The organism is Streptomyces sp. MS06, from assembly GCF_047200655.1.
Classification (GTDB): domain Bacteria; phylum Actinomycetota; class Actinomycetes; order Streptomycetales; family Streptomycetaceae; genus Streptomyces.
This window is the reverse complement of the sequence record NZ_JBJZOJ010000006.1, coordinates 1-57,671: the sequence shown is the minus strand read 5'-3', so window position 1 is coordinate 57,671 and position 57,671 is coordinate 1. Positions and strand designations below refer to the sequence as shown.

The window sequence follows — 57,671 nt, the reverse complement described above, 5'->3', positions numbered from 1 at the left end:
CCCAAGGCGGAGGTGGACTTCTGCGGCCACGCCACGGTCGCCACCGCCGTCGCCCTCGGCGAACGCTTCGGCACCGGCCGCTTCGACCTGCACACCCCCGCGGGCCGCGTTCCGGTCACGGTCCGGGAGGAGAACGGCGCGCTCAAGGCGACGCTCACCAGCGTGCCGCCGCGCGTGGACGAGGCGGACCCGGACGACGTCGCGGAGGCACTCGCCGCGCTCGGCTGGAAAGCCGGCGAACTGGACTCCGCGCTGCCCCCGAAGATCGCCTTCGCCGGCGTGCGCCACCTGGTCCTCGCCGCCGCCAACCGGCAGCGGCTTGCCGACCTGGACTACGACTTCGACCGCCTGCTCGCCCTGATGCGCAGGCTCGACCTGACCACCCTCCAGTTGGTCTGGCGCGAGACGCCCACGGTGTTCCACGCCCGCGACCCGTTCCCGGTCGGCGGCGTGGTCGAGGACCCGGCGACGGGAGCCGCGGCGGCAGCCTTCGGCGCCTACGCCCGCCATCTGCGCCTCGTACCCGAGGACGCCCAGCTGACCATCCACCAGGGCCACGACATGGGCCGCCCCTCGCTTCTGGAGGTGGCCCTGCTTCCCGGCGAGGCCTCCATCCGCGTCTCCGGCACCGCGATCCCTCTCTGACCGCACCCGCCCGCACATCCGACCTCGGCCGGCACGGCACCGGCCCCGCAAGTCCCTGAAGCGTCCCTTCCAGGCCGCCAGGATCACCGTCATTCGCTCACCGTGAACTGCCCGTTCGTCTCTCTCAGCCTGCCTCTCCGGAGCAGTTCGTCGATGTCGGAGTCCAGGAAGCTGCGGATATCCCGGCCCATGCGGCGCCAGCCGAAGAACTCACCCGTATGCCGTACCAGTTCGTCGCGAGAGACTCCCGGGCACTCCGCAGCGAGTTCGTACAACGCCAACTGCCGTTCGATCGGCGCAATGTGAGCGGCCTTTCGCGGGGTGTCACCTTCCCCTGGAACACGGGCATCCAGCTCTTCCCGGCCCGCCACATCCAGGAAGGAGCCGTCCACGGCGACCAGCCCCGATCGAACGAGACCGCGCACCACGTCCCGTACGTTGTCGCGGATTCTGTTGCCCGCCCGGGACACCCCCCAAGCCTCCCTGGCCCGCTGCACCAACAGTTCCTCGTGGATGGGGCCCTCAATCCCGATGATTCTCTTCAGGAGCGTACGGAGCGCGGGCCGTGCCTCCTGCGTGTGGAGTTCATACGGCGAGGGCACCGTCATCTCGCATGCCTCATATAGGGAGCTCCATGGGCGGTCAGGTTCGGTGTCGACCGGAACGCGCTCATGGTCCGCGTCCGTCGGATACGCACGGTTTCCCGCCTCCGAAGCATCGGGCGCGGTGGAAGTACCTGCGATCCGGCCGTCCTCCCCGGCACCGGAGGTGTCCCCGACGTAGTCGTGCTCGGCGGCCGGTGTCGAACCTCTCCTCGGCTCCGTCGAGGCCGCCTCGGACGGCGATGCTCGTTCGACAGCCAACTCGACCGCCTCGCGCAGTCTCACCTCGGCCGTGGCCCTCGCCCGATACCAGTCAGTGCCCCAGATACGGTGCAGCCGCCAGCCCAACCCGGAAAGCACCTCTTCCCGCAGTCGGTCTCGGTCCCGAGCAGCCTTGGACGAGTGGTACATCGCACCGTCACACTCGATGCCCAGCGCGTAGGTGCCGGGAAACCGCGGATGGCGCACGCCGATGTCGATGCGGTATCCGGCGACGCCGACCTGCGGCTGCACCCGGTAGCCCCAATCGCGCAGCACCCCCAAGACCGACTCCTCGAACGGACTGTCGGGCTCAACGTCGGCCTGTATCACGTCCTGCGCGAGGACGGCGTGGCCGTTTTCGGCGTACTCGAGGTACCTCTTGAGGTGCTGAACGCTTTCGTTCGAGCTGTCGGTCAGACTTTTGCCGCGGAAGGAGGCGACGACCTCCATGCGGAAGCGAGCCCGAGTTACAGCGACGTTGAGACGCCGCCAACCGCCCACCTTGTTGATCGGCCCGAAGTTCGTGCCGAACTTGCCGCGTTCGTCCGGACCGTACCCAATCGACATAATCATGACATCGCGCTCATCGCCCTGAACGGACTCGAGGTTCTTGACAAAGAACCCGTCGAGACGATCCTCGGTGAAGCAGTGGTCCAAATCAGGGCGGCGCTGCCTGGCCTGCTGGACAGCCTGGTCGATGGCCGCCGCCTGGGCCTGGGAGAGGGCGACGACACCCAGGGTGCGGTTGGGGCGCGTGTCGAAGTGATGGATGACCCGCCGGGCGACGAACTCCGCTTCCGCGCGGTTGTCTCGTCGGCCGCCCCGGTCGTACACGCCCTTCGTGGGGAAGAACTCGACCCCGATGTCGTTGCCGTGGTCCAGGGCTCCCGGGAACGTCACCATGGAGTTGCCGTAGAAGGACTTGTTGCTGAAGGTGATCAGGTCCTCGTGGCGGCTGCGGTAGTGCCAGCGCAAGGACAACTCCTGCAGGGCGCCGGCTTTGCAGGCATGCAACAGCGACTCGAAGGTGTCGGGAACGTCTTCGTCGTACTCGTCGGAGTCGTCCTCGACCGCCGCGTCGAAGAAGGAGGTGGGCGGCAACTGCTTCTCGTCGCCGGCCACAATCAGAGAGTCTGCCCTGTACACGCAGTTGACAGCGTCGGCAGGGCGGACCTGTGAGGCCTCGTCGAAGATGACCACATCGAAGTGATAATCAGCAGGCAGGAACTGGCTTACCGTCAGCGGACTCATCATGAAGCAGGGCTTGATGAGCCGGACGACCTCGCGGGTTTGGCCGAGTAGTTCCCGCACCGGCATATGGCGTCGCTTCAGCTCCGCCTGGCGTTTGATCACTGCGGCTGGCCCGCCGCTGAGCCGTCGTGGTCGGCGCGCGTTGCACGCGTCAATCACGGCTCCGCCGGCTGCAGCGACCAGCCGACGGTCGGCCTTCCGGAAGTCCGCCACCCTGACGTCCAGATCCGCAGAGCGAGTGGTGGCGAGCCTGGTATCCGTGGCCAGGAGGTCGTCGGCCCAGCACGTCAGCACTGCTTGCTCGACGACATCGGGCAACTGCTCGGGCAGGACGCCACGGTCGACAGCGCGTGAAACGAGCTCGTCGACACCGTGTCGGGCCAGAACGTCCAATCCTGAGCGGTACGCCTGCCATTCCTCCGGACCGTGCGAGTCAGCCCGGAGTTCGTCAACGACCTGCTGAGCCTGATCGAAAGTGCCGAACAGGGCGACGGCCAACTGGACCTGACGGGAGTCCTCGAAAAGGTCGTGCAGTGCGGTCGAGGACTCGGACCAGTGCTCGACCCGACGCATCACCTCGACACACCAGCCGCCCAAAGCGCCGCGAATGCCGTGGGCCAGCCGCCCCGGCAGCGGATCGGGCTCAGCGCCATCGGCCAGGCGAGCCGTGAGGAGGTCTCGGTGAGTGATCACGCGGGTGAGTTCAGCGATGCGATCTGCCACGGCCAGCGCGGCATCCAGGGCGGGCAGTTCGGCCTCTTCGTGGGGAACGTACCCGCCCAGCGCATCCTCGTGCCGCAGTGCCAGTCGAGCGACCTCGGCCGCAGTGTTCCGCCAGGCCAAAGCATCGTTCAGGCGCCGGGGCAGCGTCTTGTTCCAGACACCGCTGAGCGTGAGCCCGGCTGCCGCCTCGCGGTCATCCTTGTACTGCGCCGACAGACGCGCAAAGATACCCCGGTGCTGTCCGGCGAATCTCTCGACCAGGGCCGGCAGCTCCTGGGCTTGCAGTACCTGTTCACCGAAGATGTCCCCCGCTGCTGAGCGAGCCGCCGTGCGGGCAGCCAGTGCGCCCCTCAACTCCTCAGCCGCCTCATGTGCCTCGCGCAGCGCTTCCCCGTCGAACCATCGCGCAGGCGGCCGTGTCACCGCGGAGGCCAAATCGGCAAGTTCCAGCAGGTCGAATGCCACCCGGGGAGCTTCCGGCTTGGGTAGTCCGAACAGCTCGGCCAGTTGGGCAAGGCTTCCGGAGAGGTCGCCCGACAGCCCGCCACTGGCCTTGGCCAGATTTCGGTCGGGCAGTCCCGCTTCCAGAAGCCGTACGGTCTGACGTACATCGTGCCCGGTATGCGGTTCGGGGGTCGTGAGTGCGAACGGACGGCGTTCGACAGCCGATCGCAAGTCTGCCAGTGCGTCAGCAGCCTCTGCGAGAACTGAGTTTGAAGCAGAGACTCCTTTCAGCCCACGCCAGACGAACGCGTCGCCCTCCACTGCCGGGCGCCAGGAACGACTGACTGTGCCGGCCGCCTCCAACAGCGCCTGAAGCTCCCCGGCGCCAAGCTGCCGGACCAGGCCGGTGCTTCGGGCGCCGAGGGTGAGTCGTGGAGTATCTGCCTGCTCCAGGAGAACCAAGCGGCCCAAGACATCGTGAAGGCAGCGGTCGAGCGGTTCGCGGACCTGGTTCATCGCCGCCGCGTAGGCGGACAGTTCCTCGCGCAGCCGGCGGGCACGGTCGAGTTCGTGCTCGGCTGCGCCGGTGATCGGCACCTTGGTGGTCAACACCCGCTCGAGCTCCGTCGCCACAGCCTTCTTGCTGGTGTCACGGCTGTGCAGTGCCATCACGAAGTCCGCGAGGCCGACTCCCCGCAACCTGTTGCGGACCACGTCGAGCGCTGCGGCCTTCTCACTGACGAAAAGGACGGAACGGCCGGCGTGCATGAGCGCGGCAATCATGTTGGTGATCGTCTGACTCTTGCCCGTACCGGGCGGCCCGCTCATCACGAAGGAACGGCCGTCCAGCGCGGCCGCGATGCACTGCCGCTGCGAGGAGTCCGCGTCCAGCACCAGCGGAGTCCGTTCGGGCAGCTGGATCTCGTCGATGCGGTGGAGCTCGGGCGGTTCGAAGCCGATCAGATCGTCGGGCAGTCCCGCATCGGGTCCCAGGCCCACGGCCCAGATCAGCGGGTTGGCGAGGATGCGCTCCTCGTTCTGCTGGAGGTCCTGGTACATGGCCTCTTTGTGCGAGGCGAAGAGACCCAGCACGAGACGCTCGTCCACCGACCAGCCATCCTGACCACCAGCAACCTCCCGGGCGGCGGCAAGGACGGCAGCCGGATCGGCGACATCACAGTCGGCCACCGAACTCCAGTCGACACCCAGCCGCTCCACCTTGACCGCGAGCGCGGGATTGTGGATCCGGTCCTGACCCTCAGCCGGGTACAGACGCGTCTGCCGTCGGCCATCCCGACGAAGCTCCACAGGTACGAGTAGCAGCGGAGCGGAACTCGTCTCCGCCGCTCCCTCCTCCCGCCAATCCACCATGCCGACACCCAGCCAGAGCACCCACAGCCCATAGTCGTTGTACATCTGGCCCGACTTTTGAAGCAGTTGGTAGAGCGATGCATCCAGCCTCGCCTGCGTGCTCTTCTGCGTCACCAAGGCAGGGACACGGCCGGCGCCGCCCGCTGCGGTGGTGACGTCGTGCTCGTAGGACACTTCGGTGCTCGGATCTGCCCCTCTTGCGGCCTCGCCGACCACGCCGCCTTCGACGTGCTGGGCGTCCTCGACGGATGCAAAGGTCCAACCGCGAGCGAGCCCCGCTAACAGCGCGGCGACGCCAGGAGCCGTAATCTCCAGGGTCGCCGTCCTCGTATGGCGGAAATTCAGCAGGCGGTTGCGTCCGCCGAGGTCGAGCAAGGAGTTGCGCCAGTCGCCCAGCACCACCTTCAACCGGTTGAGAGCAGGATCGCCACCACCAGCCGGACCACTGCTGTCACTCGCCGGGACTCCGGTCCATCGCGAACTGGGCATACACGAATTATCTCAGTACTGATAGCCCGACACACCCGTCTCGGTCCTTCTCGTCGTGGATGAGCCACCCACGGCAAGGCCCTGTTGCACTGCGTAGCGCAACAGGGTCTTTCCGTGTCCAGGCTGTACCCACTTCAACGAAGGGCTGGAGTCGAGCCACAAGGTCACCGAGCCCGTCCGCTCGCGCATCGCTCAGGCAAGCCGTTCCCGCAGCGTTCCCGGCCAGGTCCGCGCACTGCCCGAACAGCACAGAGGCCCAGGTTACGCCCTACACGACCTGGGCTTATCAGTGCCGCCTTCGGGGTTCGAACCGGAGACCTACGCATTGCGAGGCCGAGAGCGATCTTGCTGCCCCGTGCCCGCATCATGGCGACCGGTGGCATCTCTGCCGGTGAGCGCACATACGGCAGGACGGCTCGCGCTGGACTGTGCCGAAACGTCCGAAGGGGTCCGTCCACCGAACGTCACCGGCCGTCACCTGCCGTCACCTGCCGTCACCTGGCTGCACGCCCCGCGGAAGGCCCGGAGTTCCGCTTCCGCCAGGTGGGCCGGACCCACGAGAGGCATGCATGCCGTGAGTCGTCCGCGCAGAGCTGACAGGAATTCCGGGCCCCCTCAAGCATCAATGCACCTCAAGGCCCGTGCCGGAACCTTCAAGCGGGACGACGGTGGCCGCGGTCGGCCTACCCCCTGGCAGGGCACGCGCTGGCACATCTGCGCGGCGAGCGCCTCACCATCCGGGAGTTCCGCAGTCGCGGCCGGCTACCGGCCGAGCAGGTCCCGGAGTGGGTCCCGGGACGCCTGGCCGTTGCGGTCCAACGCCTCGACGAACCGAGCGACCTCGGAGACGCGAATCGAGTTGAGATCTCCCGGCCGGACGACGATGCGAAGCTCAGGCGTGTGCCTCTCGGTCCGGCTGCTGGCCAGGAAGGTGTCGATGATGAGGATCATGAGCTGCTCGGACTCGAGCTCCACCCGGGCCAGTCCCGATCCGACCACCGGGATCGCCGTCGGCTTGCGCAGGCCGTGCACGGCGACGTCGGCCCACAGGCGCTCCAGGCTCAGCCGCAGGTCGTCCGGGTCGGACCGGGTGACGAGGTCGTTGCCCTGCCTGCAGTGCGCGAAGGCGAAGACGCGGCGGCCGGACAAGGGCAACGGAACGACCGTGCCGATCGGGTACCGGATCCGCTTGCCCTTCGGCTTGTCCCGCACGAGTTCCGTCCCGGAGGGTTCGACCCGTTGCAGCCCCTTGCGCAGCGCCCGGTCGAGAAGCCCCCGATCGCCGGCGTAGATGCGGTCGAGCAACTGTCCCTGCACGCTGTCGCGGCTGATGACCACGTCGTTCTCGGTGGCGGTGTCGAAGGTGTCGCAGAACCCCACGGCCATATTGGCGTCGTGCTGGTCGAACAGATCGCCCGCCTTGACCACCAGCCTGGTGTGGATTCCGGTGAACTCGCGCCGCAGTACCTCGTCGCCGTGGCGGGCACGAACCCGCCGGCGCAGCGAACACACGGCGGCCGCCGCGGCCGAGTCGTCGGGCTGGTCCGCAGCCAGTTCCTCGGCGATCGGCAGCGCCAGTTCCGGATGGCCGAGATCGGCCTGCGCCTGAACGAGTTCCCTGCGGGCCGTGTCCAGCAGGCCCATCAGCCGATGCACCAGCGGCTTGGCGAAATCCGACTCGGCCACCTCCTGCAGCGGTCTTCCCTTCCAGAGTCGGAGCGCCCGGTTCAGCAGCACGACGGCCGTCGCGGGATCCGAACGGGTGGCCTCGTTCACCAGCTCGAAGAATTCGATGCTGTCCAGTCGATCACGGTCCAGCACGAGCCGGTATGCCGACTCTGGATACGGGCCGCTCAGTATCTGCTCCGTGCGCAGGAGCGGCGAAGCCGAGTCCTCGCTCGAATCGACGGCCTTCCGCAGTTCGCTGATTCGCTGCTGCACCTGGGTCCGGTGAGACCTCCCCACCTGGCCCTCGTGCGGCATTCCCCACAGCTCGCGGTAGAGCCGGGTCACCGGAACTGCTTCCCCTTCGGCCGCGATCAGCCGCAGCAGGAGCTTGACCGTGAGCGGCGGCATTCGCACCCGTGTGCCGCCGACGGTGAGGGCCGTCGTGCCCAGCACGCTTATCCGGACACGCGTCACCTGGTTCTCCGGCTTCGTCGACTGGCGTCCCGCGGGTTCCGCCGGAAGGCGGCAACTTGACTGTATCAACGGAGCGTTGGGCGAATCCAGAAAAACTGTGAAGCACGCCTGAAGCACCTGGGAAGCGGAAAGACTCCTCCGCGCGGGTACCTGGTCCGATTCAATGGCGGCATGCGGGGGGAACCGGTGGGTGAGCGCGAGGAATTACTCGATGCGCTGTGGGCGCGGCTGTTGGCGATCCCCGAGGAGGGATTCGCCCAGGTGATGGCCGGCGAGGCTCTCGCCGAGGCCGAACGCCTGGCCGAGTTGATCAAGGCGGACGCCGATGACGTGAAAGCCAGATACTGCCTCGGCTGGATCTACTTCTCCCGTTTCCCCCACCTCCCGGAGGAGGAGGGCAAGGCCGCCCTGGCGGAGGCGACGCAGATGTTCGTGCCCTGCTTCCTGAAAGGCGCCACCCCCGATCTTCCCCCCGCCTCGATTCCTGAGGAACTGATGCCGCGGGTACTCATCAGCGCGGCGCTCTCCACAGGGGTGCTGCTCGTGCAGAGCGAGAAGGCGGCCGACCAGGTGGGCCTGTCGACCGCCGCCGCCCACTGGAAGCTGATCGTCGACGCCACTCCGCCCGACCACGACAACCTGCCGTCCCGACTCAACAGCCTGGGCCACACGCTGACCTGCCTCTACAAGCTCAACAAGGACCCGGACGCCCTGGACGCGGCGATCGACGCCTTCGACAGAGCGTCGGCGACCATGGCCGCCGACGATCCCGGACGTGCCGTGCCACTGGGCAATCTGCGGAACACCCTGCAGCTCAGGTTCGAGCGCACGAAGGCCGCGGCGGATCTCGACGCGTCCGTCGAGGCAGCGCGCAGGGCTGCGGGCGTCCCTCTCTCATCCGACACGGGCGACCGGAAGCGAGCGCGCCTCGCCGATCAGTTGACGGGCCTCGCGGACATGTTCCAGAACGAGTCCGAGGGCGAGGACGGCACGTCGGAGATCCACAGCGAGCTCAGTCGCCACTTCAGGGAGAAGGCGGCCGACCTGGGGTCGGACGACGACCTGCAGCAGTCGAGACGGTGGGAGAGCTACGCGTCGGCATTGGAGTCCCGGTTCGATCTGAGGAGCGACCTGGAGAGCCTGGACGCTGCGATCAGCGCCTACGAGGCAGCGCTGGCCGGCACGGCGATGGGGGAGAACGAGCGTGCCGAGCTGATGAACAGCCTGGCGACGGCCCTGACCAGGCGCTTCCTGCAGACTTCGGCGCCTGCGGATCAAGCACGTTACACGGACCTCCTGCGGCAGTCACTGGCCACCACGACGGATGCGGTCGACGCGGCGCGATACCGCGGGAATCTCGCGATGGCGCTGCTGGTCACGTCGGCGCAGCAGAGCGACGTGGAGGAGTTGGACACCGCGATCGACATGGCCAGGCAGGCGCTGGCGGACCTCCCTCCCGGCCACCGCGCCGAAGCCGACATCCAGAACGGCCTGGCGCTGGGGCTGCGCCTCAGGTCTCAGCTCATCCAGTCGTTGGCGGACGCGCAGGAGGCGGTCGAACTCGGGGAGGCGTCAGCGACCGCCCCCGAGGACCTTCCGAGGCAGGCCCAGCGCATAGCCAACCTCGCGGTCTCGCAGGCCATCCTCGCGGAGCGGACGCTGCAGCCGGCCGGCCTGGACCAGGCCATCTCGATGAGCAGGGCTGCCGTGACGGCCTGTCCGGAGGGTGATCCGACGCGCTTTCTGTTCCTGGGACACCTGGCCCAGTTGCTGATGACGCGTTACCGGGCGGAGGGCCGGCCGGCCGATCTGGATGAGGCCGTCGGCATCGGACGTCAGGCCGTGGCAGCGGTCTCGGCCTCGCCCCGGCACGGGGAGCTGGGGTCGGCTCTGATCAGCCTCGGCATCGCCCTGCAGGCACGCTTCGAGCGGGAGTCGGACCCGGCGGACCTGGACGAGGCCATCGAAAGGTTCCGGATCGCCCTGGGCAGTCTTCGGATGCCGCTGCTGCAGGTCGTCTGCATGCTCCAGCTCGCCTCCGCGCTGAAACTGCGCGGGACCCGCGCGGATCGCAAGTCCGCCGTGGCGCTCCTCGCCGCCGCCGCCGACGGTGAGGCGTTTCCGCCGACCGCGCGGATCATGGCGGCACGCGACGGGGCGATGCTCCAGGCGACGTCGCATCGGGCGAGGGCGTCTGCCCTGCTGAAGGGGGCCGTCCTGCTGCTGCCGCGCGTGGTGCCGCATCGGCTGGCGCGGGACGACCAGCAGTACGCCATCAGCCAGTTCGACGGCCTGGCCGCGGACGCCGCCGCCCTCACCCTTGCCGACCGCACCCAGTCCCCCGCTGAGCGGGCCGTCCGCGCACTGCAACTACTCGAGGCCGGCCGGGCCGTCCTGTTGAGTCAGGCGCTGGAGACGCGAAGTGACCTGACCGAGCTGCGCGGTGAGCACCGTCAGCTGGCCGAGCGCTACGTCGCGCTCTGCGCCGAGCTGGAGAGGGGTTCGGGCACGGCTGCCGGTCGTACCGCGAGGGCCTTCGCCGAGCTGCAGGAGCAGATCCGCGCCTTGCCCGGCTTCGCCTCCTTCGGGCTGCCGACGAGGGGAGAGGATCTCGTCGCCCAGGCGCGCGGGGGCCACCTGGTGGTGTTCAACGTCAGCCGCTACCGCTGCGACGCGCTGGTGGTCACCCCGAAGGGGGTCAGGGCCGTGCGGCTGCGCGGCCTCACGTACGACGCCGTGACGCGTATGGTCGACGTCTTCCAGAGGGCGCTGCGGGACTGTACGGACGAGAACTCCGACCCGCGCACCGCGCAGTCGATCCTGACCCGGATCCTGCAGCACCTCTTCCACCGGGCGGCCCTCCCGGCGCTGGCGGCCCTGGGCCACGACAGGGTCCGGCGGGAAGGCCTTCCGCTGCCCCGGGTGTGGTGGGCTCCCGGCGGGCGCCTCGGCCAACTGCCGATCCACGCGGCTGGCTACCACGGCGTCGCATCGGGCAGGTTCCGCTGGGCCGTGATGGACCGCGTCGTCTCCTCCTACACGCCGACGATCGGCGCTTTGCAGCATGCCCGGCAGCGCGCCGCAAAGGCCCCCGGCCTGCCGGACCGGGCGCTGGTGGTCGCGCTGGCCACGACACCCGGCCTGCCCGGCGCCGTTCGGCTCGCGGCCGTGGCCAGGGAGGCCGCGCTGGTACGGGGTCTGCTGCCCGAGCCCGTGCTCCTGTGCGAGCCGGGGCTGTTCACGGACTCCTCGGCGAACGCCGCGGCCCTGCCGACCACGGCCAATGTGCTGGAGAACCTGCCCAGGTGCACGATCTCGCACTTCGTCTGCCACGGGACCAGCGACCCGGCCAACCCGTCCAGGAGCCGCCTGCTCCTGCAGGATCCGGACGCGCCGCTCACGGTCTCCGCGCTGGCTCCCGTGGACATCGGCAACGCCCGACTCGCCTATCTCTCCGCCTGCAGCACGGCCGCCACCGCGGGCACGGAGCTGCTCGACGAGGCCATCCACCTCACCTCGGCCTTCCAGCTCGCCGGCTTCCCGCACGTCATCGGCAACCTCTGGGAGGCCAGCGACAGCGTCGCCCAACGGATCGCCGAACGCTTCTACGCGGGGATCGGCAGCCGGGACGGGCTTGACCCCGGCCGGTCCGCCGAGTCGCTCCACAACGCCGTCCAGGAGGTCCGCTCGGACAACCCGGACCATCCGTTCCTGTGGGCCGGGTACCTCCACGCCGGCGCCTGACCGACCCGTCGACCGGAAGGACCCCGGATGCCGAGAGGACTGTGGAACCGAGGCAAGGACGACGACCCCGCACGGGCGGCCGCCGTGCGCGACGAGGCAGCCGAACTGCTGCGCAGCGCGCGGGACTGGGAGCTGACGCCGACCAGGTGGAGCGTGCTGGAAGAGATCCTGGACAGCGTCTCGGCGGCCGAGGCCGTGGGCGATCTGAAGGGGCTCGCCCGAGCAACCAGGGATCTACGGCTGCTGGACCCGCTGCGGCTCACCCCCCTGGGACCGCCGCCGCCGGACGCCCCGGTCAGGACGCAGGCGTCCGACCGCACCCGTGAGCGTCTCAACGTCCTCGTGCACAGGCTGTCGAGCGGCAAGACGGAGAGAAACCGGTGACCACGGTGGTCGGCCAGGAGTTCGTCGTGCACCTCTTCGCTCCGCTGGAGGGTCCGCACGCCGCTGAGGCCGCGCACGCGCTGAGGGCGGTCTGGCAGGACTGCCGCAGGCAGTTCAACATGAACGAGCCGGTGCCCGGCACCTGGTTGCCGGATGTTCCGCCCACGGTGTTCGAGGGATTCGAGGAAGCGGACGGCGGGGAGCGGACGCTCGCGGCGCAGCGGCATCACACGCTCGGGCTGCAGGCCGTCCTCCGCAGCCACCACGACGTGCTGAACCTGTCGGTGTGGTGCGCGGCGCCGGCCGCCGCAGAGGCGGCTCCCGAGCCGTGGACCTGGTGGCGTGACCTCGATCGCCGGTGGAGTCGCATCGTCGACCCGTACGCGCCGCACCTCCTGGGTGAGGGCCGGCTCTACTTCGCGCGGCTCGACGCCGGCCCGGTGTCCGCGGATCCGGCGCTCTACGAGGAGCTGAAGGGCCTGCTGCCGGACTCCGCGCACGGACTCCCCTCCGCCGGCGTCGCCTCACCGGAGGGATTCGCGCTCTGGGAGACCGCGCCGGAGCCCGACGACCGTGCCCTGCGGCGCTTCGTGGTGGCGATGACGGCCGAGGCCGACGGTGCCGCGAGCGCCTGGGCCTGGTCCGACCGAGGCGGCACCGAACTGCCGCCGCTGGCACGCTACCTGCTGCACGCCGCCAAGCTCAGGTACCAACTGCGGGTGTGGCGGCGGGACAGCCGGTCGCGGGCCCTGCGGGCGACGCTGGACTCCCTGAGCGCCAGGATCCGCGAACGGCGTGCAGCGCCCGGCGCGGAGGGTGAGCGGTCGACGGAGCAGTGGGCCGAACAGTTGGCGGAGCGCCTCGCGGACGCCCGGATCCTCCGGTCCGAACTCGACACGCTCCGGCGGACGGTCGACATCGCCGCCGACAATCTCGGGCGCGCCTTCGACCTGACCGACCTGCTCGTCCCACGGGGCCCGTTCACCGACGACGGTGCTCTCGCCCGTTCGATGCTGGAGCGCTTGGACGACGAACTCGGCTACCTGTCAGCGGCGATCGACAAGGCCGAGCAGTCGGCCCCTGCGAAAACGGCGAAAACGGAGACAGCCATGCGTGCAGATACCCCTTCCACGGAGCCCGCCAGGAACAGCGCCGAACACGCCAGGAACGTCTTCGTCGTCCACGGCCGGGACGAGTTCGCGCGACGTGAGATGTTCGCCTTCCTGAGGTCGGTCGGGCTGAACCCGCTCGAGTGGCCCAGCTTGCGCGCGAAGGGCGGAAACGCCTCTCCATTCCTCACCGAGGTGATCCGTGAGGGGCTCGCCATCGCGCAGGCCGTGGTGGTCCTGATGACCCCCGACGACATCGTGCGGCTTCATCCGGACCTCTTCAAGCCGAGGGGCGAGGGGACCGGTGAGACGCTGCCCTCCATGCAGGCCCGGCCCAACGTGCTGATCGAGTTGGGCATGGCCCTGATCACCCACCCCACCGGGACACTGCTTCTCAGGCTGGGCGAACACCGGACGATCAGCGACATCGACGGACTCAACTACATCGATCTCAACGAGAGCCAGTCCTGTCGCCAGAACATCGTCAGCGGGCTGATCGCCGCCGGCTGCCCGGTCGACACGATGGGCAGCGACTGGCTGAACGAGGGTGACTTCAAAAGCATGGTGGCGCGCATACGACGGCCGTAGGGACCGCCCCGGTCACATGGCCGCCCGCTCGGCCGACCGCTCGGCACGGCCACCCGATGCGCCACCGTGGCCTCCAGCGCGCTCGCGTGGTCGACGACGGCGACGCGTTGGTCGAGTACCCGAGAAACCCGAAGAAACCGAGAAAGCCTGCCGGAATCAACAGCTCGCTCGCCCCGAATGCTGATCCGCATTCGTCCTGAAGCGGTTCTGAAGCGGGACGGGACTTCTCCCGGAAGCGGCTTCCGCGGTCCCATGCAAGCGTGATCGGAATCGATGAATCGCCGGAATCCCCGTCCTCCCAGGAGTTCGCCGGGGAGACCCTGCACGTCGCCGTCGTGGACGGTGACCAGGCGGTCCGGCACGGCCTGGTGCGGCTTCTCGAGCACGACGCCCGGCTGCATCTCCTGGATCCGGTGGCCGACTTGACCGAACTCCGGACCGCAGGCCTGCAGTACGACGCGTGCGTCCTCGGCCTGCCGGAGACCGGGTTCAGCGACAAGACGGCGGAATTCATGCGGGCTGTCCCCTGCGTCGTGTGGATACCGACCCTCGGGATGTCGGCCCCGGGGATGTCGGCCCCGGGGATGTCGGCCCCGGGGATGTCGGCCCCGGGGATGTCGGCCCCGGGGATGTCGGCCCCGGGGATGTCGGCCCTGGGGATGTCGGCCGACGGGTGGAGGCCGTGGGTGGCCTCGTGGGTCCGAGGGGCCCGTGGCGTAGTCGGGCACGGCGTGGCGCGGGTGGCGTTCGCGGACGCGGTGCTGAGCGCCGCGCAGAGTCCCTGCGACGTTCAACCGCAGCTCGCCCGCGCCCTCCTGGAGGCCGCGTCGGCCGCGGACCTGGGCGCGTCGACCGCGCTGACCGGCACCCTCGCCGAGGTGGCGAAGGGGCGGCGGGTGGCGGCGGCGCTGTCCGCGTCGGGGACATCAGCAGCCGACCACACACTCGACCTGGCCGCCCTGCGCGACGAGTGCGAGCGTGCCGGACTCGGTGTGCCCCACCGGGTCGGAGACGTTCGACACCGCCACGTCCGCGGTGACGCATTCGAGCCCGGCGTGATTCCGCCCGAGGCGCTCATGCTGAGCAGCCGCGTCCGCGAGGTGCTCAGGTGCTACGCGGACGGATACGACTACGAGGAGATCGCGCAGCTCCTGAACATCGGCGAGACGACCGTCAAGTCCCATGTTCTGTCGGCGATGGACAAATTCGGTATCACGCACAACCGGTCGTCGGAGGTCCGGCAACTGTTCGCGATCTACATTTCGGGGCGCCACAGCCGACCGGACCTCCTGCTGCGCCGCCTCGACAGAATCAGGAGCAGCACCCCCGGCGATCTCCACCTGCCCCGGCCGGTCGTACCGCTGTAGGAGGACGGGAGCGGGAATTCACACCGCTGAGGGACGAAATACGACAGACCCCGGCGACATCCTGAACTCCGAGTGCAGGGAAACCGCCACCGCGGGGACTACGCGGCAGGAAACCCGAGAAGGAGACATCATGCACGTGGGGCTGCGAAAGGCGACCAAGAGCCTGGTCGATCAGACGGCGGTCAGCATCGCCACGATTCGCGAGCTGGCGGGCGATCTGGTCGACGCTCTCCAGGCCCTCTCCCAGGGACGCGCACCGCACATCGACGAATTGACCATGCCCGACGTGGTCCGCTTCTTCGTGGAATCGAAGGGGGCGGTTCCCGACGCGGCTGCGGCGGCCGTGCTGCGGCACCACGAGGGGAGTGCCGCACAGTCGGCCGGCGAGGGTCGCGGCCCGGACGAGTACCTGGTCCACCTGTTCTTCCTCGACGACGCGGGTCGTCCGCTCATCGAGGGCGACCAGCCGTGGCGTTCGTACCTGACGCAGAGTTTCGACGGCGAACTCGCCCGGGCGTTCGGCGGCAACAACGTCGTCATCTTCAACTGATCAGGAAATGAGGGAATTCGCATGATTGAGATGCTCGTGCTGGCCGCCCTCATCGGGCTGGCCACGGGTGCCGCCATCGCCATCGTGACACTCACCCTGGGCTTCCTCGTCGACTGGTTCCGCGACCGCGCGGCACAGGTCAAGAACGACCCCGACAAGGTGGCGGTCACCGTCGCCGAGGCCATCGAATCGGGCGAGGTGTCGTTCATCCAGGGCATCTTCGACACCGAGGACGGCAAGTTCACCGACGTGAGGCGCATCAAGGCGGAGAACGCCGACAGCGACGTCCACCGGGCGCACGCACGGCACAAGGTAGCGATCTGGGAGTGAGCGCAGTGCTGTTCGAATCACTGGCGGTCGCAGGCATGCTGCTCGGCATCGGTGTCGTCGCCTACCTGACGCTGAGCAGGGTCAAGAGCGCACTGCGCCGACGAACCGCCACCAGGTACGGCCGGCTCGTCAAGCGTGAGTTGGAGAACGGCAACGTGGAGGTCATCGCGATCGGCCTGACCGGCGACGGCACCCGAACCATGGAGAAGACCTACGTCGCGAAGGCGCTCGACCCGGAACTGAACAACGCCTTCGGCTACAGCCAGACAGCGAGGATCGACATATGACCCGCCATCAGGCCGATGAGGCCTCCTCGGACACCGGATTCCTGCGCGCACTGCGCGCCGGTGGCAGGACGTTCCGGGTGCGCGGCATTCCCGCCGACGCCGAACCGGTGGCTGCGGCACTGCTGCGCAGCCGGCTCATCTCGGCGGCCGACTCCTTTCTCAAGGAGTACGCCAAGGCATCCGGGAGTCCCGGTGGCTCTCCTTTGGGCTTCACCGTGTCGAACGGGGACACGGCGCCCGCCGGTCCGGTCGCCGATCAGAGCATCGGCTCGCGCGGCTCGGATCCCGACGCCCTTTCGCTGGAGGAGCGGGCGTCGTACTTCACCGCCACCGATCCGCTCCACGACTTCGGGTTCCTGGTGCTGCCGCAGGCAACGATGGACCAGTTGCTGCTGGCCGTGGACGTGATCGAGGTGCGGACGCTCGTCTTCGGTAAGTGGGGACTGCAAAGGATCGAGCCCCATCCGAGCTCGGCGATCAACCTGCACGGATCGCCTGGGACGGGGAAGACGCTGGCCGCCCACGCCATCGCCTCCCGCCTCAACAAGAAGATCATCCAGACCAAGTACTCCCAACTGGAGAGCAAGTACCACGGCGAGGGGCCCAAGAACCTGGACGCGCTGTTCCACGCGGCGCGCGAGCACGACGCGGTGCTGTTCCTGGACGAGGCGGACGCGCTGATGTCGCAGCGCTTCGAGACGACCAGCCAGGGTTCCGAACACGCGGTGAATGCCATGCGCAGCGAACTGGTGATGTCGCTGGACCGGTACGAGGGCCTCGTCGTCTTCGCGACCAACCTGGTCCACAGCTACGACACCGCCTTCGACTCCCGCGTCAGGCACATCGAGTTCCCCGATCCCGACGCAGCGGCGCGCACAGTCATCTGGCGGAACCACCTGCCGGAAGAACTCCCACTCGCTCCCGACGTCTCGCCTGCCGACCTCGCCGCGATCGAGGAGGTCACCGGACGCGACATCCGCCGCGCGGTCATCGACGCCGCGACGGCCGCGGCGCTCGCCGGCCGTGACCAGGTCACCCAGGCCGATCTGCGCAACGCCGTCGAGCAACTCAAGGCGCAGCGCGTCCCCAGGTCCAAGGCCTCCAAGACCGCCGCAGCCTCCCCGGTCGAGCCCGGAAGCCCGCTCGAGCAGGCGATCAGCGATGCGGTCAATGATGCGAACGGCGGTGCGATCAGCGATGCCAGCCCGGCCGCCGTACGAGATTGATCATTGCCGGGCCCGGATCCGTGACGGTCTGCACGCCCGCTGCATGCCTGTCCATCGGTTGCGCACCGGTTTCCACCGGTTGTCCACCGGCGGCGAACACGGCACCCCGAAAGGGCCACCCCACACCCAAAGACTGATCCTGGAAACCACAAAGACCCAGGTCAGAGAGTATCTGTCCTGGGCCTTCTCTGAGCCGCCTTCGGGATTCGAACCCGAGACCTACGCATTACGAGACCGAGAGCGTTCGTGTTGCTTGGTACCTCGTCGTGCTGCGTGGTGACGTTTTTCCTGATCAGAGCACGTGCGCAAGGTTGGCCCGTGCCGCCCCGTGATGCGCTGTCCAAAGGCGTCTGTCCACCGGCTGTCCACCGACGGGGATGCTGGCCAGCAACCTCTCGCCGCCCCACCGCTTCTGACGAGACCCCTGGCAGGGGCGGAGCCTGACATGAGGACGACTGTCCTTTTCCCACAAGGAGCGACCGGGCGGCACTTCACCACGAACGCCGCAGTCTCCATCCACGGCGAGACCTCTGGATCGAAACGATATCTCCCATGGTCGATAAATGGTATCGTTTCACTCACGAGAGTATCTGCGAAGGGACCGCCCACATGGCCAGAACCGTCATCGACCTCGATGAAGACATGGTCACCGAGGCCATGCGCATCTTCGGGACTAAAACGAAGGCCAAAGCCGTCCGCCTCGCCATGGAAGACGCCGTCAAGCGACACCTGCGACAGGAGTTCTTCGACGCCATGGATGCCGGCGAACTCGACTTCAGCGAAATCGTCGAGAGCACCGGCCCCCGCAACGCTGACGGCTCCCTCAAGCACGGCGGTAACCACAACGGGGGCCAGGCCGCCTGATGCAGGACCGCTACCTGATCGACAAGTCCGCCCTCGCCCGCTGGACGAAACCGAGTGTCAAAGAGGTGCTCAAGCCCCTACACGAGCGTTACCTCCTCGCGGTATGCCAGCCCACCGAGTTCGAGATGATCCACTCCGCACGGGACAGCTCAGAAGCAACACGGATCAGCACCTGGCTCCATGCCTTCGACTACCTCCGCACCGACGACGACACCTTCACCCGCGCTCTCGAGATCCAGCGCCATGCTCTCAACGCAGGCTTCCACCGCGCTCTGTCCCTCCCCGACCTGCTGATCGCCGCCACAGCGGAACTGAACCGGCGAACGGTCCTCCACTACGACGGAGACTTCGACATGATCGCCTCCCTCACCGGACAACCCACCGAATGGGTCGTCCCGCCCGGCAGCGCCGACCGATGAGAATGCCGCCCTGCCCCCACCTCCGATGAGATGTCTGACGCGGTGCACTGGCGTGGACCAGTCGGGCTGTGGCCGAACACGCGCGGCCCGACGCGCATGGCCATGCCTGCTCGGGAAGAAGCGGCTACCGAACATGACTCCATCCACTCCGCTTAAGTTCCGGACCAGAGGGTCGCGATCATCTGCCGGCCTCGCTTTACTGCCCCCGCACCCGCGCAGCGCGCTCCTTGAGTTCTGCCTCCCGCAGCAGCTCCTCCTGCTGAGCCCGACCCGCTGTGGCGACGGAGGCGAGGGCGGGAACGCGTGTTGAGAGGGTGGTGAAGTAGTCGATGAGGTGCTGATGTCTGGTGGAGTCTTCACCCCACCAGGAGTCGACCCAAGCGACGTTGGCCGCGATGCGAGCGGGGGGCACGCCGTGGTCGAGGAGCAGCGGGCCGAGGCGCTCCAGGGTCTCGTTGCGCTGTCCCACGAGGGCTTCGAGGAGGTTGTCGGGAGTAACGGCGCAGTCGCGGAGCAGACGCTCCGCCAAGTCGCGGTCTGCACCGACAAGCTGGATGAGTGGGCTATGGCCGATGCGCGGGAGGCTGGCGCAGCGGACGGAAAGCCGGTAACGGTGCGCCTGTGGAAGGCGGTCCAGGTGGAGATCGCAACCGTGGGGTTCAGGGGCAACGAAGTAGCCTCGGTTGGCCATTTCGCCGAGCCGTTCGGTGTACCACGCTTCGAGCAGGTCAGGATCATGGTCGGCTAGATGGCCGAGCAACTGGCCTGCACGCCAGTGTTCGTGCTGGGACAGGTCCTCGGGGCGGAGGTGCTGCACAGCGTCGCGCCAAGCAGAGCGCCAGGTTTCCGGCAGTGAGGGGCCGTGGGGTTGACCAACGGCGAAAGTGACCGCCGCGCTGCTGGCGATTGCGGGAATCGGATGGAGCAGTAGACGGTGCAGCACCTCGTTCGGCTCGTCCTGGATGAATAGCGAGTCGAGCAGCCAGGCGTCCTCCGTGCCCATCGCCTCGGTCACGAACTCGGCAGCCTCGTCATCTTCACCTCGTCCGAGGACGGTCGAGATGACGCCAGTCCTGAAGCGGGGATCATCCAGTGCAGCGGTGAGGACATCTGCCGACAACGTGCCGGGCGAGGCGTTGAGCCATCGGGTCAATGCGGCGCGAAGCATGAGTGGGCTACCAGCTGCGGTTGCGGCTGCGTGCCAAGAAGCGGGATCGGCGAGGTGAGGCACCATTCGGTCGGATACCCAGACGCCGCCCCCGTGGTCGCCAGCAAGCTCGGATTGCTCAACCAGTGCGTCGAATCTCGCGACTCCGTCGAGCGGTCCGAGCGCAGCGATCTTCTGTGCCAGGGCTTCCACTGCGTGGGCCCGGCCTTGTGCGGCTTCATCGCGGGTATCCATGTCGCCCCAACGACTCCAGCCGGTGAAAGACTCCAAGTCAGGGTCGACGTCCAGCTCCGGGAGCCTGCGACCCCTGTCGCCGCCGCGGGCGTATACAGCGTTGAGCATGCGCCGGGCACGGAGCGCCAGCCCAGGAAAGGTCTGAAGCAGGGGATGCAACGCGGCCAGGATGCGAGCTCCTCCCTCCGCTCCCTGGCCCTTCTGCCCCTCGCTCGGTTCACCGTTGTGCGGCACGAATCCTTCTCCGAGCCGCACCCATGAGCCCGCCAGGTCCAGTAGTGGAACTACCGCAGCCGGGGCGCTGCTCAGGTCATCCTGCCCTTCGGCATCTGTGAGAACGGGCGCAACCTCGTCCCACAAGGAGATAAGTCGCGCGAGGTTTTCGGCGCTTTCGACACCCTGGGCGAGGGTGACCGTGTTCAGATCACCCGGGTCAGGCCAGTTCCCCAATGTTTCAACGGCGAAGACACTCGCCAGCGCCTCGGTGGCCACGGCCCAGTGCGACGGGGCGCGGTGAGTGCGCAGCCACTCCAGAACTGGTCGCAGCAAGAGTCCTCGAATCTCGAACGCGGTTCCGAAGTCCGGGTCTATGGCATTGGCCACATCGCTGAGCACGCGCAGCGGGTGCTGAGGGGTGGAGTGGCGTGGACGGTTGTCTCCCACTGCGAGGTCGAGCAGGCCCGTCACGGCCTCGGGCAGCAGATACTGAGCGGCCGACTGCGCAAGTTGACGAGCAGCGGCGTCACCCTGCGGATCGACGGTGATCCCGTACGTCTGCTCGGTCTCGCGCGGGCTGGCGAGGACCGTGCGGGCCTGGGCGACAGCGAACTGAGCGGCTCCCCGGTCCAGCCGGGCGTATTCGGACACTACAGCGAAGGTTCCGGTGCCCCACTCGGTTGGCGTGGGCAGCGTTCGAATCCAGGTATCGGCGGTCATCCGAGCGTCAGCGGAGGCCGAGACTCGGGCGGCGGACATCACGGCGGAGGCGAGGTCAAGGTCCCGGTCCGGGAAGGCGTCGCAGAGGGTGGACCACGGCCTGCCTGCCGGCCGTGTGAAGAACCACCGGGCGATCAGCGGGGCGCGCAGTGCAGGTTGCAGGTGCCAGACACCGTTGACAGTCTCAACGAGGCCATTGCGCGCGAGGCGCTCCATGAGGCCCGACATGCTGGCCGGCGGCTCGCCGACAAGAGGCGCGAGCGCGTGCAGCGTCTCGCTGGAAGCCCCTCCCAGTGCAGCTACACAGGCCAGAGCATCGACGGCCGTCTCGGACTCGGTGATACGGCGGAGGTGTCGTTCTACGTTCGCCAGGTGCGCTGCGCCGCTGGCCACCTGGCTGCCCTCGCCCTTGGCGAACATCTCACACAAGGTGAGGGCCCAGCCCGGCCGTCCGGCCGCCTGGTCGAGGACAACCATCCGGACCCGGTGGCCGGTGACGCCCAGTGAGGTGACCAGTGTGTTCATGTCGGATCGCTCCAACAGGTCAATGTCGACGCGGAGAGCTCTGGGCAGGGCCGCTGTTACCTCGTCTGCCCTGTCAGGCCAGGTAGTCGCGACGATGGCGAAGGCATGCTCCGCCCCGTGACGCGCCCGCCGCAGCACACGCACCTCATCAAGGCGGATGTGGGCGTCGTCCACGACAACGGCAGCGGGCCGGGTTTCCAGCAGCTCATCCAGAATGCGGTCCGCTTGCGCCTGCTCAAGGTAAGCGACCTGGCCTTCCAATTCGGTGGTGAGCCGCGTCTTACCCACACCAGGCACGCCCACCAGCACGACATCCCGGCCCTGGGCGACAGTGTCGGCAAGCGTGGCGAGAGTGGCTTCCCGTCCGAGGAGGTCGGTTCGGTCAGCCAGGTCCTCCGACAGGTCCAGCGGCCGATCAAGCAGAGCACCCAGCTCTCCTCTGATGCCGAGGAGGCTGAACCGCCACACCGGCTCGGTGACGAGGCGGGTGACAAACCAGTCCTGGGCGTAGATGTGTGGTGCTGGGAGGCCGCGTTCGGTACACAGCCGATCCATGGTCGCGCGCTTTGTTGCGTCAACCGGTTGTGAACAGGCCATCACGATCAGATCGGCCTGCACATCCTCTTCGCGCATCCTGCGAAGGCCCCTGCGCAGGTTCGCCACCGGATCGCCGGTGGTGACCAGCAGACGCCCACGAGCGTCCACGTCCTCGGAGCCCCACGGAAAGTAGATATCGGCGTCGCGGCCGAAGTCATGCCCGCCTTCAACCGCGGATAGACCCGGGTACTGCGATTGCAGGAGTGCACAGGCACAGCGTTCGAACTCCGTTGGGTGGATAGCCCGTTCGCCCAACGCCCGGCGTACGCGTGCCACGAGATCCATGACCATTAATGCTACGCGCACCTTGTGCCGTACTGATACCGTTTGCCGCTCGTCGCCCGGCTCGATGACAGGCCGCGCACTCTGGAATCCAGGGATGACGAGAGCACCGAACCCATAGTGCTGGTCTCGCTCTGGAATGGGCCGACGCTCCCGCATCCGCCGACGCGGCCGCTCCTTCTGCGCCCGCAGATCAGCTACGGAGTGTTCTCACGGTCAACCTTCGCCAGGACCCTAGCCGGACGTGAGATCTGTCAGGACCGGACAGTCTCGGCGACGCCGGTCGTCCCATCGGCGACCGGTGGATTTCACCCTCGCCCAGGGCCCGCGAGAGGTTTTGATGGAGTGTCACGCACGACTGCCCACCGGGTGTCCACCGAGATCGTTTCCGCCAGCATGATCCATCCTCTACGAGCAGGCAAAAGGCCAGGTCAGAGCGCTGGAACGTCGATCTCGTCACAGAAACCAAACCTCCGACCTACGCATTACGATGCACAGACGGACGGTGCCTGATTTGCCGAGATTCCAAGGTCACCCGAAACAAGAAACCCCAGGTCAGAGCCCTAACCTGGGGTTTACCATGGAGCCGCCTTCGGGATTCGAACCCGAGACCTACGCATTACGAGTGCGTTGCTCTGGCCATCTGAGCTAAGGCGGCACGCTGACCGCACCACGGTGTGGCGGGCAACGTCGGTAAGTCTACACAGTCCGGACGAGTGCTCCCGACCACTCCCGAACGGCAGCGCCGCCGACCGTACGGGGCCCGCCGCGAGGCCCCGCTGCGGGTGCTGCTCAGGAGCAGCGCTTGCCGCGGGCGGGCGGGGTGCCGTCGAGGAGGTAGGCGTCGACGGCGGCGTCGATGCAGTCGCTGCCGCGGCCGTAGGCGGTGTGGCCGTCGCCCTCGTAGGTGAGCAGGCGGGCGGAGGACAGCTGGCGGGACAGGGACCGGGCCCACCGGTACGGCGTGGCCGGGTCGCGGGTGGTGCCGACGACGACGATGGGGGCGGCTCCGGAGGCCTCGATGCGGTGGGGTTCGCCGGTGGCCCGCACCGGCCAGTACGCGCAGTTGAGCGAGGCCCAGGCCAGGCCTTCGCCGAAGACCGGGGAGGCCTTCTCGAAGTCGGGCAGGGCGCGGGTCACCTCCTGCGGGGTGTCGAAGGCGGCCGGGAGGTCCAGGCAGTTCACGGCGGCGTTGGCGGACATCAGGTTGCTGTACCGGCCGCCGCCGTCGCGTTCGTAGTAGCTGTCGGACAACATGAGCAGGCTCGTACCGTCGTTCTCCCGCATCGCGGAGTTCAGGGCCTCGCGCAGTTGCTCCCAGGCTCCCTCGTCGTACATCGCCGCGATCACGCCGGTGGTGGCGAGGGCCTCGTCGAGCCGACGGCCGTCGGCGTCGCCGGTCGGAACGGGACGCGCGTCGAGGCGGTCGAAGAAGGCCTTGAGGTTCTTGCCGGTTTCGGCGGCCCTGGTGCCCAGCGGGCAGTCCGGGTGGCGCACGCAGTCCCGGGCGAACGACTGGAACGCCGTCTCGAACCCCTTCGTCTGGTCCAGGTTCATGCGGCGGGCGGACAGTGACGGGTCCATGGCGCCGTCGAGGACGAGGCGCCCGACCCGCTCCGGGAAGAGTCCGGCGTACGTCGCCCCGAGGAAGGTGCCGTACGACGCTCCCACGTAGGTCAGCTTCCGGTCGCCCAGCGCGGCCCGCACCAGATCCATGTCGCGGGCGGCCTCGACCGTGGAGACGTGCCGCAGCAGCCGCGCGGAGTGGGCGCCGCAGCTCTCCGCGTACTCCCGGTAGGCCTTGACCAGCGCGCTCTGCTCGCCCCGGTCGTCGGGGGTGACGTCCGTCTCGGTGTACGCGTCCATCCGCGGGCCGTCGAGGCACTCCACGGGCTCGCTGCGTGCCACACCGCGGGGGTCGACGGCCACCATGTCGTAGCGGGCGCGGACCTCGGCGGGGTAGCCGACACCGGCGTACTGCTGGAGGTAGTCGATCGCGGAGCCACCCGGGCCACCGGGGTTGACGAGCAGGGAGCCGATCCGCTCGCCGGGGCCGGTGGCCTTCCTGCGGGAGACGGCCAGCCGCACGTCACCGGCCGCGGGATCGGCGTAGTCGAGCGGGGCCCGCAGCGTGGCGCACTGGAAGCCCGGTACCCCGCAGTCGTGCCAGGCCGGTTTCTGCGTGTAGTACGGGGCGAGTGCGGCGGGCGTCGCGGCGGGCAGCGCGGCCAGTACCGCCTCGGGCCGCGCCGAGGCGGACGGGCCCGGGGCGCCGCCGGCCGAGCACGCGGCGAGCAGCAGCGCGGCAGTGGCCAGAAGGGCGGCCGCGCCCCGGAGCCGACGGAGCCTGCGGGATACGGCGGGGGTGCGGGGGGTGCGCCTGGTCTGCATCCAGCGAGCCTAACTCTGTGCGACCGGATGAATGCCGTATGTGCAGGTCGTGCGCCCCGGACGGGGTACCGCGTCAACACGGAGCGGGTGATCACCTTGCCCGGTGGGGGCCGTCCGGCCGACCGACCGGAGGGAGGGCCGGCCGAGGAAGGCCGGCCGGGGCCGCGACCGGGAGCGGCGACCGTCAACCCGATCTCAGCGCCATCGTCATCGCCTCCACCGCGAGCAGGGGCGCCACATTGCGGTCGAGGGCCTCCCGGCACGCCGCGATGGCCTCGATACGGCGCAACGTGGCCTCCGGAGCGCCGGACCGGGCGACCCGGTCGAGGGCGTCCTGGGCGTCCGTGTTGGCGATGGCGACCCGAGAACCGAGCTGAAGGGCGAGCACATCTCGGTAGAAGGCGGTGAGGTCGGTGAGCGCGAGGTCGAGGCTGTCGCGCTGGGTGCGGGTGCGGCGCCGCTTCTGCTTGTCCTCCAGTTCCTTCACCACACCGGCGGTGCCGCGCGGCAGCCTCCCGCCCTGGGCCGCGCCCAGGGCGGCCTTGAGCTCCTCGGTCTCCTTGGCGTCCCTCTCCTCGGCGAGGGCCTTGGCGTCCGCGGAGGCCGCGTCCACGAGTTCCTGTGCCGCCTTGAGGCAGCCGCCGACGTCATCGACGCGGAGCGGGAGTCTGAGCACCGCGGCGCGGCGTTCGCGTGCGGCGGGGTCGGTGGCGAGCCTGCGGGCCCGCTCCACGTGGCCCTGAGTGGCTCGGGCGGCCGCCGCGGCTACGCCGGGTTCGATTCCCTCGCGCCGCACCAGCATGTCGGCGACGGCGTCGACCGGCGGTGTGCGCAGGTTGAGGTGGCGGCAGCGGGAGCGGATCGTCGGCAGGACGTCCTCGACGGACGGCGCGCACAGCAGCCACACGGTGCGCGGTGCGGGCTCCTCGACGGCCTTGAGGACGGCATTGGCCGACTTCTCGTTCAGGCGCTCGGCATCCTCGACGAGGATGACCTGCCAGCGGCCGTTGGCCGGCGAGGTGAAGGACTTGCGGACCGTGTCGCGCATGTCGTCGACGAGGATCTGGGCGCCGACCGCGGCGACCGTGGTGACGTCGGCGTGCGTGCCGATCAGTGCAGTGTGGCAGCCGTCGCAGAACCCGCAGCCGGGGACGCCGCCGAGGGCTCGGTCGGGGCTCACGCACTGCAGGGCGGCGGCGAAGGCGTGCGCCGCCTGGGTGTGGCCGGCACCGGGCGGGCCGGTGAACAGCCAGGCGTGCGTCATCTTCGACGCCTCGGGCGGCGGCATGTCGGCGCCGGCGGCGCTGACGAAGGCGTCGGCGTCCCGGGCGGCGGCAGCGAGCTGCTCGCCCACGCTCTGCTGTCCGACGAGGTCGTCCCACACGGTCATGGGTCACGCCACCCTTTCGTCACCTCTGCCGAACGGGCACATCCGCCGTCCCGGCATTTCCACGGTCCCGGCCCGTCGACGCCCCGCAGCGCCGATGCGGCTGCCGCCCGGTCGTGCAGATACGACTGCCGCCCGGTCGTGCCGATGCGGCTGCCGTCCCGTCGTGCAGGTCCGTCGGCCGGCCCGATGCTCCGCCGCCGAAGCGGCGCGCTCGCGTCCCGGCATGTCCGCCTTCCGGCATCCATTGTGCGGGGCGGCACTGACACCCCGGTCGCCGAGTGGACGGGGCGGCCTCCGGTCCGGACCTCGCGCGGGGACGTGCTCCCCGGCTCCGGAGCAGCCGCGTCCGCTGCGGCGGAGGCAGAAGGGCGGCGGCGCGTTCCTCGGCCGTGCCGATGCCCGCCGGCGGGTACGCGGGGGCCGGGGCTCGGTCGGCAAGGGTCAACGCCGCCGGCCGCGGCCGCCCTGGTCGTCGTACCCCTCGTCGTCCTGGCGCGGGCCCAGAAGCTCGTCGGCCAGCGTCGGAAGGTGGTCCAGCGGGGTCTCCTCCGCCCAGTCGGAGCGCTGGCGCCGTCTGGCCGCCCCCTCGCCGCCGACCTGCGGCAGCTCCCGCGTGCGGTCCTCGGAGCCGTCCGACCGGGCCGTACCCGACTGCCCGTCCCGGAAGAGTCCCGGCGGCACCCGGCCGCCCCGGTCGTCCTGACGCACGGGCGGCAGAAGGGCCGGCTCCTCGACGTCCCGGCCGTCCACCGCCGGCAGCACGGCGGTCTCGTCGGCCGCGCCCTGCGGCACCCGCGGCAGCACGGCCGTCTCGTCGGAAGCGGCGAGCGGAGCCGGCGGCTGCGGCAGCTCGGCGGTGGTCTCGGCATCGGACGCAATCCCCGCGTCGGACGCGGTCCCCGAATCGGACGCGGGGGACGCGTCCGGGGTGTCCGACGGCGCAGGCTCCTCCCGCGACTCGGCAGGCGTGGAGCGGCGGTCGCAATCCACCGCCCGCTCGGCGCGCTCGGGCCGCTCGTCCGGAACCCGCGGCAGCACGGCAGTCTCGTCCGCGGATCCGCGCGGGGTTCCTCCCGGCGTGACGACGGGCGTCGGCACGGTGGCCGCGTCCGCCGCTGCGGACGGCTTCCCGGGGACCGGGCGCTCGGGACCGGTCTGCACGGCGGACGCGGCCCGCTCCGCCTCCCGGCGCGCCTCCTCCGCACGCAGCAGGGCCTCCTCGGCCTTGCGCTGCTTCTCCATGCGCCGCTGCTCGGCCTCGGCCCGCAGCCGGGCCTCCTCCTCGGCCTGCTTGCGGCGACGCTCCTCCTCGGCTCTGCGCCGCTGCTCCTCCTCGGCGCGCGCCTTCTCCTCGGCGATCAGCCGCTGGCGTTCCTCCTCCGCCCGCCGCTGCGCCTCCTCCGCCCGCTGCCGGGCCTCCTCGGCCTGCCGCTCGGCCTCGCGCTGCTGCGCCTCCTCCAGTTCGCGCCGCTTGCGCTCCTCCTCCTCGGCACGCAGCCGAGCCAGCATCTCCTGGCGCTCGCGCTCCAGCCGCTCCTCCTCGGCCTTGCGTGCGGCCTCCTCCTCGGCCTTCCGCCGGGCTTCCTCCTCGGCCTTGCGCCGGGCCTCCTCCCGGGCCCGGATCTCGGCCTCCGACAGCGGCAGCACCTGGTCGAGCCGGTGCCGCACGACCGAGGTCACCGCCTCCGGGTCCTGGCCGGCGTCCACGACGAGGTAGCGGGAGGGGTCGGCGGCGGCCAACGCGAGGAAACCGGACCGCACGCGCACGTGGAACTCGGCCGGTTCCGACTCCAGCCGGTCCGGGGCCTCCGTGAACCGCTCGCGCGCCGTCTCCGGGGAGACGTCGAGCAGCACCGTCAGATGCGGTACCAGCCCGTTGGTCGCCCACCGGTTGATACGGGCGATCTCGGTCGGCGACAGGTCGCGGCCGGCCCCCTGGTAGGCCACCGAGGAGTCGATGTACCGGTCGGAGATCACCACCGCCCCCCGCTCCAGCGCGGGCCGGACCACGGTGTCGACGTGCTCGGCGCGGTCCGCCGCGTACAGCAGCGCCTCCGCACGGTGCGACAGTCCGGCGCTGGAGACGTCGAGCAGGATGGACCGCAGCCGCTTGCCGACGGGGGTGGCGCCCGGCTCACGGGTGAGGACCACCTCGTGGCCCTTGCCTCTGATCCACTCGGCGAGCGCCTCGGCCTGGGTGGACTTGCCGGCGCCGTCGCCGCCCTCCAGGGCGATGAAGAACCCGGCGGCCGCGGGCGTCTCGACGGGGTCGTCGCCGCGGAGTGCGTCCCGCAGGTCGTTGCGGAGCGGTACGCCGGAGCGGTCGTCGACCTTGGCCAGCACCAGGGCGGCCACCGGCAGCAGCAGGGCTCCGACCAGCATCAGCGTGAAGGCCGCGCCGCCGTGGGCGAAGACGAACCTGCCGTTCTCCAGCCGGTGCGGGCCGATCAGCCCGGCGACCAGCGGAGCGACGACGGTGCCCAGCGCGATGAAGACGCGGACCACGGCGTGCAGGTGCTCGGTGGTGCGGACGCGGCGGAAGTCCTCGGCCTCCTGGTCGAGGAGGGTGTGCCCGGTGTTGGCCGCCACGCCCGCCGACACTCCGGCGAGCGCGACGACCAGCAGCACGGTGGTGACATCCGGGACGAGGCCGGCGGCCAGCAGCGCCACGCCGGTGGACGCGATCGCCAGCGCCAGCAGCCGGCGCCGGGACAGCGCGGGCAGCACCGCCGGTGCGGTGCGGATGCCGGCCACCACACCGCCGGTCAGCGCCAGCACGAGGAGCCCGAACAGCACCGGGCCGCCGCCGAGGTCGGCAGCGTGCAGTACGGCCACTCCGACGCCGGCCGCCACCGCCGCGGCGACCGCGGCGCAGGCCGGCACGAGCAGCGGGATCGCGCCGGTGCGGCCCTTGTCGACGCCGGAGTCGGTCCGGGGGCGGCGCAGTCCCTCCAGGGGTGACCGCGGACGCGGGGTGCGCGCGGAGGGCAGTTCGAGGAAGGTCACCACGGACAGGGAGGCGGCGAACAGTCCGGCCGCCACGTACGAGGCGAGTGCGGCCTGGTGCTGGTCGAACCAGTCGATGCCCGAGCCGAGGAGGTTGTTCAGCAGTGCGGCGGTGACGAGTGCGGCCCCGGCCAGCGGGACCGCGGCGAACGCGGTGCGCAGGGACAGCCGGCGCAGCGCGTCCATGTGGTCCGGCAGCGGCCGTACCGTGGCGCCCTCCGGCGGTGGGGCGGGCAGCAGGGCGGGGGCGGCGCCCTCGCGGCAGACCGTCCACAGGCGCTCGGCGACGCCGCTGACGAAGGCGGTGACCAGGACGAGGGCGAGGGCGTCGCCCGGCGTCCAGTCGATCCACAGCGGTGCGACGATCAGCAGCGCCGCGCGCAGCCCGTCCGCCCCGATCAGCGTCCAGCGGCGGTCGAGCGGGCCGTCCTGCGAGGTCAGCGAGGTGAGCGGGCCGAGCAGGACCGCTCCGAAGAGCAGGGTCGCCAGGACGCGTGCGCCGAACACGGCGGCCACGGCGAACGCCGCGCCGCGGTAGCCGCCGCCGAAGGAGCCCTGGGCGACCGCCGCCTGGAGGACCAGCAGGACGAGCACGAGGAGCGCGAGGACGTCGCCGACGCCGCTCACCAGTTGCGCGCCCCACAGCCGCTTGAGATCCGGGTGGCGGAGCAGCGCGCGGACGGCGCGTTCGCGGGAGTCCGCCGCCAGGGCGTCGTCGGGTGCCGGGTGGTGGGCCGTCGGCTGCTCGGCTCGCGTCATGCGTTCAGCCTATCGGCAGCCGCCGACAGTCCGGGGCGCCGTCCGAACACCCGACCGGCGGCGCCGGCGCGCGTGGTGCCGGCCGATCCGCGGCGCCCACGCCGCCCCGACGCCCGGCACCGCGGCCTGTGGCGCGGGGGCGGGGGCGGGGGCCGGGAACTGTGGCGCGGAGGCTGGGGGCCGGGTCGGCTGTGCCGGGCGGGGGTGCCAGGTCGTGGGCCCGGAGAGCGCGGGGGCGCACCCCGACCCCGCCGGCCCGCCAGGCGGCGGGGTCGGCAGAACCGAGTCGGCGGGACCTCAGTCCTCGGTGGCCGCCTTCGAGGCCGCCGCCTTCCTCGCGGTGGTCTTCTTCGCGGTGGCGGCCTTGGTGGTCGACTTCTTCGCGGCGGTCGTGGTCTTCTTCGCCGTCGTCTTCTTGGCAGCCGTCTTCTTCGCCGTCGTCTTCTTCGCAGCGGTCTTCTTCGCAGCGGTCTTCTTGGCGGCCGTCTTCTTGGCCGTCTTCTTGGCGGGGCCCTTGGCGCGCTTCTCGGCGAGCAGCTCGAAGCCGCGCTCCGCGGTGATCTCCTCGACGCTGTCGCCGGAGCGCAGGGTCGCGTTGGTCTCACCGTCGGTGACGTACGGGCCGAACCGGCCGTCCTTGACGACGACCGGCTTTCCGCTGACCGGGTCCTCGCCGAGCTCCTTCAGCGGGGGCTTGGCGGCCGCGCGACCACGCTGCTTGGGCTGGGCGTAGATCGCCAGCGCCTCCTCCAGCGTGATCGTGAAGAGCTGCTCCTCGGACTGGAGCGACCGCGAGTCCGTCCCCTTCTTCAGATACGGGCCGTAGCGGCCGTTCTGCGCGGTGACCTCCACGCCTTCGGGGTCGGTGCCGACGACACGCGGCAGCGACATCAGCTTCAGCGCGTCCTGGAGGGTCACCGTGTCCAGCGACATCGTCTTGAACAGCGACGCGGTGCGCGGCTTGACGGCGTTCTTGCCGGTCTTCGGGGTGCCCTCGGGCAGGACCTCGGTGACGTACGGCCCGAAGCGGCCGCTCTTGGCGACGATCTCGTGACCCGAGTCCGGGTCGGTGCCCAGCGGACGCTCGCCGCTCGGCTTGGCGAGGAGTTCCTCAGCGAGGTCGACGGAGAGCTCGTCGGGCGCCAGGTCGTCCGGGATGTCGGCGCGCTGGTGACCGTCGGTGTCCTTCTCCCCGCGCTCGATGTACGGGCCGTAGCGGCCGACCCGCAGCACGATGTCGTTGCCGACGGGGAAGGAGGACACCTCGCGGGCGTCGATGGCGCCCAGGTCGGTCACCAGTTCCTTGAGGCCGCCGAGGTGGTCGCCGTCGCCGTTGCCCGCGTCGGCGGCGGCGCCGCCGACCTGGCCCTCGCCGAAGTAGAACCGGCGCAGCCACGGCACGGCACGGGCCTCACCGCGGGCGATGCGGTCGAGGTCGTCCTCCATCCGGGCGGTGAAGTCGTAGTCGACGAGCCGACCGAAGTGCTTTTCCAGCAGGTTGACGACGGCGAAGGAGAGGAAGGACGGGACCAGCGCCGTGCCCTTCTTGAACACGTAGCCGCGGTCCAGGATCGTGCCGATGATCGACGCGTAGGTCGACGGGCGGCCGATCTCGCGCTCCTCGAGCTCCTTGACCAGGCTGGCCTCGGTGTAGCGGGCCGGGGGCTTGGTGGCGTGGCCGTCGGCGGTGATCTGCTCGGCGGTGAGCGCGTCGCCCTCGCCGACCTGCGGCAGCCGGCGCTCCCGGTCGTCGAGCTCGGCGTTCGGGTCGTCCGCGCCCTCGACGTACGCCTTGAGGAAGCCGTGGAAGGTGATCGTCTTGCCGGAGGCGCTGAACTCGACGTCCCGGCCGTCGGCGGCGGTCCCGCCGATCTTCACGGTCACGCTGTTGCCGGTCGCGTCCTTCATCTGGGAGGCGACGGTGCGCTTCCAGATCAGTTCGTACAGCTTGAACTGGTCGCCGGTCAGGCCCGTCTCGGCGGGCGTGCGGAAGCGATCGCCCGAGGGGCGGATGGCCTCGTGCGCCTCCTGGGCGTTCTTGACCTTGCCTGCGTAGGTACGCGGCTGCGCGGGGAGGTAGTCGGCGCCGTAGAGCTGGGTGACCTGGGCGCGGGCGGCGGCGACCGCGGTGTCGCTCAGCGTGGTGGAGTCCGTACGCATGTACGTGATGTGGCCGTTCTCGTACAGCTTCTGCGCGATCTGCATCGTGGCCTTCGCGCCGAAGCCGAGCTTGCGGCTGGCCTCCTGCTGCAGCGTCGTCGTGCGGAACGGGGCGTACGGCGAGCGCCGGTACGGCTTGGACTCGACGGACCGTACGGAGAACCGCGTGTCCTCCAGGGCGGCGGCCAGGGCGCGGGCGTTCGCCTCGTCGAGGTGGAGGATGTTCGCGCTCTTCGGCTGTCCCAGGGAGTCGAAGTCGCGGCCCTGGGCGACCCTCCTGCCGTCGACCGTCTGCAGTCGCGCGACCAGCGACGACGGGTCCGAGGCGTCGCCGGCGCGGCCGGTGCCGAAGGTGCCCGTGAGGTCCCAGTACTCGGCGGAGCGGAAGGCGATGCGCTCGCGTTCCCGCTCCACCACGAGCCGGGTGGCGACGGACTGGACGCGGCCGGCCGACAGGCGCGGCATGACCTTCTTCCACAGGACCGGGGAGACCTCGTAGCCGTAGAGGCGGTCGAGGATGCGCCGGGTCTCCTGGGCGTCGACCAGCTTCTGGTTGAGCTGGCGCGGGTTGGCCACCGCGGCCTGGATGGCGGACTTGGTGATCTCGTGGAAGACCATCCGCTTGACCGGGACCTTGGGCTTGAGCACTTCCTGGAGATGCCAGGCGATGGCCTCGCCCTCGCGGTCCTCATCGGTGGCGAGGTAGAGCTCGTCGGATTCCTTCAGCAGGTCCTTGAGCTTCTTGACCTGGGACTTCTTGTCGGAGTTCACCACGTAGACGGGCTGGAAGTCGTGCTCGACGTCCACGCCGAGGCGGCGGACCTCGCCGGTGTACTGCTCCGGCACCTCCGCGGCGCCGTTGGGAAGGTCGCGGATGTGCCCGACGCTCGCCTCGACGATGTAGCCCGGGCCGAGATAGCCCTTGATCGTCTTCGCCTTGGCAGGCGACTCGACGATGACGAGTCGGCGGCCGCCCTTCGCGGTCTCGCTGGTCGGGGACAACTTCGCTCTTCTCTCCGGTCGACGCTGGGCCTCCCCCCGGTCTGGCTCCCGGGGGTCGGGGACGGGTGACGCTGCGGAGTGTGACGGTACCTCCCGCCCCCGTGTCAAACGGGAAAAGCCCGCAACGGCCACTCGAACGGTAACCCGACTACAGGCATTCCTGCCGCCCGGACTGCTCAGCGGCTGTTTCGGGCCGGCCGCCGGGGTGGCGTCCGGGTCATACGGGCCCCAGGCACTCCGGCGCACGTCGCCGCCGGTTCACGGGCGGGTGAGGCACCACGCCGCGAGGAGCAGCGCACCTGCGGATGCGACGCCCGCGAGGACCGCCGACGCGACCGGGGGGAAACCGTCGGCGACGGGCCGACGGTGCCGCAGCCGGGATCCGGTCCACCCGAGCAGACCCGCGCCGAACAGGGCGAACACCGTTGCCGCGAAGATCGCCGGCCCGCTCTCCATGGTCTCCGCACCCCTTTGCGTCGCTTCTCGCCTGCCCGGTCCGTGGAGAGTGACACCTGTGGGCGGCGCCCGGGCGAACCCGAGGTGAACGCGCGACCGACGGCCCGCCCCCGTCTCCCGCGATGCTCGGAGCCGGCGTCCGCGATGCCCGGAGCCGGCGTCCGCGGTGACCGTCCGGTCCCCGGGCACCGGTAGCCCGGCGGGAGGTCCGATACGGCTCGATCCCGACGGCGCGGACCGCGGGAGCGGGCGGTCGTCCGCGCTCGCCGGCGGAGCCGACGCCGGCCCGGGTCCGGCGTCGCACGCGCCGCGGGAGCGGGCCGCGCCGGCGGGAACAGCGCCGGAGCCGCGTCTCCTCCGCCTCGCCGCTTACTCCCCGCCTCGCCGCTTGCTCCCCGCCTCGCCGCTTGCTCCCCGCCTCGCCGCGGAGTCGCGACCGGCCGCGGCGGGCGGAGGTCCTACGCCGGATCGAGGAAGCCCTGCTCCACCAACAACCTGATCTGTGCCGGGGTACGGTCCCTGAGCAGGACGGGGTCCTCCCCCATCAACTGGGCGATCGCGTCGAGGATGCGGCCCGCGCTGAGCGTGCCGTCGCACACACCGGCGAAGCCCGCGCCGACGGTGTCCACTCTGGTGGCCCGGCGCATGCCGCGGTGCTGGCGCAGCACGACGTGCTCGGGGTCCTCGGCCCCGGGCAGCCCGACCTGTTCCTGGACGATCTCCACAGCCAGCTTGAAGTGCGCCTCCAGCAGGGCCGCGTCGTCGTGTCCGCGGAGGTAGTCGAGGCGGTCGAAGTGCGCCCGGATCGCATCGCCGAGCGGCTGCTCGACCGGGTGCGGCCACTCCTCGACCGTGACCGACGGCTCGGCGGCCCCGGTCCGGCGCAGTGTGATCCAGCCGAAACCGACGGACCTGACCTTGCGGGCGTCGAACTCGTCCAGCCAGGCGTCGTAGCGCGCCTGGTACTCCTCCGGGTCACCGCGGTGGTCACCGGCGTCCCGGAGCCACAGTTCGGCGTACTGCGTGACGTCCTGCACCTCGCGCTGCACGATCCACGCGTCGCAGCCGCGCGGCACCCACGACCTGAGCCTGTCCTGCCAGTCCTCCCCTTCCACGTGCTGCCAGTTCGCGAGGAACTGAGCGAACCCGCCCACGTTCAGCCGTGCCCCTGACTCCTGAACGAGCGAGCGGCACAGATCGTCCCCGCCCATTCCGCCGTCGCGGTACGTCAGCCGGGCACCGGGGGAGATCACGAAAGGCGGGTTGGAGACGATCAGGTCGTAGGTCTCGTCGTCCCGGACCGGGTCGAACAGGGAGCCCTGGCGCAGATCCGCGGCCGGCGCGCCGGAGAGGGCCAGGGTGAGCGCGGTGACGTGCAGGGCACGCGGGTTGACGTCGGTCGCCGTCACCCGGGTGGCGTGCCGGGTGGCGTGCAGCGCCTGGATGCCGGAGCCGGTGCCGAGGTCGAGCGCGGAGGAGACGGGGGTGCGGACGGTGATGCCGGCGAGGGTGGTGGAGGCGCCGCCGACGCCGAGCACCACGCCCTGATCACGGCTGCCGATGCCGCCGGCACCGCCGACGGCGCACCCCAGGTCCGAGACGATGAACCAGTCCTCGCCGCCGGGCCCCCCGTACGGGCGCACATCGACGGTCGCGGCGAGTTCGTCGGCGCCCACCGGCACCAGCCAACCGGTCTCCACGCACAGGTCGACGGGCAGCACCCCCGCCGCGCGTGTCCGCGGCACGGGTTGCTGCAGCAGGAAGAGACGGACGAGGGACTCGAGCGGAGTGTCCCCGCGCGTCGCCCTGAGCGCGGGGACGGTCTCACTGCGGGCCAGCGCCGCGTAGGCGGAGGCACCGAGGAGTTCGAGCATGCCGTCGGCGGTGAAGGAGGCTCCGAGCAGAGCGTCCCGCAGCCGGGCGGCTGCCTCGGGGCGGTCGGTGGAGGGCAGGGGGGACAGGGAGGACAGACCGGTATCACTCACGTCCCCATTGTGGCCCGCGACGCCGCGGGGTCGGGGAAGCGACGGTCAGCTCGCGCTCGGGGACACCGACGGGGAGGCCGAGGGGGACGCCTGGGGGGAGGCCGGCGCCGTGGCGCTGCGGCAGCTGGGCTGCCTGCTCATCGCCTTGCCGACGTCTCCCTCCTCCAGGTTCTGCAGCGCGTCGTTGCCCGACCTGCTGAGCTTGTCCAGTTCGGTGGCGATGCCCTTCAGCCCGTCGGCGAACTTCGCCTGGTCCTTGGTGTTGAGCGCGTCGACCTGCTTCTGCAGGGAGGCGTACTTGACGGAGATCGTGTTGAGCTCCTTCACCGCGTCCTGCTGCTTCTTCTCGCCGTTCTCGACGTCGGGTGCCCCGGCCTTGCTCACCGCGGCCCCGATCGCCTTGTAGGCCTCGGACATGTCCTGGAAGGCCTGCGAGTCGGTCTTCTTCACCTGCTCCGGCGTGCTGGTGTCCGAGGTCTGCTTCTGGATCGCGGCGTTGGCGTCGGCGATCTTCCGGGCCTGCGGCTGTACGGCGTCGCAGACCTGCTTGGCCCAGGCATCCAGCTTCTCGTTGTTGTTGTCGCTGCTGCACCCGGACAGCGCCAGTACCAGTACCGCACCGCCGGACAGTGCGGCCGCGAGCTTCTTGTTCACCGGATTGGTCCCTTCCATGGCTCTCGGCCCCGGAACATACACGTCGTCCGGCGACGACCTTCACCGGAAGGTCTCCTTGGTCCGCTATTGAAGCCATTTGCACCAAGCGAGAGAAGGCTCACGGGGGCGCACACACGCGCCGGAGCGGGCATGCGATATGCCAACACACGCCGCACGCCCGCTCCTTGGGCTGGACTGCGAGGGTCCCGCTAGGAAACCACCGCCGGGTCGGACGACTTGGAGGACCGACCGCTGTTGTCCTCGTCACCCACGGCGATGCCTCGCCGTTTGGAGACGTACACCGCGCAGACGATGACGAGGAAGGACACGACCGCCACCAGGACCCGGACGCCGACGCTCCGGTCCACGCCGTAGGAGAACTTGATCACGGCGGGTGCGATGAGCAGCGACACCAGGTTCATGACCTTCAGCAGCGGGTTGATCGCGGGACCGGCGGTGTCCTTGAAGGGGTCGCCGACGGTGTCCCCGATCACGGTGGCGGCGTGCGCATCGCTGCCCTTGCCGCCGTGATGGCCGTCCTCCACCAGTTTCTTGGCGTTGTCCCAAGCTCCCCCGGAGTTGGCCAGGAAGACCGCCATCAGCGTGCCCGCCCCGATCGCGCCCGCCAGGTACGAGCCGAGCGCGCCGACGCCGAGCGTGAAGCCTACGAAGATGGGGGCCATCACGGCCAGCAGGCCCGGGGTCGCCAACTCGCGCAACGCGTCCTTGGTGCAGATGTCGACGACCTTGCCGTACTCCGGTTGCTCGCTGAAGTCCATGATCCCGGGCCGTTCCCGGAACTGGCGCCGCACCTCGAACACCACCGAACCCGCCGAGCGCGAGACGGCGCTGATCGCGAGCCCGGAGAAGAGGAACACGACCGCCGCACCGGCGATCAGGCCCACGAGGTTGTTGGGCTGCGAGATGTCCATCATCAGGCTCAGCGGCGCGCCCTCGCCGGTCAGTTTCTCGCCCACGTCCTGGGCGCCGGTGGTGATGGCGTCGCGGTACGACCCGAAGAGCGCCGACGCCGCCAGAACGGCGGTGGCGATGGCGATGCCCTTGGTGATGGCCTTGGTGGTGTTGCCGACCGCGTCGAGGTTGGTGAGCACCTGCGCCCCCGCCCCCTCGACGTCACCCGACATCTCGGCGATGCCTTGCGCGTTGTCGGAGACCGGCCCGAAGGTGTCCATGGCGACGATGACGCCGACCGTGGTGAGCAGGCCGGTACCGGCCAGCGCCACCGCGAACAACGCCAGCATGATCGACGTGCCGCCGAGCAGGAACGCTCCGTACACGCTCAGAGCGATCAGCAGGGCGGTGTAGACGGCCGACTCCAGGCCGACGGAGACCCCGGCCAGGACGACCGTGGCCGGCCCGGTGAGGGACGTCTTGCCGATGTCCCTGACCGGGCGGCGGGTGGTCTCCGTGAAGTAGCCGGTCAGTTGCTGGATCACCGCGGCCAGCAGGATGCCGATCGCCACCGCCACCACGGCGAGTACCCGCGGGTCGCCGCTCTTGCCGAGGATCGTGGTCTCGGTGACGCCGTCGAGGTCTCCGTAGGAGGACGGCAGGTAGATGAAGACGGCCGCGGCGACCAGCGCCAGCGAGATCACCGCGGAAATGAAGAAGCCGCGGTTGATGGCGCTCATACCGCTGCGGTCGGCACGCCGCGGGGCGACCGCGAAGATGCCGATCATGGCGGTGACCACGCCGATCGCGGGCACCAGCAGCGGAAAGGCCAGCCCGAAGTTGCCGAACGCCGCCTTCCCCAGGATCAGTGCGGCGACCAGGGTCACCGCGTAGGACTCGAAGAGGTCGGCCGCCATGCCGGCGCAGTCGCCGACGTTGTCGCCCACGTTGTCGGCGATGGTCGCGGCGTTGCGCGGGTCGTCCTCCGGAATCCCCTGCTCGACCTTGCCGACCAGGTCGGCGCCGACGTCGGCTGCCTTGGTGAAGATGCCGCCGCCCACCCGCATGAACATCGCGATCAGCGCGGCACCGAGACCGAAGCCCTCCAGGACCTTCGGCGCGTCGGCCGCGTACACCAGCACCACGCAGGACGCGCCCAGCAGGCCGAGCCCTACCGTGAACATGCCGACCACGCCGCCGGTGCGAAAAGCGATCTTCATTGCTCTGTGCGAGACGGCGGTGAGATCCTTTTCCGGTTCGCCCTCCGCCGGGGTCGCTTCCCGGGCCGCCGCCGCGACGCGCACATTGCTGCGCACGGCCAGCCACATGCCGATATAGCCGGTGCCTGCGGAGAACGCCGCGCCGACCAGGAAGAACACTGATCGCCCGGCACGCTGGTTCCAGTCGTCCGCCGGCAGCAGCATGAGCAGGAAAAACACCACGATGGCGAATACGCCGAGCGTGCGCAGCTGCCGGGCCAGATAGGCGTTGGCGCCTTCCTGGACCGCCGACGCGATCTTTTTCATGCTGTCGGTGCCCTCGCCCGCCGCGAGCACCTGGCGGACCAGGACTGCCGCGACTGCCAGCGCGGCCAGGGCGACGACGCCGATGACCGAGACCAGGGCGCGGTTGCCGTCGGTGAGCACCGCGGCCGCGAAGGTTGTGGAGTGACCCAACTGTTCTGGGGTAGAAAGCCCCGCCATTCGTCCTCCTTGACGCTTGGGCTGAGCTCAAGATGTGGACGGATTGTAGGTACCGCCGCCTGATGAAAACAGGGCACGGTGAGCGGAAATGGCCTTCCCTCGCTCCTCAGCAAATGATCGCCGGGCGGCCACGGAACCCGAAAGCGCTAATGCTCCGAAACCATTGTCAGGTGATCCGGAAGCAGGAGAGGAGATCGTGAAGGAATTCACTACGGAGGAGCCGCGCAGATCACCGGACAGATGCACCGGATCTCCGACGGGTCGTGAATTGGTTCACGAAATGCACCGCACCTGCATCGCGGACCACTTCGATCACGTCCGACTGCATCACCCACTGTAGGCGCGGATACCCACATCGCACACGTCGGAGGCCGCACCGGAGTGGAGCCCCGCGCTGGGGCCTGCGGCCCGGCGGCAAGGACCGACCCCCACCTAGCACCGGCAGCGCTGCCGCCTCGGCCCGACCGGGTGCCCGCCGCAACAGGACCCGGACAGCTCACTGCGCGCGGGGTTGGATCCGCCCGAAAGACGGCAGGCCCGGGCGGGTGCGTCGGGCGGCGAGCCCGAGCGGTGCACCGGGCACGACGTGACCGATCTCCGTCGGGGAGGGGCTACCGGGCCGGCCGGCCCGGCCGGATCGCGACCGGCGGCAGACTGCCGTCGGCAGCGGAAGCGGGCGGCAGCCCGGAAGTCGATGCTCTCGGTACGCCCGATCAGGGGAGCGCGGCGCGTCGGACCGGTCCGACGGCGACCGGGTCAGGGCAGGGCGACCGCGGGTGGTGTGGTCGGCCAGGTCATCCGGATCAGACCGCCGTGCTCACCGGCGCTCACCTCGACGTCGTCGACGAGCCCGCTGATGACGGCCAGACCCATCTCGTCCTCCTCGGCCTCCGCCTCGGAGCCACCCGCCTGGGTGGCGCCCCGCTCGCCGGGGACCTGGTGCGGCGCCTCGTCGCCGACCTCGATGGAGAACTGCTTCTCCTCATCGATCAGCGACACCTTCACCGGTGCCGTGACACCGCTGATCTGGTGCAGTCCGACGGCACGCGTACAGGCCTCGCCGACGGCGAGCCGCACCTCGTCGAGGACGGCCTCGTCCACTCCCGCCCTGCGCGCCACCGCCGCCGCCACCAGCCGGGCGGTCCTGACATGCTCGGGCAGCGCGCTGAAGCGGAGTTCGACGGTGGCCATGCATCCCCCTGGGAGCTACGGGCGTGCGGTCGGGGGACCGGGCCGCGGCACAAGCCCGCGACACCCCGGTCCCCCGCGTGTTCAACTAGCCGGCCCGGGCAGACAACCCCGGGCCCGGTGGTCAGTCGGTGGCCGCCACCGCTTCGTCGACCGAGGTGTGAATCGGGAACACCTTGGTCAGACCGGTGATGCGGAAGATCTTCAGAATGCGCTCCTGGTTGCAGACCAGGCGGAGCGAACCCTCATGGGCACGCACCCTCTTCAGTCCGCCCACCAGCACGCCGAGCCCGGTGGAGTCGAGGAAGTCGACGCCCTCCATGTCGACGACGAGGTGAAAATTCCCGTCGTTGACCAGCTCGACCAGCTGCTCACGCAGCTTGGGCGCGGTATATACGTCGATTTCGCCACCGACCTCGACGACCGTACGATCGCCGACGGTACGGGTCGACAGGGACAGGTCCACGGATCCTCCAGCACCTTGCTATCGAGCGGTCGTCCCTCGGGACACCTCGGCTTACGTCCCCGGGACGGTTCGCCAGCCGCGATGGCATTCAATCACTTACCGGCGGGCGTGCACGACGCCTTGGCCCCATTGTCCGTCACGCCAGTGACACACTCGGTCCCGATGGCCAAGAATCACCGACCCGATCGGGCCCTGGCGGGGCCCACCGCCGGCCTGTCTCCAGACATGGTTCTGGACCGGCTCGCCTCGGGCCCGAGCCGCGCCTCGCGCATCACTCATACGGAGCACTTGCCCCCGCGCGCGGGTCGGCATGCCGCCTGGCCCGACCGGATCCGCGCCGAAGTGGTGGCCGCCGTCCAGTCGGCGGGCATCGACCACCCCTGGGCCCACCAGGCCCGGGTGGCCGAGCACGCCCTGGACGGCGAGTCGGTGGTCGTCGCCACAGGTACGGCGTCCGGGAAGTCGCTGGCCTACCTGGTGCCGGTGCTGTCGACGCTGCTCGACGGGGCCGAGGCGCCCAACGGCCGCGGTACGACCGCGCTCTACCTGGCCCCCACCAAAGCCCTCGCGGCAGACCAGTACCGCTCCGTGAGGGATCTCTCGGGCCCCCTCGGCACAGCCGTACGTCCGGCGGTCCACGACGGCGACACCCCGTTCGAGGAACGCGAGTGGATCCGGCAGTACGCCAACTACGTGCTGACCAACCCGGACATGCTGCACCGCGGCATCCTCCCGTCCCACCCCCGATGGTCCTCGTTCCTCAAGGCGCTCAGATTCGTCGTGATCGACGAGTGCCACACCTACCGGGGTGTCTTCGGCTCGCACGTCGCCCAGGTGCTGCGCCGGCTGCGGCGCCTGTGCGCCCGCTACGGCTCCTCCCCGGTCTTCCTGCTGGCCTCCGCCACCGCGGCGGAACCGGCCGTGGCCGCCGGCCGCCTCACCGGCCTCCCCATCGTCGAGGTCGCCGACGACGCCTCTCCTCGCGGGGAGCTCGTCTTCGCCCTCTGGGAGCCGCCGCTCACCGAACTGCACGGCGAGAAGGGCGCCCCGGTACGCCGCACCGCCACCGCCGAGACAGCGGACCTGCTCACCGACCTCACCGTGCAGGGTGTCCGTACGGTCGCCTTCGTGCGCTCCCGGCGCGGTGCCGAGCTGATCTCCGTCATCGCCCAGGAACGGCTCGCCGAGGTCGACCGGTCCTTGTCCCGGCGTGTCGCCGCCTACCGGGGCGGATACCTGCCGGAGGAGCGCCGCGCGCTGGAACGCGCCCTGTACTCCGGCGAGCTGCTGGGCCTGGCCGCGACGACCGCACTGGAACTCGGCGTCGACGTCTCCGGCCTGGACGCCGTCCTGATCGCCGGCTACCCCGGCACCCGGGCGTCGCTGTGGCAGCAGGCCGGCCGCGCGGGCCGCTCCGGGCAGGGTGCACTGGCCGTCCTGATCGCCCGCGACGACCCGCTGGACACCTTCCTCGTCCACCATCCGGAGGCCCTGTTCGACCAACCGGTGGAGTCGACCGTCCTCGACCCGGACAACCCCTACGTGCTGGCCCCGCATCTGTGCGCGGCCGCCGCCGAGATCCCGCTGACCGACGAGGACATGGAGCTGTTCGGTCCGGCCTGCGGGGAACTGCTCCCCCAGCTGGAGTCGGCGAAGCTGCTGCGCCGCCGTACCCGGGCCTGGCACTGGACTCGCCGCGAAAGGGCCGCCGACCTGACCGACATCCGCGGCGAGGGCGGCCGGCCGGTGCAGATCGTCGAGGCCGGGACGGGCCGCCTGCTCGGCACGGTCGACGCGGGAGCGGCCCACACCGCGGTCCACGAGGGCGCCGTCCACCTTCACCAGGGCCGCACCTACCAGGTGCGGTCACTGGACCTGGAGGACGGTGTCGCCCTGGTCGAGGAGGCGTCCCCGCCGTACTCGACCGTCGCCCGCGACACCACCGCCGTCTCCGTCCTGGAGACCGACATCGACCTCCCCTGGGGACGGGGCCGGCTGTGCTACGGATCGGTGGAGGTCACCAACCAGGTGGTCTCCTACCTCCGGCGGCGCCTCACCGGCGAGGTCCTCGGCGAGACCAAGCTCGATCTCCCTCCCCGCACACTGCGCACCCGCGCGGTGTGGTGGACCGTCACCGAGGACCAACTCGACGACGCCGGGATCTCCCCGGAGATCCTCGGCGGTGCCCTGCACGCCGCCGAGCACGCGTCCATCGGCATGCTGCCGCTGTTCGCCACCTGCGACCGCTGGGACATCGGCGGGGTGTCCGTCCCCCTGCATCCCGACACTCTGCTGCCGACCGTCTTCGTCTACGACGGCCACCCGGGTGGCGCCGGGTTCGCCGAGCGTGCCTTCCACACCGCCCGGTCCTGGCTGACCGCCACCCGCGAAGCCATCGCCTCCTGCGAGTGCGAGGCCGGCTGCCCTTCCTGCATCCAGTCCCCCAAATGCGGCAACGGCAACGACCCACTGCACAAGCGGGGTGCCGTCCGGCTGCTCACGGTGCTGCTGCGTGACGCTCCGGAGCAGCGGGCGGAGGCAGAGAGCCCTCCGCCGCCCCCGGACGGAAGCCCGGTAGGGCCGGATCCGGGAAGGGAAGCGGCAGAGGCGAGGATCCGGGCATCGGAGCCGAGACCGGATCAGGCTGCGAGGGAGGAGGCCGCAGGACGCGGTCCTGAGCCACCTCGGTCCCGGCAGGCCCCGCCCGGGATCTGACCTCCACGGCGAACGGTCCCCCGCCCGACGCGACCGTCACATCCGAGGTCTCTCCGACGAGCGCGCACCGCACCAGACGGGCCCGCTGCGCCCGGGCCGCGCGCTCCGCCCGGGCGCAGGCCGCCGTTGCACCCAGTGCCCAGTGATCCGCAGCGGCGAGGGCTGCGAGGTCGGCACCGCCGGCCGCGCGGTGCCGCACCACGACGACCTGTCCCAGAGCCAGCAGCGTGGCGAACACCACGCCGAGAACGGCGATCACTCCCACGCTCCACACGGTGGCGGATCCGCGGTCCGTCGCCCCGGCGTGGCCCAGGCGCCCGGGCGCGGCTGCGCGGGCAGCTCTGCCTGCGGCTCTGCGTACGGGGTTGCACCGCAGCGGGGCGTCGGCCGTGCGCCCTCCCGGACCGGCAACCGGGTGAGCCACCGCAAGAAAGGGCGAGCGGGCGGTCGTCGGTGCAACGACAGAAACGCGTCGACGAGCGGCCCTGCGGCCTGTCCCGCACGCATCACCCTTCATGAGCCCGCCCCCGCCGCTCCTGTCGTCTCCTCCGCGAGCGCCACAGCCTGTTCACGGATCCTGAGGGACAGGCCGTGCAGCAGCGGCGGATCGGCCACGACCACGACACGGACCTGGTCCCCTTCCCGGGTGACGGTCACGCGGGCCCCGCGCGGGGCGACCTCCCGGGCCGACCGGAGGACCGCGTCGACCGGGTCCTGCCGGGCCGCGGCCCGCGCCCCCGTCCGCGCCGCGTCCACACACCGGATCTGCGCGGACACCGCGAGCAGTCCCCACATCAGCCCCATCGCGAACAGCACCAGTACGGGCAGCACCACAGCCGTCTCCGCGGTCACGAACCCGCCGTCGCCTCCCCGCTCACGTCCGCGCACTCAGCGCTCGATTCACCAGGGCCTGCAGTGCCTCACCGACCGGCCCGCTCGTCACCACCTTGTAGAGCACCGCGGCGAACGCCACCGCCGCCACCAGCCCCATCGCGTACTCGGAGGTCACCATGCCCGCGTCGTACCGCGCACCGCACCCACGGGCCCGCTGCGGCCAGGGCATCCGGCGGGCCAGCAGCCGCAACCCCGCCCGTACCCGCACGCGTACGGTCCGGTGCATCCCCGTCCCCGACGTCCGCCCCGTCCTCGTCCTCGTCCTCACCGAGTCCGCTGCTTCCGCCGTCGGCGCGAGCCGCACCCGCCCCTCTGCCGCCGGCGCCTCCGCCAACCGGTGCTCGGCCGTCCGCTCCTCCGCCACCTGCCACTCCGTCACTTCGCGCCTCCTGTCCGTCGTTCCTTCACCCCGCGGCCCCGTCACGGGCCGCTTCCCGCATCCGTGCACCGTGACCGGTCGCTCCGTCACGGCTCATCCGTGGCCCCCCTTCTCGCCACTGGTCCCGCCCGCCTGCCACAGCCCCGTCGGGCCCCTCACCCCGTCACCGGCCGCCCCCTCCCCACACCCCGGTCGCGAGTCCGAGCACCACGGGCAGGACGCCGAGCGCGATGAACGCCGGCAGGAAGCAGAGCCCCACCGGAGCGGTGATCGCGACGGCTGCCCGGCGTGCACGCTCGGTCGCCGCGCGGGTCCATCCGGCACGGGCGTCCGCGGCGATCCGTGCGACCGGTACCGCTGCCGGCAGACCGGTCGTCTCGGCCCTTTCCAGCAGTCGCGCGAGAGGACGCGCACCGGGCAGCGCGGCGAGCCTCCGCCACGCGCCGCGTGCCTCTCCGCCGAGCCGTACCTCGGCGGCGCCGCGCGCCAGCGCTCCGCCGACCGGACCGCCGAGCGCCTCGCCGACAGCCTGAGCGGCAACCACCGGTCCCGCGCCGGCGGCGATGCAGGCGGCCAGCAGATCGGCGGCCAGCGGGAGCTGTCGGGCGGCGGCATCGGCCTCGGCCGTGGATCGGCGGCCGGCCTGCCGCGGGGGCAACCGCACCAGGACCACGGCGCCCAGCACTCCGACGGCCATGCCGGCGACACCACCTACCAGCACCCAACCGGCGCCCACCGCGCCGAGCGGTGGCAACCATCGCCGCGCCTTGTCTCCGATTCGGAGGCGAGGGGTCTGGCAGGCCGTCTCCCGGGCCATCAACCCGGCGAGGCGCCGCTGCACCCTGCGCCTGGTGCGCACGGCGGCCAGCCGCCGTGCTCCCAGCCAGCCCAGTGCCGGCAGCATCCCCAGCACCGCCTCCCACCCGTGGACGCCGTCGCCGCTCATACCGCCTCCCCGGTGCTCACCCGGCCGCGGCCGCTCCGCCCGTTCATGCCACCCGGCTCCGCTCCTCGTACGATCGAGCGCGCCCACCACAGCCCTGCTCCCTCCAACAGGCCGCCGACCAGTGCGGAGCCGAGCCCCGCCGGGGTGTGCAGCAGGACGTGTAGGGGGTCGGCACCGAGTGCGGTACCGAGAAGCAGGCCCAGCACCGGCAGCCCGGCGAGCATCAGCGCTGTGGCGCGGGCGCCGGCCAACTGGGCGCGCAGGTCGACCCGCTGATCCCGTTCGGCGCGCAGCGCTGCTTCCAGCCGGTCGAGACCTGTCGCGAGACCGGCTCCCCGGTCCACGGCGACTCCCCAGCAGGCGGCGAGGCCGAGCAGTCCCTCGGCGCCGGGTTGCCGCGCTGCGGCCGCAAGTGCTCCGGGCACGTCCCCGCCGAAACGCACCGCCGCGAGCACGGCCGCCTGCGCGTCGCCCAGTCCGTCGGAGCACTGGGCTGCGTACGGCAGCGCTTCCCCGGGCTGGCGCCCCGCGCGCACCTCTCCCGCAAGCGAGGCGCACAGGGCGATCACCGCGTCCCCGCGGCGTTCCCTCGCACCTCGTGCCTCCGCAGCCCGGCGCTCCCGACGCAGCAGGGGCACCCCGGCCGCACCCACGACGGCGGGCAGCACCGAGGCTCCGAGCACGGCGAGCCCCAGCCCGACGACCGCCGACCACCACTCGGGGCGCCACCGCCGGCAGAGGCACCGCGCCTCGTCGGTCAGTCGCCTCCAGGACGGCGGCCCGGTGGTGACCGTTCCTCCGCCGGCGAGCAGCAGCCGCGCCCGCCGGGCGCCGAAGTGGCCGCCGCCGAGCAGCCAGGCAGCCGCTCCGAGGCAGGCCAGGGCCGCAACCCAGGGCGTCCACCCCGCTGCGTTCACCGTTCCCGGCATGTCGTCCTCACCTCGCCTCTCGGTGTGTTCACGTGCTGCGTCGGCTCGCTCCGCCGCGCGGCTGTCCGCCCGGCTTCCGGGCTGTCAGCGGGCCGGTCGGGTCCTCGTAGCCGCACCGGTTTCCCGGGACGTGGCGCACTCGGCGCCCCCGCACCGCCCTCGTGCCGCCCGGGGTCGCCGAACGGCTCGCCCAGGAGCCTCCGGAGTCGCTCCCAGCCGCGTTCACGGGTGAACTCGGCCTCTCCCCAGCGCAGCGCCGGAACGGTCCTGACCAGCCCGGACGAGTCCCGTTCCAGGACATGCACCTCGGCGATGCGACGCTGCCCGGTGCGCTCGCGCACCAGGTGCAGCACCACCGACAGGGCAGCCGCCACCTGGCTGTGCAGTGCGGCCCGATCGAGGCCGGCGGCGGTGCCGAGGGCTTCCAGCCGAGCAGGTACGTCCGCGGCGGCGTTGGCGTGGACCGTGCCGCAGCCGCCTTCGTGGCCGGTGTTGAGTGCCGCCAGCAGATGTACGACCTCCGGTCCTCGGACTTCGCCGACGACCAGCCGATCGGGCCTCATCCGCAGCGCCTGCCGGACCAGGTCCTCCAGCGTGACGAGTCCGGCGCCCTCCTGATTGGCGGGTCTGGTCTCCAGGCGGACGACGTGCGGATGGTCGGGGCGCAGTTCCGCCGAGTCCTCGGCGAGCACGATCCGTTCCCCCGGCCCGACCAGCCCCAGCAGGGCACTGAGGAGTGTCGTCTTTCCGCTGCCGGTCCCGCCGCTGATCAGGAAGGAGAGCCGGGCTGTGAGCAGCGCCCGCAGGATGCGGTCGCCGTCCGGCGGCACGGTGCCCGCCGTGACCAGCTCGCCGAGTGTGAATGCGCGGGGCCGGACCACGCGCAGCGAGAGACAGGTGCAGCCGACGGCGACCGGGGGCAGGACCGCGTGCAGCCGGGTTCCGTCGGGCAGTCTGGCGTCGGCCCAGGGCCGGGCGTCGTCGAGTCGGCGTCCGGCGACCGCCGCCAACCGCTGGGCGAGGCGCCTTACGGCCGCGGCGTCCGGGAAGGAGACCGTGGTCAGTTGGAGTCCGCCACCGCGGTCGACCCACACCCTGTCCGGTGCGGTGACCAGGACGTCGGTCACCGAGGGATCGGTGAGCAGGTGTTCCAGCGGGCCGCTGCCGACCAGTTCGGAGCGGAGGCGTCCGGCCGCGCCGAGGATCTCGGCGTCCCCGAGCACCCGGCCCTGTTCGCGCAGTGCCTGGGCCACACGCGCGGGTGTCGGTTCGGCTCCGCTCTCGGCGAGTCGGCGCCGGACCTTGTCGAGCAGTTCCGGCTCGAGTGCCTGTGCGGGGCTGCTCATGCCGGGCCCGCCTCGACCAGGGCCCGCTCCCAGAAGTCCTTGCAGAACCGGGCGAGCGGTCCGCGCGGTGCCGCCCCCGGTGGGGTCCTGCCGTCGCGGGGGCGCAGCAGCGCGGAATCCGCGGGCACCGCTCCGGCCAGCGGCAACCTCAGCAGCCGGGCCACTTCGCGGTCGTCGAGTCCTGGCGCGTACGGGCCGCGGACCGCCACCCGCAGATCGCGCAGCACCATGCAGACGGCGGAGGCGATACGCCCGGACGCCGCGACGGCGCGCAACTCGGCGGGTACCACCAGGAGCCCCAGGTCGAGCTGGGTGAGGACCTCGGCGACGCCGTCGTCGATGCGGCGCGGCAGATCGACGACGACCGTGCCGCCGCGGCGCCGGGCCGCGGCGAGCACCGCACGGACGGCCTGCGGCGGGACGGCGACGCAGTCGCCGCGGTCCCAGCTGAGCACACGCAGCGAGTGCAACTCGGGCAGCGACTCCTCCAGGGCGCCTCCGCCCACCCGTCCGCGGGAGGCCGCGAAAGCGGGCCAGCGCAGGCCTTCGGCGGTCTCGCCGCCGAGGAGTACGTCGAGTCCGCCGCCCAGCGGGTCCGCGTCCACGAGCAGGGTGCGCAGGCCTTCGCGGGCGGAGGTGACGGCCAGCGCGCAGGCGAGCGTGGAGGCACCGGCACCGCCGCGGCCGCCGACGACGCCGACGGTGAGTGCGGGGCGCCCGACCCCTTCGGCGACGTCGGCGATGCGGTCCACGAGCCACTGCTCGCCGTCCGGCAGCATCAGCACGTGGTCGGCCCCGATCTCGACGGCTCGCCTCCACACCCCTGGGTCGTCCTGGTCGCGGCCGACCAGCACCACTCCGCGCCGCTGCCCGGCCCCTCGGAGGCGCCGGGCGGCGTCGTCGCCGACCAGGACGAGCGGCGCGGCCTCCCAACTGCCCCGCCGTTCGGGCAGCCCGTGGTGAACCTCGGGTGTGGCCCCGGCCGCCGCGCAGAGGCGCAGGAGGTCGTCGAGCAGTTCGGCGTCCTCGGTGACGATGAGCGGCCGGCCCTGCCGTCCTGACGCGGCGGGCGGCGGGTCGTGCGTGACGGTTCCGGACACGGTAGGTTTCCCCCTTCGCTGCGAGTCGCGTGGTCCTCTTCGGCCCCGCGTTTCCCGAACATGTGAAGAACCGGGAACCGGTCCTCCTCGGAACGGCCGACGAAAACCGGCCATATGCGTCCGGCAATCGGAAGGCGGCCGTGAAGTCGCCGCTAGCGGGACGCGTTGGAATCACGGTGCAACGGCTGCGGAAAACATGTGGATCTTGGTCAAAAACTGTGGACGACTCAGCGGCTGTGAATATCGCCATCACCCATACCGGTGACTTGCGTACGAGCGGGCGTACGACTTCACCAGAGCACCCCAATAGCTACACAAAGTGACAAGGCATGCCCATGACAGCACGGATGATCGAATCACCGGTCGGGCACAGCCAAGACACAGGAAGCGGAGAAACCCACCCGGACATGCGACGACCCCCGCCGGGGGGGAGAGCGGGGGTCGTCTCCACGGCCGACTCGGGGGGGGAGGAGTCGGACCGGGTTAGCACGGTCGCGAACGATCCGTGACTTCCATGGTGTACCCGAGAGGCTTCTCAGGCAAACCCGCACGCCCCACCTTACGCCGAATGGGCTGCGCCTATGCTCGGGGTCGTGGAAAACCACTCGTTGCCCCGCACCGCGGCCTTCTTTGACCTGGACAAGACGGTCATTGCGAAGTCGAGCACGCTCACCTTCAGCAAGTCGTTCTACCAGGGCGGGCTGATCAGCCGCAGGGCCGTCCTGCGCACCGCCTACGCCCAGTTCGTCTTCCTGGCGGGCGGAGCCGACCACGACCAGATGGAGCGCATGCGCGCATACCTGTCCGCACTGTGCCGCGGCTGGAACGTGGAGCAGGTGAAGGAGATCGTCGCCGAAACCCTGCACGACCTGATCGACCCGATCATCTACGACGAGGCCGCCTCCCTCATCGAGGAACACCACACCGCCGGCCGGGACGTGGTGATCGTGTCCACCTCGGGTGCCGAAGTGGTCGAGCCGATCGGCGAACTCCTCGGCGCCGACCGGGTCGTGGCCACCCGCATGGTTGTGGGCGACGACGGCTGCTTCACCGGCGAGGTGGAGTACTACGCCTACGGCCCCACCAAGGCCGAAGCCGTCAAGGAACTGGCCGCCTCCGAGGGCTATGACCTCGCCCGGTGCTACGCCTACAGCGACTCCGTGACCGACGTGCCGATGCTGGAGTCGGTCGGCCACCCGCACGCCGTCAACCCCGACCGCGCGCTGCGCCGCGAGGCGGTCGCCCGGAACTGGCCGATCCTCGACTTCCACCGCCCGGTCCGCCTCAAGCGGCGAATCCGCTCCCTGTCCGTACCGCCGCGCCCGGCCCTGGTCGCGGCGGCCGCCATAGGGGCCGCGGCAGCCACGGCCGGCCTGGTCTGGTACGCCAGCCGGCGCCGCACGGCGGCGGCCTGACCCGTCGCGCAGCGACCGCCGCGGCAGGGCGCCGAAAGCCCGATTCACAGCCCTTTACTCCCAAAAGTAAAGAAACACAGGCGAGGCTTCCGCTCACCGGTGCACCGGAGTAGAAAGGAAGCAACGGCCCGCGAGACCGAAGGACATCCGAAAGGATCACCTTGATCACGCATTTCGGCCCCACGGACCGCGCATGGACATCGGGCACCCACGCGACGTCGACCCGTCGATTACGGGCCAGCCGCACCAGGTACGGGCGAAGCTCCCGACCTGATGGGCAACATATCGAGGACGCCTGGTAACCCGGTGCGCATGCCAGCGGCGGTACGAGGACTCGTACCGCCGCACCACTCTGCCCGCGTCACACGGACGCGCCCCTCGGCGCCGCCCCCTACCTCCTCAACGCAGCCGGCTCGGCACGGTGCGCCGGAACCCGCAGCCAGGGGGCACCTCACCCCAACCCGGCCGTGGACCACGCCTGCCGCACTGCGGAGGCCCCCCTCAGACCCCTCGGCCGCCGCACAGAGCGCGGGGCATTCGTTCCCGCGCGCCGCGCGGCCGTTCGCGGCGCACGGCAGTTCGCTCGCGCCGCGCCGCCGGTCAGGCCGCCCCTCGCTGCAGAGCCTCGCAGACCGCGGTCGACTCCCGAGCGCCCAGCTCGACCGCACGACCGCAGTGCGCGATCCAGGCCGCCACTCCGTCGGGAGTGCCGGACACGTAGCCCTCGAGGGCGGCGAGGTAGGCGGCACGGCCCAGTTCGGCGTGGCCGACCTCGGCCGGGCAGACCGATTTCGGGTCGAGCCCGCTGCCGACCAGGACGACGCGCTCGGCCGTGCGGGCGACGAGGCCGTTGTGCGAGGTGAAGGGTCGCAGGGCGAGCAGCTCGCCGTGGACGACCGCGGCGGCGACCAGGGCGGGGGCCGAACTGCCCGCGATGATCAGCTCGGACAGTCCCTCCAGCCGGCCGGAGACCTCGGCGGCCGGCGGCAGCGGCAGTTCGACCAGCGGCTCGTCGACGCGCTCGCCGTCCTGGCGCGGGCGCCCGACCTCGTCGCCCGGGATCGCCGCCGCGACCAGGTGCAGCCGGGCCAGCACCCGCAACGGCGACTGCCGCCAGACGGAGAGCAGCTGCCCCGCCTCCGCGGTCAGCCGAAGCGCGGCACCCACCACCCGAGCGTCTTCGTCACCCCCGAAGTCGGTACGCCGGCGCACCTCCTCCAGCGCCCAGTCGGCGCCGGACAGCGCCGCCGAGCCGCGCGCACCGCGCAGCGCCGCCTCGGAGGTGATCTCGTTGCTGCGGCGCCGCATGATCCGGTGGCCGTAGACCCGGTCCACGGCCCTGCGCACGGACTCCACGGAATCGGCCACGCCGGGCAACGAGCCCAGGGCCGCGAGCGGATCGGCGGTCCCGCCTGTCGTACTCATGGGTACGACCCTACGCACCCGGGGGCGGCACTCCACGAAGGAGTGGTCTTCTTCACGCATTCGCACACACAGAGCTATTACTTCACTACTCTTGGTGAACATGAAAATTGCTTTCGTCGGGAAGGGCGGCAGCGGCAAGACCACCCTGTCCTCCCTGTTCATCCGTCACCTCGCGATGTCCGGAGCGCCCGTCGTCGCCGTCGACGCCGACATCAACCAGCATCTGGCGGCAGCTCTCGGCCTGGACGAGGCGGAGGCCGCGGAACTGCCGGCCATGGGTGAGCGGCTGCCGCTGATCAAGGACTACCTGCGCGGCTCCAACCCGCGCATCGTCTCCGCCGAGACCATGATCAAGACAACACCGCCCGGCGAAGGCTCACGGCTGCTGCGGGTGCGGGAGAACAACCCCGTCTACGACGCCTGCGCCCGTCCGGTGGAACTCGACGGCGGCGCGGCGCGTTTGATGGTCACCGGGCCGTTCACCGACGCCGACCTCGGGGTCGCCTGCTACCACTCCAAGACCGGTGCGGTGGAGCTGTGCCTGAACCACCTGGTGGACGGCCGCGACGAGTACGTCGTGGTCGACATGACCGCGGGTTCGGACTCCTTCGCGTCCGGCATGTTCACCCGTTTCGACGTCACGTTCCTCGTCGCCGAACCGACCAGGAAGGGGGTGTCCGTCTACCGCCAGTACAGGGAGTACGCACGCGACTTCGGCGTCGCCCTGAACGTCGTCGGCAACAAGGTGCAGGGCCAGGACGACCTCGACTTCCTCCGCACCGAGGTCGGGGACGACCTACTGGTGGCGTTCGGGCACTCGGACTGGGTGCGGGCCATGGAGAAGGGGCGTCCTCCCCGGTTCGACCTCCTGGAGGAGACCAACCGGGAAGCCCTGGACCGGCTGCAGAAGGCGGTCGACACGGCGTACGAGCGGCGCGACTGGGAGCGCTACACCCGCCAGATGGTTCACTTCCACCTGAAGAACGCCCGAGCCTGGGGCAACGAGCGGACCGGGGCCGACCTGGCCGCGCAGGTCGACCCCGGCTATGTACTGGGCGAGAGCGTCACCGTCCCGGCGTGACTCCGCCACGACAGGCTGCCGCGTGACGCCGCCTTCCGGTGGCGCCGCCTACCTGCCGGCCGCCGGCGCCCCGGGCACCCCCTTCGGGGCCGGGGCGGGGCGGGCGGAGAGGAAGGAAGCCCAGCCCTGCTCGGGCGCCTGGCCGACGTTCAGCGTGCGCAGCTTGGCGAGTACCGCCGGGTCCTGCGCGTCCAGCCAGTCGGCGAGCTGCCGGAAGGAGACACAGCGCACGTCGGGCTTGTTGCACACGGTCTTGACGACGCTTTCGACGGCACGCATATAGGTGCCGCCGTTCCACGACTCGAAGTGGTTGCCCATGATCAGCGGCGCCCGGTTGCCGTCGTAGGCCCGGTGGAAGCCCTTCAGCAGGCCGTTCCGCATCTGGTTGCCCCAGAAGTCGTACATGGCAGGGTCGCCCTGGGTCTTCTTGCCGGACTGGTTCACCATGAAGTTGTAGTCCATGGTGAGTTGCTCGAAGGAATGCCCGGGGAAGGGGACGAGCTGCATGGACAGGTCCCACAGGCCGTGCTTCTTGCCCGGCCAGACCTGCTGGTTCACACCACTGCTGTCATAGCGGAAACCGAGCTGCTGGGCCGCCTTCATGAAGTTCTCCTGACCCTCCAGGCAGGGGGTCCGGCCGCCGATGAGCTCCTTGTCGTAGTCGAACGGCAGCGGCGCCGCCTTACGGGTCCCGGCGTTCGTCTTCCAGGTCTTCACGAACTGCTTGGCCTGGGCGATCTCGTCCTTCCACTCCGCCACGGACCACTGCCCCACTCCTCCGTTCTTGCCGCAGAAGTGCCCGTTGAAATGGGTGCCGATCTCGTTGCCCTCCTGCCAGGCCAGCCTCATCTGCTTGACGGTGTCGGCAATGCCCTGCAGGTCGTTGAAACCGATGTCGGAGCGGCCCGGCGAGTGCTGCGGGGGGTGGTAGAGGTCCCGCTTGTCCGACGGCAACATGTACACGCCGCTGAGGAAGTACGTCATCGTGGCGTGGTTCTCCTTGGAGACCTTGCGGAAGTGGGAGAACAGCTTCTGGCTGTCCTCGCCGGCGCCGTCCCAGGAGAACACGACGAACTGCGGCGGTTTCTGACCGGGCTTGAGCCGCTCCGGCTGGAGCAGGTGCGGCTGGGCGCCGGTGTAGGCGGTCGATCCGTCACCGATCAGCCGTACGGCGCTCTTGGGTGCGGGGGCCCGTCTCCCCTCCTGCGGCCCCTGTGCGCCTCCGTCGGAAGCACGCGAACCGCCGGTTCCCGTCGCACAGCCGGCCAGCGACGCGGCAACGGCCGCGGCCAGCACGGCACCAGCGGTGATCCTTGCGGTGGCGGCCATGTTCCGCCCACCTTCTTCCTTCTCTCGAGGTCAACGCGAAGACGGCGCCTGTCGGTGACATGCCGAGCCGACAGCGGCCGCCAACGTCGCACGGACCGGAGAAGGAATTAGTACGACAAGCCGATCAAATACTCGCTTCACGCAAGAGAGTGATCTACTGACCCATTCGCACGGAAAACCAAGACACGCCCTTTACTCTGCATTACGATCTGTTTACCGATTGTTGATTCATCCCGCCGCTGTACGCCGTGACTCACGGCCGCGATCCGCCCCCGCCATCGACGGGGGTCCCCCCTACCGCGACCGCGCCGCCCCGGAGGAGACGGGAACCATGTCAGCCTGCGTCCCCACCCGAAAGTCCCACCCGCCCAAGGCGCATCGCGCCCATCCACCGCACAGCCCGCCACCAAGGCGGCGCCCCCTCCGTGTCGCGGGGGCCGACGTGTCCGCCTCGATCACCGTCTTCCTGATCGCACTGCCACTGTCACTGGGTATCGCCCTCGCCACCGGCGCACCCCTGCAGGCCGGCCTTGTCGCCGCCGCCGTCGGCGGACTCGTCGCCGGCCGGCTCGGCGGCTGCCCGCTGCAGGTCAGCGGGCCCGCAGCGGGTCTGACCGTGGTCACCGCCGATCTCATCCACCGCTACGGCTGGCGCACCACCTGCGCCATCACCGCGCTGGCCGGGCTCGCCCAGCTCGGCCTCGGTTGCCTGCGCGTGGCCCGCACCGCCCTCGCCGTCAGCCCGGCCGTGGTGCACGGCATGCTCGCGGGCATCGGTGTCACCATCGCCGTCGCCCAGGTACACGTCGTACTGGGCGGCAGCCCGCAGAGTTCGGTCCTGGCCAATCTACGTGCGCTGCCCGCGCAGTTGGCCCATCTGCACCCCGGCGCACTGGCCGTCAGCAGCCTGACGCTGGCCCTGCTGGTTCTCTGGCCGAGACTGCCCGGGCGAGCCGGGCGGGTGCTCCGCAGGGTGCCCACCCCGCTCGTCGCCGTCGCAGCCGCCACGGCGACCGCGGCGCTGACCGGCCTGACCCTCCCCATGGTCGATCTGCCCTCCTGGAGCAGTCACGCTCTCGCCGGGCTCCCCGAAGGGCCGGCGCTCGGCCTGGTCGCCGCCGTACTGACCACCACTCTGGTGTGCAGCGTGCAGTCGCTGCTCGGAGCGATCGCCGTGGACAAGCTGGTCGCCGCCCGGCCCGGCCCGGCCGCCCGAGTACCCCGCACCCACCTGGACCGCGAACTGCTGGGTCAGGGCGCCGCCAACGTGGTCTCGGGGGCACTCGGCGGGCTGCCGGTCGCGGGCGTGGCCGTACGGAGCACGGCAAACGTGAACGCGGGTGCCGTCAGCCGGAACTCCACGATGCTGCACGGCGTTCTCGTAGTGGTGGCCGCGCTGTTGATGGTCCCGATCCTGGAGTTCATCCCGCTCGCCTCGCTTGCCGCCCTGGTCATGGCCGTCGGTATCCGGATGGTGTCCCTCCACCACATCCGGACGGTGACCCGCCACCGCGAAGTACCGGTGTACGCCGTCACCACACTCGGCGTGGTGTTCCTGGGCGTCCTCCAGGGCGTGGCGCTGGGGGTGGCCGCCGCCGTCGCCGTGGCACTGCACCGCCTCACCCGCACCCGCATCACGCACGACCAGCAGGAAGGAGTCCACCACATCCATGTCAGAGGCCAGCTGACGTTCCTGGCGGTGCCGAGGCTCAGCCGTACGCTGCATCTTGTACCCCAAGGGACCCCCGCCGTGGTCAAGCTGCACGGATCCTTCATGGACCACGCGGCCTACGAGGCACTGCTGGACTGGCAGCGGACACACACCGCGCAAGGCGGCTCCGTGGAACTGACGGGCCGTCGTACCGGAGTCCGGATCGCCGAGCCGGGCAGCGCCGCCGAAGGTCATCACGCGGACGTCCCGGTGGAGAGCGAGGGCCTCACCGACCGCGCTTCCAGGGGCGCCGCGTCCAGCGCCGCCCACGACGCCGATTGCCACTGCCGCCCCTGGACCGCGTGGCGCAACCACCAGTGCGCGGTCACTCCCGCGACGACCGCAGCGCAAGGCCCCTCCGGGCACCCGGCGCCCCGGCCCCTCGGCCGTGCCTCCGGCAGGCCGGTCGGCCCATCGGCCGAAGGACCGCCTGATCGCGCGGCGGGCCACCCGAGTCAGGAAGTACGCGACACACAGGAGGTACTCGACGAGCAGACCGGTCAAGCATCGGACGAGTCCGCCACCCGCCCCTCGGACAGACCCGTCGAACGAGTCTCGGACCAGGCCGCCCCCCATCCCCCCATTCGAGCCACCGTCCGCCCGGCCGGCCACACGGCCGTACGCCCGCGGGCATCCACCGCCCACCCCACGCCGCACCCCACCAACCACCCCCCTGTGAGACCGGCCAACCGAACCGCAACCCGTCGGTACGATCACCCGACCGGGCACCCGACCGGGCAGCCGTCCCCCGTGCCGGCCGGCACGGCCGGCGCATCTCCCCGAAAGCCCGGCGGTCGGCAGTTGGCCCGTGGCATCAGCGCCTTCCAGCGCAACACCGCACCATGGGTGCGGGGCGAACTGGAGCGGCTGGCCAGAGAGGGGCAGCAGCCCACGCAGCTCTTCCTCACCTGCGCCGACTCACGCGTGGTCACCTCGATGATCACCTCCAGCGGTCCGGGTGACCTGTTCGTGGTGCGCAACGTGGGCAACCTCGTGCCGCCGCCCGGCCGTGAGCGCGGAGACGACTCGGTGGCGGCCGCGATCGAGTACGCCGTGGAGGTGCTGGGGGTCCGGTCCATCACCGTGTGCGGACACTCCGGGTGCGGGGCCATGCAGGCGCTCCTCGGTTCGGCGCCTGCGGACGGGCAAACGCCGCTCGGCCGGTGGTTGCGGCACGGGCAGCCGAGCCTGGAGCGGTTGGCCGATGCGAGCGGCCCGCCGGCCGGTCTGGCCGAGCGCGGGACGGCCGACAGGGTCGAGCAGCTCTGCCTGAGCAACGTGGTCCAGCAGTTGGAGCACCTGCGCGCCCACCCGTCGGTGGCGCGCGCGCTGCGGAGCGGAGCGCTGGAGCTGCACGGGATGTACTTCCATGTCGGCGAAGCCCAGGCCTACCTGCTCACCGAGGAGGAGGGACGAGAGGTGTTCGGCCACGTGTGCGAGGCGGATCTGACGGCCTGAGGATCTCGGGATCGGGAATCCGTCCTGGGAGGCAGCCGTGGCCGCCTCCCAGGACGGCTGGGCCGTGAAGCGCCTGACCTCGGATGCAGCGGAATGCAGCGGACGAACTCCGCCGCACCACAACACATGGGTGCGGACGTCCCGGGCTTCCCCGGGCGGGCCGGTCCGCGGGCGGCCGCGGACACGACAGGCGACACCAACAGGTCTAAACCAATTTCCCGTCGGCTCTTGTCACCGGCCCCTCAGGTCTGATGAGCTGTGGTCTGGGACACAACGGACACCCCGGGAAAGGGAGATGTCGTGAGTAACGAGAGCCTGGCCAACCTCCTGAAG

36 protein-coding genes, 1 tRNA gene and 1 pseudogene (1 of these 38 running past the window's edge) are annotated in these 57,671 nt (G+C 70.6%); 15 read left to right on the top strand and 23 right to left on the bottom strand.

Annotated elements, in window-relative coordinates:
- Positions 1–645, top strand: partial view of a PhzF family phenazine biosynthesis protein gene (locus tag ACL02U_RS04635; protein WP_412789321.1) — the 3' portion only. It extends 225 nt beyond the left edge of the window; 645 of the gene's 870 nt are visible here — the last part of the coding sequence; its start codon lies beyond the left edge, outside the window; its stop codon occupies positions 643–645.
- A gap of 89 nt (positions 646–734) precedes the next feature.
- Here ACL02U_RS04635 and ACL02U_RS04630 read toward each other — a convergent pair whose 3' ends face one another.
- Positions 735–5,786, bottom strand: coding sequence for a DUF3320 domain-containing protein (locus tag ACL02U_RS04630; protein WP_412789320.1), 5,052 nt, complete (start codon positions 5,784–5,786; stop codon positions 735–737).
- 762 nt (positions 5,787–6,548) lie between these two features.
- On the bottom strand, positions 6,549–7,907 hold the full coding sequence (locus tag ACL02U_RS04625) for a macro domain-containing protein (protein ID WP_412789319.1): 1,359 nt from the start codon (positions 7,905–7,907) through the stop codon (positions 6,549–6,551).
- A 192-nt stretch (positions 7,908–8,099) separates the two neighbouring features.
- Here ACL02U_RS04625 and ACL02U_RS04620 point away from each other — a divergent pair, with 192 nt between their 5' ends.
- The 10 genes from ACL02U_RS04620 (at position 8,100) to ACL02U_RS04575 (ending at position 18,796) form a co-directional block, all read left to right on the top strand.
- On the top strand, positions 8,100–11,672 hold the full coding sequence (locus ACL02U_RS04620) for a CHAT domain-containing protein (protein WP_412789318.1): 3,573 nt from the start codon (positions 8,100–8,102) through the stop codon (positions 11,670–11,672).
- 27 nt (positions 11,673–11,699) lie between these two features.
- Positions 11,700–12,056, top strand: coding sequence for a CATRA system-associated protein (locus ACL02U_RS04615; protein ID WP_412789317.1), 357 nt, complete (start codon positions 11,700–11,702; stop codon positions 12,054–12,056).
- On the top strand, positions 12,053–13,753 hold the full coding sequence (locus ACL02U_RS04610; protein WP_412789316.1) for a CATRA conflict system CASPASE/TPR repeat-associated protein: 1,701 nt from the start codon (positions 12,053–12,055) through the stop codon (positions 13,751–13,753). The genes ACL02U_RS04615 and ACL02U_RS04610 overlap by 4 nt, the downstream gene beginning before the upstream one ends.
- Before the next feature lie 260 nt (positions 13,754–14,013).
- On the top strand, positions 14,014–15,120 hold the full coding sequence (locus ACL02U_RS04605; protein WP_412789315.1) for a LuxR C-terminal-related transcriptional regulator: 1,107 nt from the start codon (positions 14,014–14,016) through the stop codon (positions 15,118–15,120).
- 130 nt (positions 15,121–15,250) lie between these two features.
- On the top strand, positions 15,251–15,670 hold the full coding sequence (locus tag ACL02U_RS04600) for a hypothetical protein (RefSeq protein WP_412789314.1): 420 nt from the start codon (positions 15,251–15,253) through the stop codon (positions 15,668–15,670).
- Between the two features lie 21 nt (positions 15,671–15,691).
- Positions 15,692–16,000: a hypothetical protein gene (locus ACL02U_RS04595; protein ID WP_412789313.1), complete on the top strand. Its 309-nt coding sequence runs from the start codon at positions 15,692–15,694 to the stop codon at positions 15,998–16,000.
- Complete coding sequence (locus ACL02U_RS04590) at positions 15,997–16,287, top strand: hypothetical protein (RefSeq protein WP_412789312.1); 291 nt, start codon at positions 15,997–15,999, stop codon at positions 16,285–16,287. Before ACL02U_RS04595 ends, ACL02U_RS04590 begins: the two co-directional genes overlap by 4 nt.
- On the top strand, positions 16,284–17,513 hold the full coding sequence (locus ACL02U_RS04585; protein WP_412789311.1) for an ATP-binding protein: 1,230 nt from the start codon (positions 16,284–16,286) through the stop codon (positions 17,511–17,513). Before ACL02U_RS04590 ends, ACL02U_RS04585 begins: the two co-directional genes overlap by 4 nt.
- Before the next feature lie 609 nt (positions 17,514–18,122).
- The gene (locus ACL02U_RS04580; protein ID WP_019355945.1) at positions 18,123–18,377 is read left to right on the top strand and encodes a type II toxin-antitoxin system VapB family antitoxin; all 255 of its coding nucleotides are present in this window, start codon (positions 18,123–18,125) and stop codon (positions 18,375–18,377) included.
- Positions 18,377–18,796, top strand: a complete 420-nt coding sequence (locus ACL02U_RS04575; protein ID WP_013001762.1) for a PIN domain nuclease — start codon at positions 18,377–18,379, stop codon at positions 18,794–18,796. The genes ACL02U_RS04580 and ACL02U_RS04575 overlap by 1 nt, the downstream gene beginning before the upstream one ends.
- Positions 18,797–18,992: 196 nt before the next feature.
- Here the strand turns inward: ACL02U_RS04575 and ACL02U_RS04570 are convergent, their stop codons facing one another.
- From ACL02U_RS04570 to bldG, 12 genes are all read right to left on the bottom strand, one after another.
- Complete coding sequence (locus tag ACL02U_RS04570) at positions 18,993–22,541, bottom strand: hypothetical protein (RefSeq protein ID WP_412789310.1); 3,549 nt, start codon at positions 22,539–22,541, stop codon at positions 18,993–18,995.
- A gap of 578 nt (positions 22,542–23,119) precedes the next feature.
- Positions 23,120–23,196: transfer RNA gene (locus ACL02U_RS04565), tRNA-Thr, on the bottom strand.
- 134 nt (positions 23,197–23,330) lie between these two features.
- Complete coding sequence (locus ACL02U_RS04560) at positions 23,331–24,929, bottom strand: alpha/beta hydrolase (RefSeq protein WP_412789309.1); 1,599 nt, start codon at positions 24,927–24,929, stop codon at positions 23,331–23,333.
- A gap of 184 nt (positions 24,930–25,113) precedes the next feature.
- Positions 25,114–26,319, bottom strand: a complete 1,206-nt coding sequence (locus tag ACL02U_RS04555; protein ID WP_412789308.1) for a DNA polymerase III subunit delta' — start codon at positions 26,317–26,319, stop codon at positions 25,114–25,116.
- Between the two features lie 441 nt (positions 26,320–26,760).
- Complete coding sequence (tmk, locus tag ACL02U_RS04550) at positions 26,761–30,084, bottom strand: dTMP kinase (protein ID WP_412789307.1); 3,324 nt, start codon at positions 30,082–30,084, stop codon at positions 26,761–26,763.
- Between the two features lie 297 nt (positions 30,085–30,381).
- Positions 30,382–33,246, bottom strand: a complete 2,865-nt coding sequence (topA, locus tag ACL02U_RS04545) for a type I DNA topoisomerase (RefSeq protein ID WP_412789306.1) — start codon at positions 33,244–33,246, stop codon at positions 30,382–30,384.
- A 258-nt stretch (positions 33,247–33,504) separates the two neighbouring features.
- Positions 33,505–33,702 (bottom strand): hypothetical protein, encoded by a 198-nt coding sequence (locus ACL02U_RS04540; protein ID WP_412789305.1) that lies wholly within the window; start codon positions 33,700–33,702, stop codon positions 33,505–33,507.
- 458 nt (positions 33,703–34,160) lie between these two features.
- Positions 34,161–35,687 carry a methyltransferase gene (locus ACL02U_RS04535; protein WP_412789304.1) on the bottom strand — a complete coding sequence of 509 codons (1,527 nt, stop codon included), beginning with the start codon at positions 35,685–35,687 and terminating at the stop codon, positions 34,161–34,163.
- A 45-nt stretch (positions 35,688–35,732) separates the two neighbouring features.
- Positions 35,733–36,359 (bottom strand): small secreted protein, encoded by a 627-nt coding sequence (locus ACL02U_RS04530; protein WP_412789303.1) that lies wholly within the window; start codon positions 36,357–36,359, stop codon positions 35,733–35,735.
- A 191-nt stretch (positions 36,360–36,550) separates the two neighbouring features.
- Complete coding sequence (locus ACL02U_RS04525; RefSeq protein WP_412789302.1) at positions 36,551–38,956, bottom strand: sodium-translocating pyrophosphatase; 2,406 nt, start codon at positions 38,954–38,956, stop codon at positions 36,551–36,553.
- A 756-nt stretch (positions 38,957–39,712) separates the two neighbouring features.
- Positions 39,713–40,147 carry an ATP-binding protein gene (locus tag ACL02U_RS04520; protein WP_412789301.1) on the bottom strand — a complete coding sequence of 145 codons (435 nt, stop codon included), beginning with the start codon at positions 40,145–40,147 and terminating at the stop codon, positions 39,713–39,715.
- A gap of 121 nt (positions 40,148–40,268) precedes the next feature.
- Positions 40,269–40,610, bottom strand: a complete 342-nt coding sequence (gene bldG / locus ACL02U_RS04515; protein ID WP_009189842.1) for an anti-sigma factor antagonist BldG — start codon at positions 40,608–40,610, stop codon at positions 40,269–40,271.
- 81 nt (positions 40,611–40,691) lie between these two features.
- Here bldG and ACL02U_RS04510 point away from each other — a divergent pair, with 81 nt between their 5' ends.
- A complete protein-coding gene (locus tag ACL02U_RS04510) occupies positions 40,692–43,325 on the top strand; it encodes a DEAD/DEAH box helicase (protein ID WP_412789300.1) in 2,634 nt (877 codons plus the stop codon).
- A 40-nt stretch (positions 43,326–43,365) separates the two neighbouring features.
- On the opposite strand, the pseudogene ACL02U_RS04505 reads toward ACL02U_RS04510, so the two are convergent.
- The 7 genes and pseudogenes from ACL02U_RS04505 to ssd all read right to left on the bottom strand — a co-directional run.
- Positions 43,366–43,842 (bottom strand): annotated as a pseudogene (locus ACL02U_RS04505) (Rv3654c family TadE-like protein); the annotation flags it as partial.
- A complete protein-coding gene (locus ACL02U_RS04500) occupies positions 43,839–44,213 on the bottom strand; it encodes a TadE family type IV pilus minor pilin (protein WP_412789299.1) in 375 nt (124 codons plus the stop codon). The gene ACL02U_RS04500 and the pseudogene ACL02U_RS04505, both read right to left, overlap by 4 nt.
- Positions 44,200–44,445: a DUF4244 domain-containing protein gene (locus tag ACL02U_RS04495; RefSeq protein WP_412789392.1), complete on the bottom strand. Its 246-nt coding sequence runs from the start codon at positions 44,443–44,445 to the stop codon at positions 44,200–44,202. Before ACL02U_RS04495 ends, ACL02U_RS04500 begins: the two co-directional genes overlap by 14 nt.
- Positions 44,446–44,761: 316 nt before the next feature.
- Positions 44,762–45,544 (bottom strand): type II secretion system F family protein, encoded by a 783-nt coding sequence (locus ACL02U_RS04490; protein WP_412789298.1) that lies wholly within the window; start codon positions 45,542–45,544, stop codon positions 44,762–44,764.
- Positions 45,541–46,473 (bottom strand): type II secretion system F family protein, encoded by a 933-nt coding sequence (locus ACL02U_RS04485; RefSeq protein WP_412789297.1) that lies wholly within the window; start codon positions 46,471–46,473, stop codon positions 45,541–45,543. The genes ACL02U_RS04490 and ACL02U_RS04485 overlap by 4 nt, the downstream gene beginning before the upstream one ends.
- Positions 46,458–47,819 carry a TadA family conjugal transfer-associated ATPase gene (locus ACL02U_RS04480; protein WP_412789296.1) on the bottom strand — a complete coding sequence of 454 codons (1,362 nt, stop codon included), beginning with the start codon at positions 47,817–47,819 and terminating at the stop codon, positions 46,458–46,460. The genes ACL02U_RS04485 and ACL02U_RS04480 overlap by 16 nt, the downstream gene beginning before the upstream one ends.
- Positions 47,816–48,919: a septum site-determining protein Ssd gene (gene ssd, locus ACL02U_RS04475; protein ID WP_412789295.1), complete on the bottom strand. Its 1,104-nt coding sequence runs from the start codon at positions 48,917–48,919 to the stop codon at positions 47,816–47,818. The genes ACL02U_RS04480 and ssd overlap by 4 nt, the downstream gene beginning before the upstream one ends.
- Before the next feature lie 581 nt (positions 48,920–49,500).
- Between ssd and ACL02U_RS04470 the strand changes: the two genes are divergently transcribed.
- Positions 49,501–50,334, top strand: coding sequence for an HAD family hydrolase (locus ACL02U_RS04470; RefSeq protein ID WP_412789294.1), 834 nt, complete (start codon positions 49,501–49,503; stop codon positions 50,332–50,334).
- A 600-nt stretch (positions 50,335–50,934) separates the two neighbouring features.
- Here the strand turns inward: ACL02U_RS04470 and ACL02U_RS04465 are convergent.
- On the bottom strand, positions 50,935–51,759 hold the full coding sequence (locus ACL02U_RS04465) for an oxidoreductase (RefSeq protein WP_412789293.1): 825 nt from the start codon (positions 51,757–51,759) through the stop codon (positions 50,935–50,937).
- Positions 51,760–51,859: 100 nt separating this feature from the next.
- Between ACL02U_RS04465 and ACL02U_RS04460 the strand changes: the two genes are divergently transcribed.
- On the top strand, positions 51,860–52,840 hold the full coding sequence (locus tag ACL02U_RS04460; RefSeq protein WP_412789292.1) for an ATP-binding protein: 981 nt from the start codon (positions 51,860–51,862) through the stop codon (positions 52,838–52,840).
- Between the two features lie 48 nt (positions 52,841–52,888).
- Here ACL02U_RS04460 and ACL02U_RS04455 read toward each other — a convergent pair whose 3' ends face one another.
- Positions 52,889–54,169: a hypothetical protein gene (locus ACL02U_RS04455; protein WP_412789291.1), complete on the bottom strand. Its 1,281-nt coding sequence runs from the start codon at positions 54,167–54,169 to the stop codon at positions 52,889–52,891.
- 331 nt (positions 54,170–54,500) lie between these two features.
- On the opposite strand from ACL02U_RS04455, the gene ACL02U_RS04450 reads away from it, so the two are divergent.
- Positions 54,501–57,338, top strand: a complete 2,838-nt coding sequence (locus ACL02U_RS04450; RefSeq protein ID WP_412789290.1) for a SulP family inorganic anion transporter — start codon at positions 54,501–54,503, stop codon at positions 57,336–57,338.
- Positions 57,339–57,671 lie beyond the last annotated feature (333 nt).

Excerpts from the sequence above, each read along its gene's own strand:
- ACL02U_RS04630 (WP_412789320.1), bottom strand. The coding sequence starts at position 5,786 with ATGCCCAGTTCGCGATGGACCGGAGTCCCGGCGAGTGACAGCAGTGGT.
- ACL02U_RS04620 (WP_412789318.1), top strand. The coding sequence starts at position 8,100 with ATGCGGGGGGAACCGGTGGGTGAGCGCGAGGAATTACTCGATGCGCTG.
- ACL02U_RS04615 (WP_412789317.1), top strand. The coding sequence starts at position 11,700 with ATGCCGAGAGGACTGTGGAACCGAGGCAAGGACGACGACCCCGCACGG.
- ACL02U_RS04600 (WP_412789314.1), top strand. The coding sequence starts at position 15,251 with ATGCACGTGGGGCTGCGAAAGGCGACCAAGAGCCTGGTCGATCAGACG.
- ACL02U_RS04595 (WP_412789313.1), top strand. The coding sequence starts at position 15,692 with ATGATTGAGATGCTCGTGCTGGCCGCCCTCATCGGGCTGGCCACGGGT.
- ACL02U_RS04585 (WP_412789311.1), top strand. The coding sequence starts at position 16,284 with ATGACCCGCCATCAGGCCGATGAGGCCTCCTCGGACACCGGATTCCTG.
- ACL02U_RS04580 (WP_019355945.1), top strand. The coding sequence starts at position 18,123 with ATGGCCAGAACCGTCATCGACCTCGATGAAGACATGGTCACCGAGGCC.
- ACL02U_RS04575 (WP_013001762.1), top strand. The coding sequence starts at position 18,377 with ATGCAGGACCGCTACCTGATCGACAAGTCCGCCCTCGCCCGCTGGACG.
- ACL02U_RS04570 (WP_412789310.1), bottom strand. The coding sequence starts at position 22,541 with ATGGATCTCGTGGCACGCGTACGCCGGGCGTTGGGCGAACGGGCTATC.
- ACL02U_RS04560 (WP_412789309.1), bottom strand. The coding sequence starts at position 24,929 with ATGCAGACCAGGCGCACCCCCCGCACCCCCGCCGTATCCCGCAGGCTC.
- ACL02U_RS04555 (WP_412789308.1), bottom strand. The coding sequence starts at position 26,319 with ATGACCGTGTGGGACGACCTCGTCGGACAGCAGAGCGTGGGCGAGCAG.
- tmk (WP_412789307.1), bottom strand. The coding sequence starts at position 30,084 with ATGACGCGAGCCGAGCAGCCGACGGCCCACCACCCGGCACCCGACGAC.
- ACL02U_RS04540 (WP_412789305.1), bottom strand. The coding sequence starts at position 33,702 with ATGGAGAGCGGGCCGGCGATCTTCGCGGCAACGGTGTTCGCCCTGTTC.
- ACL02U_RS04530 (WP_412789303.1), bottom strand. The coding sequence starts at position 36,359 with ATGGAAGGGACCAATCCGGTGAACAAGAAGCTCGCGGCCGCACTGTCC.
- ACL02U_RS04525 (WP_412789302.1), bottom strand. The coding sequence starts at position 38,956 with ATGGCGGGGCTTTCTACCCCAGAACAGTTGGGTCACTCCACAACCTTC.
- ACL02U_RS04520 (WP_412789301.1), bottom strand. The coding sequence starts at position 40,147 with ATGGCCACCGTCGAACTCCGCTTCAGCGCGCTGCCCGAGCATGTCAGG.
- ACL02U_RS04510 (WP_412789300.1), top strand. The coding sequence starts at position 40,692 with ATGGCATTCAATCACTTACCGGCGGGCGTGCACGACGCCTTGGCCCCA.
- ACL02U_RS04495 (WP_412789392.1), bottom strand. The coding sequence starts at position 44,445 with ATGCACCGGACCGTACGCGTGCGGGTACGGGCGGGGTTGCGGCTGCTG.
- ACL02U_RS04490 (WP_412789298.1), bottom strand. The coding sequence starts at position 45,544 with ATGAGCGGCGACGGCGTCCACGGGTGGGAGGCGGTGCTGGGGATGCTG.
- ACL02U_RS04485 (WP_412789297.1), bottom strand. The coding sequence starts at position 46,473 with ATGCCGGGAACGGTGAACGCAGCGGGGTGGACGCCCTGGGTTGCGGCC.
- ACL02U_RS04480 (WP_412789296.1), bottom strand. The coding sequence starts at position 47,819 with ATGAGCAGCCCCGCACAGGCACTCGAGCCGGAACTGCTCGACAAGGTC.
- ACL02U_RS04470 (WP_412789294.1), top strand. The coding sequence starts at position 49,501 with ATGCTCGGGGTCGTGGAAAACCACTCGTTGCCCCGCACCGCGGCCTTC.
- ACL02U_RS04465 (WP_412789293.1), bottom strand. The coding sequence starts at position 51,759 with ATGAGTACGACAGGCGGGACCGCCGATCCGCTCGCGGCCCTGGGCTCG.
- ACL02U_RS04460 (WP_412789292.1), top strand. The coding sequence starts at position 51,860 with ATGAAAATTGCTTTCGTCGGGAAGGGCGGCAGCGGCAAGACCACCCTG.
- ACL02U_RS04455 (WP_412789291.1), bottom strand. The coding sequence starts at position 54,169 with ATGGCCGCCACCGCAAGGATCACCGCTGGTGCCGTGCTGGCCGCGGCC.
- ACL02U_RS04450 (WP_412789290.1), top strand. The coding sequence starts at position 54,501 with ATGTCAGCCTGCGTCCCCACCCGAAAGTCCCACCCGCCCAAGGCGCAT.